This is a genomic window from Mammaliicoccus sp. I-M35 (assembly GCF_022386455.1).
GTDB classification, from domain to species: Bacteria; Bacillota; Bacilli; order Staphylococcales; family Staphylococcaceae; genus Mammaliicoccus; species Mammaliicoccus sciuri_A.
In genome coordinates, this window is the sequence record NZ_JAJNIL010000009.1 from 1 (window position 1) to 57671 (window position 57671).

General features: G+C 30.8%; 53 protein-coding genes and 1 pseudogene (1 of these 54 running past the window's edge). 32 read left to right on the plus strand and 22 right to left on the minus strand.

Annotated elements, in window-relative coordinates:
* From LQ679_RS10660 to LQ679_RS10670, 3 genes and pseudogenes are all read right to left on the minus strand, one after another.
* Window positions 1-376: pseudogene (locus LQ679_RS10660) on the minus strand (IS6-like element IS257 family transposase); the annotation flags it as partial.
* A 287-nt stretch (window positions 377-663) separates the two neighbouring features.
* Complete coding sequence (locus tag LQ679_RS10665) at window positions 664-1101, minus strand: GNAT family N-acetyltransferase (protein WP_058611732.1); 438 nt, start codon at window positions 1099-1101, stop codon at window positions 664-666.
* Between the two features lie 37 nt (window positions 1102-1138).
* Entirely contained in the window at window positions 1139-1975 is an 837-nt protein-coding gene (locus LQ679_RS10670; RefSeq protein ID WP_058611733.1) for an NAD(P)H-binding protein, read from the minus strand.
* A 354-nt stretch (window positions 1976-2329) separates the two neighbouring features.
* Between LQ679_RS10670 and LQ679_RS10675 the strand changes: the two genes are divergently transcribed.
* From LQ679_RS10675 to LQ679_RS10685, 3 genes are all read left to right on the plus strand, one after another.
* On the plus strand, window positions 2330-2947 hold the full coding sequence (locus LQ679_RS10675) for a CadD family cadmium resistance transporter (RefSeq protein ID WP_058611734.1): 618 nt from the start codon (window positions 2330-2332) through the stop codon (window positions 2945-2947).
* Window positions 2948-2965: 18 nt separating this feature from the next.
* Window positions 2966-3313 carry an ArsR/SmtB family transcription factor gene (locus LQ679_RS10680; RefSeq protein ID WP_058611735.1) on the plus strand — a complete coding sequence of 116 codons (348 nt, stop codon included), beginning with the start codon at window positions 2966-2968 and terminating at the stop codon, window positions 3311-3313.
* 186 nt (window positions 3314-3499) lie between these two features.
* Window positions 3500-4138, plus strand: coding sequence for a LysE family translocator (locus tag LQ679_RS10685; protein ID WP_058611736.1), 639 nt, complete (start codon window positions 3500-3502; stop codon window positions 4136-4138).
* A 916-nt stretch (window positions 4139-5054) separates the two neighbouring features.
* Here LQ679_RS10685 and LQ679_RS14825 read toward each other — a convergent pair.
* Window positions 5055-5189: a hypothetical protein gene (locus tag LQ679_RS14825; RefSeq protein WP_255307886.1), complete on the minus strand. Its 135-nt coding sequence runs from the start codon at window positions 5187-5189 to the stop codon at window positions 5055-5057.
* Window positions 5190-5267: 78 nt separating this feature from the next.
* Complete coding sequence (locus LQ679_RS10690; RefSeq protein ID WP_058611737.1) at window positions 5268-5807, minus strand: hypothetical protein; 540 nt, start codon at window positions 5805-5807, stop codon at window positions 5268-5270.
* A 367-nt stretch (window positions 5808-6174) separates the two neighbouring features.
* On the opposite strand from LQ679_RS10690, the gene chrA reads away from it, so the two are divergent.
* The 5 genes from chrA (at window position 6175) to LQ679_RS10715 (ending at window position 11205) form a co-directional block, all read left to right on the plus strand.
* Complete coding sequence (gene chrA / locus LQ679_RS10695; protein WP_058611738.1) at window positions 6175-7338, plus strand: chromate efflux transporter; 1164 nt, start codon at window positions 6175-6177, stop codon at window positions 7336-7338.
* Between the two features lie 110 nt (window positions 7339-7448).
* Entirely contained in the window at window positions 7449-8486 is a 1038-nt protein-coding gene (locus LQ679_RS10700) for a 2,3-butanediol dehydrogenase (RefSeq protein ID WP_058611739.1), read from the plus strand.
* 183 nt (window positions 8487-8669) lie between these two features.
* Window positions 8670-9185 (plus strand): type 1 glutamine amidotransferase domain-containing protein, encoded by a 516-nt coding sequence (locus tag LQ679_RS10705; RefSeq protein WP_058611740.1) that lies wholly within the window; start codon window positions 8670-8672, stop codon window positions 9183-9185.
* Window positions 9186-9367: 182 nt separating this feature from the next.
* Window positions 9368-10519: a zinc-dependent alcohol dehydrogenase gene (locus LQ679_RS10710; RefSeq protein ID WP_058611741.1), complete on the plus strand. Its 1152-nt coding sequence runs from the start codon at window positions 9368-9370 to the stop codon at window positions 10517-10519.
* Between the two features lie 251 nt (window positions 10520-10770).
* Window positions 10771-11205, plus strand: a complete 435-nt coding sequence (locus LQ679_RS10715; protein WP_239450740.1) for a hypothetical protein — start codon at window positions 10771-10773, stop codon at window positions 11203-11205.
* A 672-nt stretch (window positions 11206-11877) separates the two neighbouring features.
* Here LQ679_RS10715 and LQ679_RS10720 read toward each other — a convergent pair.
* Complete coding sequence (locus LQ679_RS10720) at window positions 11878-12153, minus strand: helix-turn-helix domain-containing protein (protein WP_239450741.1); 276 nt, start codon at window positions 12151-12153, stop codon at window positions 11878-11880.
* A 230-nt stretch (window positions 12154-12383) separates the two neighbouring features.
* Between LQ679_RS10720 and LQ679_RS10725 the strand changes: the two genes are divergently transcribed.
* Window positions 12384-12479, plus strand: a complete 96-nt coding sequence (locus tag LQ679_RS10725) for a type I toxin-antitoxin system Fst family toxin (RefSeq protein WP_142263508.1) — start codon at window positions 12384-12386, stop codon at window positions 12477-12479.
* Window positions 12480-12580: 101 nt separating this feature from the next.
* On the opposite strand, the gene LQ679_RS10730 is transcribed toward LQ679_RS10725, so the two are convergent.
* The 4 genes from LQ679_RS10730 to LQ679_RS10745 all read right to left on the minus strand — a co-directional run bounded on the left by LQ679_RS10730 (window position 12581) and on the right by LQ679_RS10745 (window position 15127).
* The gene (locus LQ679_RS10730; RefSeq protein ID WP_058611743.1) at window positions 12581-12874 is read right to left on the minus strand and encodes a hypothetical protein; all 294 of its coding nucleotides are present in this window, start codon (window positions 12872-12874) and stop codon (window positions 12581-12583) included.
* Between the two features lie 236 nt (window positions 12875-13110).
* On the minus strand, window positions 13111-13506 hold the full coding sequence (gene arsC / locus LQ679_RS10735) for an arsenate reductase (thioredoxin) (protein ID WP_058611744.1): 396 nt from the start codon (window positions 13504-13506) through the stop codon (window positions 13111-13113).
* A gap of 17 nt (window positions 13507-13523) precedes the next feature.
* The gene (arsB, locus tag LQ679_RS10740) at window positions 13524-14813 is read right to left on the minus strand and encodes an arsenite efflux transporter membrane subunit ArsB (protein WP_058611745.1); all 1290 of its coding nucleotides are present in this window, start codon (window positions 14811-14813) and stop codon (window positions 13524-13526) included.
* A complete protein-coding gene (locus tag LQ679_RS10745; RefSeq protein ID WP_058611746.1) occupies window positions 14813-15127 on the minus strand; it encodes an ArsR/SmtB family transcription factor in 315 nt (104 codons plus the stop codon). The genes arsB and LQ679_RS10745 overlap by 1 nt, the downstream gene beginning before the upstream one ends.
* A gap of 680 nt (window positions 15128-15807) precedes the next feature.
* Between LQ679_RS10745 and LQ679_RS10750 the strand changes: the two genes are divergently transcribed.
* The 7 genes from LQ679_RS10750 to LQ679_RS10780 all read left to right on the plus strand — a co-directional run bounded on the left by LQ679_RS10750 (window position 15808) and on the right by LQ679_RS10780 (window position 23867).
* The gene (locus LQ679_RS10750; RefSeq protein WP_058611747.1) at window positions 15808-17202 is read left to right on the plus strand and encodes an NAD(P)H-binding protein; all 1395 of its coding nucleotides are present in this window, start codon (window positions 15808-15810) and stop codon (window positions 17200-17202) included.
* A 645-nt stretch (window positions 17203-17847) separates the two neighbouring features.
* Window positions 17848-18348 (plus strand): TspO/MBR family protein, encoded by a 501-nt coding sequence (locus LQ679_RS10755; protein ID WP_025907145.1) that lies wholly within the window; start codon window positions 17848-17850, stop codon window positions 18346-18348.
* Between the two features lie 4 nt (window positions 18349-18352).
* Window positions 18353-18826 carry a glycosyl-4,4'-diaponeurosporenoate acyltransferase CrtO family protein gene (locus LQ679_RS10760; protein ID WP_037560298.1) on the plus strand — a complete coding sequence of 158 codons (474 nt, stop codon included), beginning with the start codon at window positions 18353-18355 and terminating at the stop codon, window positions 18824-18826.
* The gene (locus LQ679_RS10765; RefSeq protein ID WP_058611748.1) at window positions 18827-20317 is read left to right on the plus strand and encodes a phytoene desaturase family protein; all 1491 of its coding nucleotides are present in this window, start codon (window positions 18827-18829) and stop codon (window positions 20315-20317) included.
* A 66-nt stretch (window positions 20318-20383) separates the two neighbouring features.
* On the plus strand, window positions 20384-21427 hold the full coding sequence (locus tag LQ679_RS10770) for a glycosyltransferase family 2 protein (protein ID WP_239762730.1): 1044 nt from the start codon (window positions 20384-20386) through the stop codon (window positions 21425-21427).
* A gap of 56 nt (window positions 21428-21483) precedes the next feature.
* Window positions 21484-22365, plus strand: a complete 882-nt coding sequence (locus LQ679_RS10775) for a phytoene/squalene synthase family protein (RefSeq protein ID WP_058611750.1) — start codon at window positions 21484-21486, stop codon at window positions 22363-22365.
* Entirely contained in the window at window positions 22362-23867 is a 1506-nt protein-coding gene (locus LQ679_RS10780) for a phytoene desaturase family protein (RefSeq protein ID WP_058611751.1), read from the plus strand. Before LQ679_RS10775 ends, LQ679_RS10780 begins: the two co-directional genes overlap by 4 nt.
* A gap of 50 nt (window positions 23868-23917) precedes the next feature.
* Here LQ679_RS10780 and LQ679_RS10785 read toward each other — a convergent pair whose 3' ends face one another.
* Complete coding sequence (locus LQ679_RS10785) at window positions 23918-24343, minus strand: pyridoxamine 5'-phosphate oxidase family protein (protein ID WP_058611752.1); 426 nt, start codon at window positions 24341-24343, stop codon at window positions 23918-23920.
* A gap of 183 nt (window positions 24344-24526) precedes the next feature.
* On the opposite strand from LQ679_RS10785, the gene LQ679_RS10790 reads away from it, so the two are divergent.
* Window positions 24527-25909 (plus strand): cryptochrome/photolyase family protein, encoded by a 1383-nt coding sequence (locus LQ679_RS10790; RefSeq protein WP_058611753.1) that lies wholly within the window; start codon window positions 24527-24529, stop codon window positions 25907-25909.
* Window positions 25910-25947: 38 nt separating this feature from the next.
* On the opposite strand, the gene LQ679_RS10795 is transcribed toward LQ679_RS10790, so the two are convergent.
* Window positions 25948-26106: a hypothetical protein gene (locus tag LQ679_RS10795; protein WP_158006040.1), complete on the minus strand. Its 159-nt coding sequence runs from the start codon at window positions 26104-26106 to the stop codon at window positions 25948-25950.
* 49 nt (window positions 26107-26155) lie between these two features.
* The gene (locus LQ679_RS10800; protein WP_058611754.1) at window positions 26156-26599 is read right to left on the minus strand and encodes an antibiotic biosynthesis monooxygenase family protein; all 444 of its coding nucleotides are present in this window, start codon (window positions 26597-26599) and stop codon (window positions 26156-26158) included.
* 380 nt (window positions 26600-26979) lie between these two features.
* Here LQ679_RS10800 and LQ679_RS10805 point away from each other — a divergent pair, with 380 nt between their 5' ends.
* Entirely contained in the window at window positions 26980-28389 is a 1410-nt protein-coding gene (locus LQ679_RS10805) for an ATP-binding protein (protein ID WP_159316398.1), read from the plus strand.
* Window positions 28390-28667: 278 nt separating this feature from the next.
* On the opposite strand, the gene LQ679_RS10810 is transcribed toward LQ679_RS10805, so the two are convergent.
* Window positions 28668-29972 (minus strand): TrkH family potassium uptake protein, encoded by a 1305-nt coding sequence (locus LQ679_RS10810; RefSeq protein WP_239762732.1) that lies wholly within the window; start codon window positions 29970-29972, stop codon window positions 28668-28670.
* A gap of 240 nt (window positions 29973-30212) precedes the next feature.
* Entirely contained in the window at window positions 30213-30989 is a 777-nt protein-coding gene (locus LQ679_RS10815) for a 3-hydroxybutyrate dehydrogenase (protein WP_204253114.1), read from the minus strand.
* Window positions 30990-31105: 116 nt separating this feature from the next.
* Between LQ679_RS10815 and LQ679_RS10820 the strand changes: the two genes are divergently transcribed.
* Together LQ679_RS10820 and LQ679_RS10825 are read left to right on the plus strand one after the other, a co-directional pair.
* Window positions 31106-31987 carry a LysR family transcriptional regulator gene (locus LQ679_RS10820; RefSeq protein WP_126476739.1) on the plus strand — a complete coding sequence of 294 codons (882 nt, stop codon included), beginning with the start codon at window positions 31106-31108 and terminating at the stop codon, window positions 31985-31987.
* A 131-nt stretch (window positions 31988-32118) separates the two neighbouring features.
* Entirely contained in the window at window positions 32119-32529 is a 411-nt protein-coding gene (locus LQ679_RS10825; protein ID WP_204253115.1) for a carboxymuconolactone decarboxylase family protein, read from the plus strand.
* 73 nt (window positions 32530-32602) lie between these two features.
* Here LQ679_RS10825 and LQ679_RS10830 read toward each other — a convergent pair whose 3' ends face one another.
* The 5 genes from LQ679_RS10830 to LQ679_RS10845 all read right to left on the minus strand — a co-directional run bounded on the left by LQ679_RS10830 (window position 32603) and on the right by LQ679_RS10845 (window position 38700).
* Complete coding sequence (locus LQ679_RS10830; protein ID WP_239762734.1) at window positions 32603-35617, minus strand: YhgE/Pip domain-containing protein; 3015 nt, start codon at window positions 35615-35617, stop codon at window positions 32603-32605.
* A 298-nt stretch (window positions 35618-35915) separates the two neighbouring features.
* Window positions 35916-38078 carry a peptidase domain-containing ABC transporter gene (locus LQ679_RS10835; RefSeq protein ID WP_204258824.1) on the minus strand — a complete coding sequence of 721 codons (2163 nt, stop codon included), beginning with the start codon at window positions 38076-38078 and terminating at the stop codon, window positions 35916-35918.
* A gap of 120 nt (window positions 38079-38198) precedes the next feature.
* Window positions 38199-38333 (minus strand): hypothetical protein, encoded by a 135-nt coding sequence (locus tag LQ679_RS14830; RefSeq protein WP_275589928.1) that lies wholly within the window; start codon window positions 38331-38333, stop codon window positions 38199-38201.
* A gap of 24 nt (window positions 38334-38357) precedes the next feature.
* A complete protein-coding gene (locus LQ679_RS10840; RefSeq protein ID WP_204258823.1) occupies window positions 38358-38513 on the minus strand; it encodes a hypothetical protein in 156 nt (51 codons plus the stop codon).
* A 46-nt stretch (window positions 38514-38559) separates the two neighbouring features.
* Window positions 38560-38700 (minus strand): hypothetical protein, encoded by a 141-nt coding sequence (locus LQ679_RS10845; protein WP_204258822.1) that lies wholly within the window; start codon window positions 38698-38700, stop codon window positions 38560-38562.
* Window positions 38701-39196: 496 nt separating this feature from the next.
* Here LQ679_RS10845 and LQ679_RS10850 point away from each other — a divergent pair, with 496 nt between their 5' ends.
* Window positions 39197-39706: a phage tail protein gene (locus LQ679_RS10850; protein ID WP_239762736.1), complete on the plus strand. Its 510-nt coding sequence runs from the start codon at window positions 39197-39199 to the stop codon at window positions 39704-39706.
* Window positions 39707-39850: 144 nt separating this feature from the next.
* Window positions 39851-40684 carry a trypsin-like serine peptidase gene (locus LQ679_RS10855; RefSeq protein WP_196307558.1) on the plus strand — a complete coding sequence of 278 codons (834 nt, stop codon included), beginning with the start codon at window positions 39851-39853 and terminating at the stop codon, window positions 40682-40684.
* Window positions 40685-40762: 78 nt separating this feature from the next.
* On the opposite strand, the gene LQ679_RS10860 is transcribed toward LQ679_RS10855, so the two are convergent.
* Window positions 40763-42640 (minus strand): fibronectin-binding protein FnbA, encoded by a 1878-nt coding sequence (locus LQ679_RS10860; RefSeq protein WP_239762738.1) that lies wholly within the window; start codon window positions 42638-42640, stop codon window positions 40763-40765.
* A 308-nt stretch (window positions 42641-42948) separates the two neighbouring features.
* Between LQ679_RS10860 and LQ679_RS10865 the strand changes: the two genes are divergently transcribed.
* Window positions 42949-43989, plus strand: a complete 1041-nt coding sequence (locus tag LQ679_RS10865) for an NAD(P)-dependent alcohol dehydrogenase (protein ID WP_119651168.1) — start codon at window positions 42949-42951, stop codon at window positions 43987-43989.
* 403 nt (window positions 43990-44392) lie between these two features.
* Here the strand turns inward: LQ679_RS10865 and LQ679_RS10870 are convergent, their stop codons facing one another.
* Window positions 44393-45373, minus strand: a complete 981-nt coding sequence (locus LQ679_RS10870) for a tRNA dihydrouridine synthase (protein WP_058611771.1) — start codon at window positions 45371-45373, stop codon at window positions 44393-44395.
* 220 nt (window positions 45374-45593) lie between these two features.
* On the opposite strand from LQ679_RS10870, the gene LQ679_RS10875 reads away from it, so the two are divergent.
* The 9 genes from LQ679_RS10875 to LQ679_RS10915 form a co-directional block, all read left to right on the plus strand.
* Window positions 45594-46991, plus strand: a complete 1398-nt coding sequence (locus tag LQ679_RS10875) for an MDR family MFS transporter (RefSeq protein WP_239762740.1) — start codon at window positions 45594-45596, stop codon at window positions 46989-46991.
* A 184-nt stretch (window positions 46992-47175) separates the two neighbouring features.
* Window positions 47176-48045, plus strand: coding sequence for an alpha/beta hydrolase (locus LQ679_RS10880; protein ID WP_239762742.1), 870 nt, complete (start codon window positions 47176-47178; stop codon window positions 48043-48045).
* Between the two features lie 83 nt (window positions 48046-48128).
* On the plus strand, window positions 48129-48542 hold the full coding sequence (locus tag LQ679_RS10885; protein ID WP_239762743.1) for a MerR family transcriptional regulator: 414 nt from the start codon (window positions 48129-48131) through the stop codon (window positions 48540-48542).
* On the plus strand, window positions 48535-49098 hold the full coding sequence (locus LQ679_RS10890) for an NAD(P)H-dependent oxidoreductase (RefSeq protein WP_239762744.1): 564 nt from the start codon (window positions 48535-48537) through the stop codon (window positions 49096-49098). The genes LQ679_RS10885 and LQ679_RS10890 overlap by 8 nt, the downstream gene beginning before the upstream one ends.
* A gap of 203 nt (window positions 49099-49301) precedes the next feature.
* A complete protein-coding gene (locus LQ679_RS10895) occupies window positions 49302-50432 on the plus strand; it encodes a hypothetical protein (protein WP_239762745.1) in 1131 nt (376 codons plus the stop codon).
* Window positions 50433-50692: 260 nt separating this feature from the next.
* Window positions 50693-53485, plus strand: a complete 2793-nt coding sequence (locus LQ679_RS10900) for a type I restriction endonuclease subunit R (RefSeq protein ID WP_239762746.1) — start codon at window positions 50693-50695, stop codon at window positions 53483-53485.
* 110 nt (window positions 53486-53595) lie between these two features.
* A complete protein-coding gene (locus tag LQ679_RS10905; RefSeq protein WP_239762747.1) occupies window positions 53596-55152 on the plus strand; it encodes a type I restriction-modification system subunit M in 1557 nt (518 codons plus the stop codon).
* Window positions 55145-56353 (plus strand): restriction endonuclease subunit S, encoded by a 1209-nt coding sequence (locus LQ679_RS10910; protein ID WP_239762748.1) that lies wholly within the window; start codon window positions 55145-55147, stop codon window positions 56351-56353. The genes LQ679_RS10905 and LQ679_RS10910 overlap by 8 nt, the downstream gene beginning before the upstream one ends.
* Window positions 56354-56468: 115 nt before the next feature.
* Window positions 56469-57671: the 5' portion of an ATP-binding protein gene (locus LQ679_RS10915; RefSeq protein WP_239762749.1), read on the plus strand. 282 nt of this gene lie beyond the right edge of the window; the window shows 1203 of its 1485 coding nt (coding positions 1-1203); it begins with the start codon at window positions 56469-56471; the stop codon falls past the right edge of the window.

A 57671-nucleotide genomic window follows, 5' to 3' on the forward strand; every position in this document is an offset into this window, starting at 1 on the left:
TACCAAATTGTTTAATGAGACGTTTGATAAACGCATATGCTGAATGATTATCTCGTTGCTTACGCAACCAAATATCTAATGTATGTCCCTCCGCATCAATGGCACGATATAAATAACTCCATTTTCCTTTTATTTTGATGTACGTCTCATCAATACGCCATTTGTAATAAGCTTTTTTATGCTTTTTCTTCCAAATTTGATATAAAATTGGGGCATATTCTTGAACCCAACGGTAGACCGTTGAATGATGAACGTTTACACCACGTTCCCTTAATATTTCAGATATATCACGATAACTCAATGCATATCTTAGATAGTAGCCAACGGCTACAGTGATAACATCCTTGTTAAATTGTTTATATCTGAAATAGTTCATACAGAAGACTCCTTTTTGTTAAAATTATACTATAAATTCAACTTTGCAACAGAACCTTTTGTATTATGTTTTGCTAAACGTTATGACAAAAGTTAAATCACGCATTTATGCCGAGAAAATTTATTGAAGTTGAAAAGAACTCTTAACTAAACTTGGAGACGAATGTCGGAATAGCGTGAGCTATTAAGCCGACCATTCGACAAGTTTTGGGATTGTTAAGGGTTCCGAGGCTCAACGTCAATAAAGCAATTGGAATAAAGCAACTTTTTTATTTTTTAGTCATAATTCTACAGTTGGAGTTCCAACATGCTTCCTTCTTCTGATTTCATGAAGCCGTTTTTTTGATAAAAATTTTCTGCTAGTTCTCCACCTGTAATTAGAAAAATTTTATATATTTCATCAAGTTTGAGTGAAGCAGAGACAGAATTCATTAATTTTTTACCTACGTCATTTTTTTGATATTCAGGTATAACATGAAATTCATCTATACAAAATTGGTTCATGCCACTGAAATAATAATCTATTCTGCCGATACACATTGCGATTACTTTATTATTTTCTTCGATTACATATCCTTTAGAATTAAATCCGCTCATTGTGGCTTCAATTCTAAGTAATGCTTCTTTTTCAGTCCATTTGTTATACCATGGATCTCCCTCATAAGCTGAAACTAAATTTTTAGCACAAGCAGTATAGTCTTTATTTTGAATACTTCTAAATTTCATATACATCCCTCTTTTTGATTGTATATATTTTCTGTTATTACTGTTTTTTATCTAGTATTTCTTGTAATGGTGTTTGTTTTTGATTAAGTACCTTTTCTAAGTCATTGCTATATAAATTTAAATGATTTTCTTTTATGTCTTTTTGTATAGCTAAAGTAAAATCGATAAGGTCACTAGGTAGATTAGATTCTTCTAAGATTTTTTTGTTTTCCTTTTCGTTTACATTTATCAGATTAATATTTAAATCTAATATTTTTCCTAATTCTTCATAGGTAATAGGTGTACCACCTAATTCATATATTTCTTGCTTAGGTGCTAATTCTGATATTATACGTGCAGCTGCAATTGCATAATCTTTTTTAAGAGCCCATCCTACTTTTCCATTACCAGCTGAATGTTTGAAGTCTTCTCCTTTTTTTGCAGCTTCTAATAAAAGAAATTCGTTTTCAAGATACCAGTTGTTTCTTAAAAATGCGTGTTTGATACCAGATTCTGAAATTAATGTTTCTGTTAGTTTGTGGTCAGGAGCGATTATAGATTCAGATTCTGTTGCATTAGGTGCTGAAGTATAAGCAACAAAACTTACGTTTGATTCTTTTAATGCTTTTACTACATTTTCATGTTGTTCTTGTCGTCTTTCTAAATTTCCAGAAGATATAAATAAAACTTTATCAATGCCTTCAAAAGCTTTAATCAATGATTCTAAATTAAAATAATCTGCTTGTCGTATTTCTACTCCTAAATCAACTAAAGATTGTGCTTTATCAAGGGAACGAACAGTAACGGATACATTGTCTACTCCTACTATTTCAACAAGTTCTTTTGTCGCTATATTTGCTAAATCTCCAGTTGCGCTTGTTATTAAATATTTCATTTTATCTTCTCCTTTTTTTATTACTTATTCTATTAATTTACTCGTTTTCTTTAAAAATCAAAACGTTTTGCTTGGGTTTTTGATTATGATTAGTGGCAATAGACATTTATATTAGATCTACAGAGCAGACAAAGAAAGAACATGCATTTATGCCGAGAAAATTTATTGAAGTTGAGAATAACCCTTAACTAAACTTGTAGACGAATGTCGGCATAACGTGAGCTATTAAGCCGACCATTCGACAAGTTTTGGGATTGTTAAGGGTTCCGAGGCTCAACGTCAATAAAGCATCTATAATTATTTGAAAATATAAGTTACAATATATTCAAAAATATTTTTGAATGAGGTGTAATTGTGATTAAGACTATTGTAACTGCTGCTATTCTTTATATTGCCACTGCAGTAGATTTATTAGTGATTTTATTAATATTTTTTGCTAGAGCAAAGACTAGGAAAGAATATCGAGATATTTATATTGGTCAGTATTTGGGTTCTATTATTTTAATATTAGTTAGTTTGTTTTTAGCTTATGTATTAAATTATGTTCCTGAAAAATGGATATTAGGATTATTAGGATTAATACCGATTTATTTAGGTATTAAAGTAGCAATTTATGATGATTGTGAAGGAGAAAAAAGAGCTAAAAAAGAATTAAATGAGAAGGGGCTATCAAAATTAATTGGTATTGTTGCTATAGTAACGATAGCAAGTTGTGGTGCTGATAATATTGGTTTATTTGTTCCGTATTTTTTGACATTAAGTGTTGCTAATTTATTAATTACTTTGTTTGTCTTTTTAATTTTAATTTTCTTCTTAGTATTTACCGCACAAAAATTAGCTAATATTCCAGGAGTTGGGGAAATTGTTGAGAAATTTAGTCGTTGGATTATGGCTGTTATTTATATAGCTTTAGGTTTATTTATTATTATTGAAAATGATACTATTCAAACAATTTTAGGTTTTATATTTTAATTTAGGGTGTGATTTTATATGAGTTATGAAAATACTTGTGATGTGATCTGTGTACATGAGGATAAAGTTAACAATGCTTTAAATTTTTTAGAAGATGATAAATCTAAGAAATTACTTACCATTTTAGAAAAAATTTGTGATGAGAAGAAATTGAAAATCATATTATCTTTGATTAAAGAAGATGAGTTGTGTGTTTGCGATATTTCTTTGATATTGAAAATGAGTGTTGCTTCAACTTCACATCATTTAAGGCTTTTATATAAAAATGACGTACTTGATTTTTATAAAGATGGAAAGATGGCATATTATTTTATTAAAGACGATGAAATAAGAGAGTTTTTCTCTAAAAATCAGGAGGGTTTTTGAAACGAGTTCCTTCTTGTCTTGATGTGGATCGGGATTTTTGTTGTAGTTTTTATCTTACTATTTTGGAGAAAAGAAAAATAAATAGATCACGTATTTATACCGAGAAAATTTATTGAAGTTAAGGGTTCCGAGGCTCAATGTCAATAAAGCAATTGGAATAAAGTAATAAATTTAAGGAGTGTTATTGTGGAATTTTTAGGTATTGAATTAGCACAATTTTCAGCATTTATGATTGCTGTTGTAATTATTATTATAGCTCCTGGTCCAGATATGTTTTTTATTTTAAGTAGGAGTATTTCAGGAGGTAGGAGATTAGGATTTTTAACAACTTTAGGGATACTACTAGGCGTAATGTTTCATATCTTTTTAGCTGCTTTGGGTATATCTTCTATTTTGATGGCTTCATCGTTAGCATTTCAAATCGTTAAATATATTGGGGCTGTTTATCTTATTTATTTAGGTGTTAAGAGTTTTAGAGAGAAAAGTTTTTTTGATACTAATATTGAACAAGTACCTGTATCTGGTAAATCAGCGTTTATACAGGGAGCTATTACAAATGTTTTCAATCCAAAAGTTGCATTGTTCTTTTTAACGTTTTTACCTCAATTTGTTAATGAAAATACAGGTAATATCTTTATTCAATTTGTATTTTTAGGTTTTTGCTTTGCCTTTTCAGGATTTATATTTGATCTTATTTTATCTTTCTTAGCGAGTTCGATAATTAGTTATTTTGCTAAAAGTAAAATTGCTATGCTTTTACAGCAAAAAATTAGTGGTGCTATTTTGGTAATATTAGGTCTATTTTTAGCTTTAGAAAAAAGCTAATTTTTTTGTGATTTTGAAACGAGTTTCTCCTTGATAATCAAACATAATGAACAATATATAGAAGTAATTTAGGTAGAGTTATTTTTCATTATAAATTATGCTATAATCTTATTAGATTTGGTTACTTCCCCTGATTTAATCAAATTATAAATAAGTCTCTATCATACACCTCACTAATGTGGGGTGTGTTTGTTTAATAAATGACAAAGTTCAATGATTTTAGAAACATGTTCATTACTAGCGGAGTATATATTTAAAAGAATTTATATGTTAATGTGTATGTAGACATATTAAACACAATTATGCGGAGAATCTACTCGATTATTTGAGTAGATTTTTATTTTGATTAGAGTGTCCAAAGTGATATACTTAATATAGTTTAAACCTATATCTCTGTTTTAGATTTAAACTCATATTTGGTAATACCTTTTTCACCTCACTAATTAGTGAGGTGTTATTGTTTATAGGATAAAGAAATGATATAGTAGTTAGATGAAACTGTGTTACCCTAAAACACTTAACCTCTACACAATGCCATGATGTGGAGGTTTTTTTATTGATTAATATATAATGATGTAGTATTACTATATATGAGTACATTTTATGTACTTAATTTTCATATACAATAATCCATTAACTTACCCTATCATTTTTAATGATAGGGTAAGTTTTTCAATTTTATATTGCTATATTTAGAATTGTTTGGTAGTTTGGTTATACAAGGAAGGGCTTAACATCCAATTTATCTTTCCTTGTAGTTAAATGATCTATTTCGCTTTACCACTCTAGATCTCTTCCTAATAACTAGAGTGGTTTTTGTATGAAAAAAACTTTTAAATGAATACTAGATGTTAGATTATGTACTATCATTTTTCCAATTATGTTTTAATAAAAAAAGCCCCGTTATGGGGCTTTTTTATTCCTCTATTATTTCGTCTATATCTTCAATCTCTGTCACATCGACATTATCTTCTTCAATAATAGAATCTAGTCTTTTATGAATCTCATCTTCAGTCCAACCTGTTTCTTGAAGTGGTTTACTAATTTTCATGATTTGTTCTCCTTAGTATGATATTTCACTCGTTTTTGCAGAAATATTAAATACTTATCGTTTGAAATTCACTATGGTTTATGAATTAAAAGTCTCAAATGTCATTTCATACAAATCTTTATCATCTAAATTAACAAACTCCTCAATATTTACTCTATATGTGATACTATTTTGCTTTTTAGAGATTTGGCTAAAATATTTTATATTTATATACATATTAGTTGTATACCCATTATTTTTAATTGTATCTTCAAACTCTTCAAACGCCTTTTTATTAATAGGCATTAAATAAAATTTATTACTAGGCAAAATATTTATATGTTTTTCTTGTAAAATTTCATTTTCATTTTCATCTAAATAAACTTTTATATCAATATTTTTAGCAGTCCCACCACCTAAATTTTGTAGTTTAAAAGCAGTATTTACATAGTCAGTATCAGATTCAGTTAAATTCTTCAATTTCAAACGTTGAGTTTGTTCAATAATAATCTGATCAAAAGTCAAGAATGGTATAAAAGAAATCTTGATTTGTCTTATTTGTATCATTACTGAAACGAAATATAAAATCGCCATAATAAATGTTCCAATTGAACCAATTGCTTGTAAAATATTTAACATTAAATTCCTCCTTATAATAACTTATTTCTACTCTATCTATATAATACAAGCTATAGTTAATAATATAAAATAAATGATGTATAATTGCATTATCATTTTAGTAATTCAGGTTTTAAAAATAAAGTTATAAATTAGAAAATCATCAATAATTATTATGATTTAAATGTCTCTAAATATATTTAAGTGATAAGCCAAACCACTCAATATACCGTTATCTTAATAATTTAGAAGACAAGGGAGAGTAAAATTAATGAAGATTATCTAACTAGTTTTTCTGTAGCACACATAAAGAATTTACACAAATGTATGATTAAAACTAAAAATGGAAAATTAAAAGAGTTAACAAACGAAATATAAGGAGCCCTTTATGAATAAATATACAAACATTTTTTTGGTAGCATTAAAACTTGGTTTATTATCATTCGGTGGACCTACTGCCCATTTAGGTTATTTTTATGATGAGTATGTGAAGAAAAGAAAGTGGCTTGATGAAAAAGAGTACTCTGATTTGGTAGCACTATGCCAGTTTTTACCTGGTCCTGCAAGTAGCCAAGTAGGCATTGGTATTGGAACTATGAGAGGAGGAATCATAGGAGGTATTATCTCATTTATAGGATTTACTCTTCCTTCTGTAATTATGCTAATGATATTTTCAATGCTATTTACAAATAGTGATGCGAATTTCACTTGGATACAAGGCTTAAAACTAGTAGCTGTTGCCATTGTAGCTCAAGCCATTATTGGTATGGGTAAAAAATTAACAAATACTAAAACCACTATTACATTGGCATTATTTGTACTTATATTAGCATTAGTAATAAATAATCTTTATATACAAGTTATTGCACTATTAATAACTGGTGTATATGGTCTTATATTTCTAAGAAAAGATGCAACATCTAGAAATAAAATAAAAAACAAAACATTTAACTTACCTAAAAAATTAGGTTTAGTTTCTTTATCGCTATTCTTTTTACTCTTAACTATATTACCTATAGCTAGTTCAATAACCAATAATCTATGGTTAAAAATGTTTGATAGTTTTTATAGATCGGGTTCTTTAGTTTTTGGGGGAGGACATGTTGTCTTACCTTTATTGAAAAATGAGTTTGTACCATCAGGTTTAATATCACCCGATAACTTCCTAACAGGTTATGCTGCTGCTCAAGCTGTACCCGGTCCATTATTTACGTTTGCTTCATATATTGGTATGTCAATAGAAGGAATTTCAGGGGGGATTTTGGCAACTATCGCTATTTTTCTACCTGCGTTTCTTTTGCTATTTGGAATTTTGCCATTCTGGGATAATATTAAGTCTAATATATATGCTGAAGGCTTTTTAAAAGGTATAAGTTCGGGCGTAGTCGGCATTCTTATTGCTGCTTTTTATAATCCTATTTGGACGTCAACGATTAATTCAGAATTAGATTTTGCTTTAGGTAGTCTATTGTTTGTATTATTAATGTATTTTAAATTTCCCTCTTGGTCTATCGTTTTAATAGGTATTATTTTAGGTGTTCTATTTTATTAATCTAAATTAAATAAAATAATTTAGAAGTACAGTATTAAAAGGATAGTTTATTTGAAACCCACTTTAAAAGAGCATACTATTAAATTAGATTAACTAAGGAGGTTTTATTAATGAGAGCAGCAGTTTGGTATGGTAAGAAAGATGTACGAGTTGAAGAGCGAAAATCTAAAGATTTAAAAGACAATGAAGTCAAAGTTAAAGTAGCTTGGGCTGGAATTTGTGGTACAGATTTACATGAATACTTAGAAGGTCCTATATTTATTTCAACAGATAAGCCAGACCCGTTCCTTGGACAAAAAGCGCCTGTTACATTAGGACACGAATTTGCAGGCATAGTAGATGATATTGGTTCTAAAGTTACAAAATTTAATAAAGGCGATCGTGTTGTCATTAACCCTACAGTTTCAAATCATGAAAAAGAAGAAAATATTGACCTTTATGATGGTTATTCATTTATAGGCTTAGGTTCTGATGGTGGATTTGCAGAATTCACAAATGTCCCAGAAGAGAATGTTTATGAATTACCTGATAATGTTTCAGATAAAGAAGGTGCTCTCGTAGAACCAACAGCTGTTGCAGTTCAAGCAATTAAAGAAGGGGAAGTTCTATTTGGCGATACTGTTGCTATTTTTGGTGCAGGACCAATTGGTTTATTAACAATAATAGCAGCCAAAGCAGCTGGTGCTAGCAAAATATTTGTTTTCGATTTATCAGAAGAACGACTTAATAAAGCTAAAGCAGTAGGCGCCACTCATACTATAAATTCTCGTGAATCAGATCCAAGTGATATTATTAGTAAATACACTGATAACGGCGTTGATGTATCATTTGAGATAGCTGGTGTAGCCCAAACACTTAAATCAGCAATAGACGTTACTAAAGCAAGAGGTATTGTTGTTATAGTTTCTATATTCGGACATCCTATTGAATGGAACCCAATGCAATTAACGAATACAGGTGTAAAACTTACTTCAACAATTGCTTATACACCTACTACATTTCAACAAACGATAGATTTGATTAATGAAGGTAATTTAAAAGTAAAAGATGTCATCACTGATGAAATTGAGTTAAATGATATTGTAGAATCAGGGTTTGAACAACTTGTAAACGATAAATCACAATCCAAAATTCTTGTTAAATTATAATATAGGTTATAACAACAAATGAGTTTACTACCCTACTTTTATCAATATATATAATAGATCAACTGACTACTACGTGTTTAGCAATCTCTCAATCCTGAAATAAGACTGTTAGGAGCTTTATATGTTTTAATGATTATGGAGTGGGTATATATTACTATTGATAACTTTAGGAGGAATTTATTTATGGCAAAAAAAATTGCTGTTGTACTAGATAATTATTTTGAAGACGTTGAATATACAAGTCCAGTTGAGGCTTTAAAAAACGAAGGACATGACATTACTGTAATAGGAAAAGAAACAGGTACAGTAAAAGGTAAATCTGAAGATACTGAAGTAACAGTAGATAGAGCGATTAGCGATATAAAACCTGAAGATTTTGACGCATTACTTATCCCAGGGGGATTCTCACCAGATATGTTACGTGGAGATGAAGAAGGTCGTTTTGGAGAATTCACAAAACATTTCGTTCAAAATGAAAAGCCTGTATTTGCGATTTGTCATGGACCACAGCTATTAATCGATACAGACTTATTAAAAGGTAAAAAATTAACAAGTTTCTTATCAGTTCGTAAAGATTTAGAAAACGCTGGTGCAACAGTAGTAGATGAATCAGTTGTAGTTTCTGATAATATCGTCACTTCACGTACACCTGATGATTTAGAAGACTTTAACCGTGAATCTGTAAATTTATTAAAATAATCATTTTTAAAAGAGGAGACTATCAGTCTTCTCTTTAGTTTTATATAAAATAGTCATCATTAACACAAATGAAGATATTCTTAGTAAGATGATTAATTCTATAAAGGTTTATGTTTATAAGGTAAGGTAAGAGGTATAGTTTAGCATGCTTGTAAATAATATTTAGAATGGAGTGTTATTTTATGAAAGCAGTCACTTATCAAGGACATAAGAAGATGAAGATGGAAAAAGTTGAAGATGCTAAGATTATTGAATCAACTGATGCAATTATAAAGATAACAGCATCTGGGATTTGTGGTTCAGATTTACATTTATATCATCAAGGTGATTTATTCATGGAACCTGGTTTTGTCATTGGACATGAACCGATGGGTATTGTTGAAGAGATAGGAAAAGATGTAAAAAAACTAAAGAAAGGAGATCGTGTGGTAATACCTTTTAATATTGGGTGCGGGGATTGTTTCTACTGCAATAACGACATGGAATCTCAGTGTGACAATTCTAATGAAACACCAGCGAACTGGAAGTTAGATAATGGTGGACTATTCGGTTTTGGTAATCTTCATGGTAATCACTGGGGCGGACAGGCAGAATACTTAAGAGTACCTCATGCTGACTTTTCTTCGTTTAAGGTTCCCGATAACAATCTAAAAGATGAGCAAGTTTTATTCTTATCAGACGTTGTACCTACTGCTTACTGGAGTGTAGAACACTCAGGCGTTAAAACCGGAGATACAGTTATTGTATTAGGTTGTGGTCCTATCGGTTTAATGGCGCAGAAGTTTGCAAAACTAAAAGGTGCAGAGAGAGTGATTGCGATTGACAATGTACAGCATCGTCTCAATCACGCTAAAAAGTACAATGGTGCTGAAGTGTATAACTTTGATGAAGAACAAGAAATAGGTAAACTTCTTAAAGAAAAAACGCGAGGTGGCGCAGATGTTGTTATTGATTGTGTAGGAATGGATGGACAGCAATCGAGTCCAGAACAAGAGCTATCTGAGCATTCTCAACAACGTGGAACAATAAGTCCTATACTTACTGCTACTGAATCAGTAAGAAAGTTTGGGACAATACAGCTTACCGGTATATATGGATCACCTGCTGATAATTTCCCTATAGATTTAATATTTAACCGTGATATTACAGTAACAAGTGGACAGGCTCCTGTTATTCATCTAATGCCTAAACTTTACGAGATGATTAAAGATGAAGTATTTGATCCTACAGAAATTATTACACATACTTTCCCACTTGAAGAGGCAGACGAAGCTTACAAAGTATTTGATCAGAAGAAGGATAACAACATCAAGGTTGTATTTAAACCAGAATAGACTATAAAAACTTTTGTTCTCGACTATTAAATTATTGGATATTGTTAGAGGAGATAGTTTATCTCATTAAAAAAAGGAGTATCATGAACACTTTGTTCTTATGATGCCCCTTTTATTTTTTTATTAATTATTAAATAATCTATCATCTCTACTAATAATTATTTTTCTCTAAAAACTCATTTAAAACTTTATCTGATATTGATTTTAATGATACTGACTTTAGAGATACTGATATTAATGACATGAATGGAATGAGTGGTAATAATATAGATAGTATGTCTGAAATAAATGACCTTTCACTCCATTCAAACCATGAAAATGATCATTATTTAATTGATGAACAATCTCATTTATTAAAACCCTTACCTAAAGACTTACAAGAATTCATTAAAAGTAGATATATATTAACTGATAGCATAAGTATTATAAATAAAATTATGCAAGCTAAAAGAGAAGCAGCTAATAGACGTGGTGATGGCTTATTCTTTATGTTCGAAGAAAACCCCTACTTATCGAAAAAAATTATTGATATCTTAATAACTGTCAATCGAGAAATGCAGAAAAAACGAGAATCAGTTCAAGCACTGTTAGGCTATTACTATAATTCATTAGTCAATGGTTTAGAAGAATTTCATTTTACAGAGCAAGCAAAAAAACAGTACAAAATAAAGAAAATCCATTTCTAGATATATAAACGATCATATAAAGAGCGTTTATATATACTTCTTAAATATGTTTAAAGATGATTGTTTGATGAAGATTCACCATCAGAAGAAGATGTATTAAAAACTGATGGAGACAAAGCGTCTATCACAACTGAATTAAGCGATGAAATGACTTTTGAAAGAAAAAACTAATGACTTGAATTAACCATAAATTCAATTAGTGGCGTAAATGGTCTTTTAAAGGTCATTTAACGTTTCTTTCTAAATTAGGGTGTTTAACATCAAAGGCTAATAAAAAGAACGTTCTATTCTCTTCTATGTTTATGTGATGTGCTAATCATTAAATATTAAAAAAAGATTGGCATAATGACATGACGTTTGTTATTGTTCTATACTGCCTTGTTATACCAATATTTATAGTGCTATATAACCATAAAAATAATTAAAATTATGGTATATGCAATTATACATATATACTGGAAGTTTAGTCTGTTAGGTTTGATACAAATGAATAAAAAATATAATCTTGTTATTCTATGAAGAACAATGTGTTCAAATAAAACAATTACAATTAAAAAGTCAATTTTATTATATTTTACGCATTTTGGAACCCTGTGAAACATCCTCATTTACAATGAAAAAATTTTATCAATGAGTTCTCTTTGTAAGATTGTTTAAGGCCTTAAAATGATTTTAATAATTTTCTTTGAATTGGGTAATAGTTTGCCCTGTCCATTTTTTAAAAGCACGTAAAAATGAACTAGTTTCTGAATAACCAATCAAATAGGCTACCTCATCAATTTCTATATGATAATTTTTAATATAATTAATAGCCATTAATTTTTGAACTTCCTGCAATTGTTGTTTATATGTTGTACTTTCAGCAGATAGATTTCTTAGAATTGTTCTAGTACTAATACCGATATTTTTAGCGATGTCCTCTAGTTTGAAATTGCCACTAGGTATCAATTTAAATAATATAGATTGAATAGTTGAGGTGAATTTTTGATTATTAGCTAACTCTGCTAACCTATGATTAAATTCACCTTCTTAGAAATCCCACATGACATTATATTGAAGGAAATTTTTATAGAGTGAAATGATGAAGAATTAGTTTTTAGATATATCACAGGATGATATAATTATAAAGTCGCCTATCTCTCAGGCGTCAATTGACGTAGAGGGGGAGGTGCATATTAATGTTCGAAACTCTTGTTCACATCATGACCACAGTCATCGGTGGTTGTATCGTCACTCTTTTTGCGCATTGGTTAAGCAATCGAGATGATAAGTAAAATAGGCGACGACTAGCCAACGCAAAAATCCCCTCACTATTGCGAGTAGTGAGGGGATTGGTGCATATATGCACGAAACTCTTGTTAAATAGAGTATAACATTATAATGAAGAAAAATGCAAAATAATGAAATAAATATTGAAGATTTTAGCTTCCGTGGTTTTCTCATTTCCTTCATCTATATTATTATAAAAGTCATACATAGTATTTTTTAAAGATGGATTCACTTGATTTCCATCACCCTCATATTTCTGACTCTCATCTTCCAAATAATCTAAGAAAGTATTATGAAAATCCTCAAAGTCAGACCATAATTTGACATCTCTTTTTATTTCATTAAAAAGAGTGTTTTTTAGTAAAAGGTTATTATTCTGATCGTATGAATAAAAATCCATTACCTATAAAAAATATTATATACAATTAGTATTTCTTTCCTTTATACATTAAGTAATTTTAAAATTTCAATCATTTGTTAAAGTACGATAAACAGTTGAACGACTAACACCTGTTTTTTTGCGATTTCCTCACCTGTAAGTTTTTGTTCGGCTGTCATTTTTGGAGTTATATGGCACAAATTTTGTTTTTTAAATGGCAAAACACCCCTTATTTAGTTAATAAGGGGTGTTTATTATTATCTCAATTTAAACTTTTCTATAGCTAATTTAATCTCGTCTCTAACACGTTGAAATTCTGACCATTCTTTACCTGCTGGATCCTCAAAACCCCAATGCTCTTTTTTAACGTTTGGTGGTAAAATAGGACAATTATCGTCTGCATCACTACATAACGTTACGACCAATTCTGATTGTTTTAAAATATTATTATCAATCAAGTCTGACGTATGGTTTGATATATCAATATCTACTTCTTTCATAGCTTCTATTGCTTTAGGATTAACACCATGCGTTTCAATACCAGCAGAATAGACATTCCAATCTTCACCCAATATTTCCTTTCCCCAACCTTCAGCCATTTGGCTACGACAAGAGTTTCCTGTACATATAAAATAAATTGTTTTCTTATCCATAATTAAAGCCTCTTTTCTTAAAATATGAGTAGTGTAAGGTATAAACCTAAGAGTGTTACAAATAGGACTGGAATAGTAATGATAATTCCAGTTTTAAAGTATGTTCCCCACGAAATCTTCACACCTTTTTGTGTTAAGACATGTAGCCACAATAATGTTGCTAAAGAACCAATCGGTGTTATTTTAGGTCCTAAATCAGAACCTATGACATTCGCATAAATCATACCTTCTTTTAATATACCTGTAGCATTGGATTGACCAATCGCTATTGCATCTATTAAAACAGTTGGCATGTTGTTCATGATTGAAGATAAGAAAGCAGCTATAAAGCCCATACCCATAATACTGCTGAACAACCCATAACTTGAAATATTTGTTAGGATATCCCCAAGAATCGTTGTAATACCTACATTTTTTAGTCCAAACACAACAAGGTACATACCAATAGAGAATACAACAATATTCCATGGTGCTCCTTTAATGACTTGTTTTGTATGAACTGCTTTAGATTTACGAGCTAATATTACAAAGATAAAAGCGATAATACCAGCAATAATTGATACAGGAATTTGGATAAACTCACTAACAAGATATCCAACGAGTAGTACGGCTAATACTACCCAAGAAATCTTAAATAATTTAGGATCTTTAATTGCACTTTTAGGATCTGATAGATTTTCTGTATCGAACGTTTTAGGTATGGATGTTCTGAAATATACCCATAAGACGAGAATACTGGCAATTAGAGAGAATATATTAGGTATAATCATTCGACTAAAATATTCAATAAATCCAATATTAAAGTAATCTGCAGAAACAATATTCACTAAGTTACTTACAATTAAAGGTAGTGATGTCGTATCAGCGATGAAACCACTGGCAATTATAAAAGGAAAAATCACTTTTTTGTTAAATCCTAGATTCCTTACCATCGCTAATACAATAGGCGTTAAGATTAAAGCAGCCCCATCATTTGCGAAAAATGCTGCTACAACTGACCCTAATAACATAATAAAAACAAACATTTTTAAGCCGTTACCGTTTGACGCTTTGACCATATGTATCGCGGACCATTCAAAAAATCCAATTTCATCTAATATTAATGAAATAAGAATAACAGCTACAAAGGTTAAAGTAGCATTCCAAACAATGCCTGTTACTTCTATTACATCTGAAAAACTTACGACTCCTGTAATAATCGCAACGACAGCTCCAATTAAAGCTGTAATACCAATATCTAAACCTTTTGGTTGCCAAATTACAAAGGTTAAAGTTAAAAGAAAAATAGCAATAGCAAAAATTGTCATTAACATTCACCTGATTTCATACTTTTACACAGGCAACGTTGATTAGATGTATTAATAACTTTTAAATTTTGAGTAATATCATCTAAAATAGCGTGATTAAGTTGATACATGTGTTTATTACCATTTTTTCGAGTAGTAACTAAATTGTTATCTATTAATGACTTCATGTGATGACTGAGGGTAGGTTGTGAGAATTGAAAGTGTTCTAACAACTCACAAGCACATAACTCACCACAAGATAATAAATCTAGTATTTCCAATCTACTTGGATCAGAGAAAATTTTGAATATTGATGATAGTTCTTTATAAGACATAAATATACCTCCTAGACATTACATAGACTATCATCTATATTGACTTTTGTCTATGTAATATATTCTAGTGGCTAAATAGAGTTTGAAAATCAGAAAATATGCCGCACCACAACTTGATTAACAAAACCATTGTATATATCTATTAGAAAAATGAGATAACTAAAGAAATATAAAAAGAGTTCCATAATATATTCAAGAAAATCTTGTATCCGAAGATATGGCTGAACACAAATAGATACACAATAAATTTATTATAAAAAAATAAAATAATATAATTATTTAAAATTAGAAAAAACGCATAAAGTTAGTTAATGATAAGCATAATATATCTCAGGTATTATAAAGTTAATTTAAAAAATAATGATTAAATTAGATACTATTCCAATCACTATGTGCAGTAATAGTGAAAATCTTTTAGCTCTAACGAATCATTATAAATTTTATTTGTTTGAGTAAAGCTGAAACTGACATTAAGTTAAAAAATGGAATCGTTTTAATTAATTTATAAGCTTAAATGCTATTACCTAAATATTTGTTAGCGAATATTTAAAAAGGGTATTTACTCTATAGTATGAAAAAGAGAAAAAAAATAAATATGTAGAAAATCAATGATTTAATAAGAATAACCCAAACTATTTAAAGTAAGAACTATCATTTAAAAGTTGAAAGGAATGAATGTTATGGCGCGTATATTATTAACAGGTGCTTCTGGATACATTGGAAGTAATTTGATGAAAAAATTAAAAGTTGAAAATGAAATAATTGCTATTTCAAGAAATATAGAAAATAAAGTAGATGAGAAGAATGTAACTTGGAAGAAAGCAGATATATTTTCATTAATTGATGTTGAAAATGTTATGAAAGATATTGATATTGCTATTTACTTAGTCCATTCAATGATGCCGAATTCTAAGCTTACACAAGCTAAATTTGAAGATATGGATTTTTTATTAGCTGATAATTTTGGAAGAGCTGCTAAAAAAGAAGGTGTTAAGCACATTATTTATATGAGTGGTCTAATACCAAAAGAGGATAATCTTTCTCGACATTTAGAGAGTCGATTAGAATGTGAAAAAGTACTTGGTTCATATGGAGTGCCAGTCAGTACACTTAGAGCAGGTTTAATAGTTGGATCGAACGGCTCTTCATATCCAATTTTAAAAAAATTGACACAACGATTACCATTATTGTTGTTACCTAAATGGGCAAATAATATTACACATCCTATCTATATTGATGATGTCATAAATTCAATTACTAAAGTCGTATCAAGAAGGCCTAAACTAAATGAATCAATTGATGTTGGTGGTCCAGATGAGTTGACATATAAGGATTTATTTAAGCAAACGGCTAGTGTTTTAAATAAAAAAATGCCAATGTTTAATTTGCCGATTATACCTTTGATTCTCTCTAAATACTGGATAAGACTTATTAGCGGTGAAAAGAAAGAAATTGTGTATCCTCTTATGGACAGTTTAGTTCATAATATGAGAATGGATAATAAAAATTATATAGAAGGAATATCCGATGGGAAAACTACATTTAAAGAAAGTGTTAAATTAGCATTAAAAAATGAATCATCGAGTAAGAAAAAGAAAAACAAAAGTAAAACGATAAAAAATGTGAAATCTGTTCAAAGGTTTCGAATACCTACTCATATGACTATAGAAGATATAGCAAATGATTATATGGAATGGTTAAATAATCTTAATAATAAAATAATCTCTACTAAATACATTAACGGTAGATACATGATTTCACTTTTTCCTATAAAGAACCCTATATTAATATTAGAAAAGTCGGACTCCCGTTCAGATGTAAATAGGCAACTTCTCTATATAACTGGGGGAGGATTTTCAAAAAATAAAAATAAAGGTAGAGCGAGAATGGAGTTTCGTAGAGTACTAAATAAAAATGAATGTATAGTAGCTATTCATGAATATGAACCTACACTTCCATGGATTATTTATAAACTAACGCAAGCAAGAATACACTTATACGTTATGACTTTATACAATATACATCTAAAATCAATAGAATATAAAGTTAATAAATTGAATTTAGATAAGATTTAATATCTTTGAATCATAGTGAATATTCAAGGGGGTATATACATGAAAATCTATATTACATTCTTAAAAATTTTAAGGTTTTTTATAAAACAATTTTTAAAATTTTATTGGACTATATGCGGAATAATATCTTACGTTTTGATCAAATATAAAAAAAATTAAGCTAATACTATGTTTAAAGTTGTTATTAAAAGGTAATATAGGATTAAGAGACTAGAGCTCTTGTCATAATAAGTGAAAGCGAGTTGAAGGATTAATTCCTTGCTCGCTTTTTATAAAACTAAATAAATGAAAATTATTTATTTAGCGGACTTTAATATAAAAAATCTATTTAAAGTGTTTTAATTTAAAAAACAGTTTTCAATAAAATAACACCCCACTAATCAGTGAGGTGAAAAGGATTTTCTAAATATGTGTTGAATAGATAACAGATATCAAACATTCAACCTAACTATATTATATATCAAAAAAAGATAAATTTAAATAAAATCAGCCTATTTTTACATGAAATACTATATTAATATTTAAATGGAAATAGACTTTAAATTATATATATTGAAAATGTTTTTGATAGATTAATAACATGACTAATAGAGATGTGCAACCTCTAGAGATAAAAGCAAGTTACTCTAAAAAAGGAGAATAAATATGAATGTAATTGAAACAATAAAAACAATCATAAAAGTGATAACACCAATTATCGGTGGTAAATTTATAGGTAAATTTGCAGTGAAAAACGCGAGAAAAGATTATAAAAATAATGTTAGACCACCTTTTTCACCCCCCGGCTATGTCTTTCCAATTGTGTGGCCAATATTTTATACAACGATGGGCGTAGCTTATGCATTAGTGACTAATAAATCTACTAGTAAGGATTTAAAAGGTGCTTATTACACGCAATTAAGCCTGAATTATCTATGGTCGATATTATACTTCAAATATAAATTACGCTTTAGTGCGTTGATAGAGAGTGTTGTATTACTGGGCGCAGTAGTTACAACAACTGTGAAATTTTTCAATGTAAAAAAAGTTGCTGGCATTTTACTAGTTCCATATATGCTTTGGAGCGCTTTTGCTACTTATTTAACAGCTGGTAATTGGTATTTAAATAAAGATAACCCAAGCTATACAGAGAAATCTGAGAATTAAATTGATGAAAAAGATTATATATATTGCGCTATATTGGTTTATAGTTCAAATGATTATAGCTCAACTTGGTACTCGTATTAGTTATAAGTTCTTAGAAAAGGATAATAAGTATTTTCGAAGTTGGAATTTTGAACAAGAGGGTCAATTATGGCAACAATTAGTTAAAGTGCAATATTGGAAAGATCATTTGCCAGACGGTCAAAATCTTAACCCTAATATCAGTAGTAAAGCGACTTTCGATATATCTAAAAATATGAATGATATACAGCGATTTATATTAGAAACTAGACGTGCAGAGATGGTTCATTTGCTATCCATATTTCCTGTTATTGCGTTTTTTAAAGCGTCAAAAAGCGTTAAAATTATTAATTTCGTATATGTCATTATAGCTAATGTGCCTTGTATGATTGTTCAGCGCTATAATCGCCCTAAGTTAATACGTATTTATAATAAATTACAAAAAAGAAAAGGTGATTAAATGGGAAATAAGAAAGTGGTTGTCATAGGAGGTGGCTTGGGAGGGATTGCTAGCGCAATTTGTATGGCTCAAGCAGGCTATCAAGTGGATTTATATGAACAAAATAAGCATATCGGTGGAAAGGTAAATAGGTTGGACATAGATGACTATGGATTTGATCTCGGTCCATCAATTTTAACCATGCCTAAAGTATTTCAACGCTTATTTCAACGATGTGATGAAAGGCTAGAAGATTATGTTAGTATTCGTAAGTTAAGTTTACAGATTAGAAACGTTTATCCAGATGGCCAAATTTTAGATTTATATGAATCCATGGAAGATATATTAACAAATAATGAATCGTTAACAAATAAAGATATAGAGCAACTTTCTTCGTTTTTTAGTTACGCACAAAAGATACATCAAGTTGCTGAAAAAAGTTACTTTGATAAGGGATTAGATACGATGTTTGCAATTATTCGTTATCATGGTACGTTTTCAGCTTTAAAGCAATTCGATTATTTTCATACAATGCAACAGGCCATTAATAAAAGGGTGGATAACCCATATTTAAGAGAAATGCTAGGTTATTTCATAAAATATGTAGGCTCCTCATCTTATGATGCTCCGGCTGTATTGAGTTTATTACCTCAAATGCAACATGAGGAAGGTTTGTGGTACGTAGATGGTGGCATTCATAATTTAGCGGAAGCGATGGAACAATTAGCGAGAAAATTAGGTGTGGGCATACATTTTAACACCCCTGTAAAACGTATCAATTATAATAGTCAAAATAAGGTGACAGGGATTACAATAGAAAATAATGAGGAAATATATGCAGATTACATTATATCTAATATGGAAGTAATCCCTGTTTATAAATATTTATTGAATTTTGATGCAAATCAAATAAACAAATTGGAACGTAAATTTGAGCCAGCTAGTTCAGGTTATGTCATGCATCTTGGTGTGGACAAAAGTTATCCAGAGCTTCAACATCATAACTTTTTCTTTTCAAGTAATTCTAAAGTTAATTATGATCAAGTTTTTCACCAGTATGTTTTGCCTGAAGATCCGACTATTTATGTAGTGAATACAAATAAAACAGATAAGACACAGGCGCCAGAAGGACACGAGAATATAAAAATATTGCCACACATACCATACATTCAGAATAAGTCATTTAGTGAAGCAGAATATCTGCAATTCCGAGAACGTATATTGAATAAATTAGAGTCTATGGGCTTAAAAGATTTGAGAAGGCACATTGTATATGAAGATATATGGACGCCACATGACATTGAAAATACATACAATTCTAATAAAGGAGCTATATATGGCGTAGTTTCTAATAGGAAGAAAAATAAAGGTTTCAAGTTTCCTAAAAAAAGTCAGTACTTCAAAAATTTGTACTTTGTAGGTGGTTCTGTAAATCCTGGCGCTGGTATGCCTATGGTCACTTTGAGTGGTATGCAAGTAGCAGAAGCTATTATTAATGGAGAAAGTAGTTGAGGCTGAATGATACTTTATATAATAGCAATAGTATTGACGATGCTATCACTAATAAGTGGAATGTGTATGTATGCGCGTCGAGCGATTATAAATAACTCAGGAAAAGAAAGAGGTCAGACAGCCGTTAGTGTTATTGTACCTGCTAGAAATGAAGCGGAGAACTTACCTAAATTAATTAACAGTATAAGTAAAGAGCAAGAAATAGAAGTAATTGTTATGGATGATGGTTCAACTGATGAGACACAAGTTGTTGCTAGATATTACGGTGCGAGCGTATATACTGTTGAAAATGATACTACATGGCAAGGTAAGTCACATGCTTGTTGGCAAGGTAGCAAATATGCAACGCATGATTTATTGATGTTTGTTGATGCTGATGTTCAGTTTGCTTGTGATGATAGTATTCAAAATATAGCCAATCAATATGATTTACAAGGTGGTAAAGGTTTGTTATCAATACAACCTTATCACAAGATAAAAAAGCTATACGAAAATATATCGGCGATTTTTAATTTAATGACAATCGTAGGTATGAATCAATTTTCAATCACGAAATCAGCAAATAATGAGCAAGGCGCGTTTGGACCAGTCCTTGTGACAAATAAGCAAGATTATAAATTGACACAAGGACATTTGAAAGCTAAAAATCAAATCATTGAAGGTTTTGCAATAAGTAAAGCATATAATCAGCAAGGTTTGCCAGTTAGTTTGCATGAAGGCCAAGGTGTAGTGAATTTTAGAATGTATTCTCAAGGATATAAAGCGCTATTAGAGGGTTGGAGTAAACACTTTGCACTTGGCTCTCAAGTAACTAAAAAGTCTACGCTTACGTTTGTATTTTTATGGCTATTTGGTTCACTTACAACAGTTTTAGCGATAATTTTTTCAATTAATTTAGGCTCGTTATATATATTATTAGCTATTACTCTATATTTTATATATGCGATACAATTTCATATATTTATTCGAAGAACAGGAAATTTTAATATCGTTGCGAGTTTATGTCCTCCACTGCTCTTCATATGCTTTGTCGTGATATTTTTTAAATCATGGTTAGATATCAATGTATTCAAACGTATATATTGGAAAGGCCGTAGAATAGATTTATAGCTTAGTTTTTTATACAAATGTCAAGAAGTTCTATGCTTACTGAGGAGGCCAATAAAATGAATCAATTAGAGAGAGATTATAACCATTGTCACAATATAATGAAAGAACATTCAAAAACGTTCTCATATGCCTTTGATTTTTTGGATTTAAAAAGGAAAAAAGCAATTTGGGCTATTTATGCAGTTTGCAGAATTATAGATGACAGTATTGATAAATACAAAGACCTTGAGCAATTAGACGGCATATCTAGAGATTTAGATGTGATTTATAGCGATTGTGATCATATTCAAGCGTATCAAAGTGATGCAGCTATTATGAATGCTTTAAGTAATACATTGAATACATATTCAATACCTAAAAAACCTTTTGAATCTTTAATTCAATATGTGAAGGAAGATTTAGTTTTAAAAGAAATGAAAACTGATTCAGATTTATATGACTATTGCTATGGTGTGGCAGGTACTGTCGGTGAATTGTTAATTCCTATATTAAATTCATCAAATGAAAATAATTTCGAGCAAGCTGAAGAAGCTGCGATTGCTTTAGGCAAGGCAATGCAAATAACTAATATTTTAAGAGATGTCGGCGAAGATTTTCAAAATGGAAGAATTTATCTAAGTGTAGAAAAATTAGCTCAATATCGAGTTAATCTACATTCTATATATTATGAAGGAGTTACGCGAAATTATATAGAACTGTGGGAAAGATACGCTACAGAGGCAGTTAGGTTATATGATATTGCATTAAACGGTATTAATTATTTTGACGAAGAGGTACGTTACATTATCGAATTAGCTGCGATAGCTTATCATGAAATACTTGTGGAAGTAAGGAAGGCAAACTATACGTTGCATAAGAAAGTATATGTAAGCAAATTGAAAAAAATGAAAATTTATCGTGAACTTAGTGCGAAATATAATAGGAGTGAAACATTATGAAGATTGCAGTTATAGGTGGCGGTGTTTCAGGTTTAGCTGCAGCTTCAAGATTAGCTGCAAACGGTCACCAAGTAGATTTATATGAAAAGAACCAACAAATAGGTGGCAGGATGAATCAAATCAAGCAAGATGGCTTTACATTTGATATGGGACCGACCATCGTTATGATGCCTGAGATTTATCGAGACGTTTTTAATTACGCTCAAAAAAATATGAATGATTACTTGGAAATTAAACAATTATCACATATATATGATGTTTATTTTAGTGAAACAGATCAAATTCGCGTTCCTACAGATCTTGCTCAATTAAGAGATATGCTTGAAGGTATTGAACCTAATTCTACACATGGTTTTATGTCTTTTTTAACAGATATATACGAAAGATACGAAATAGCACGAAAATATTTTCTAGAACGTACGTTTAGGAAACCTACGGATTTTTATAATCCTTTTACTATATATCAAGGTATGAAACTCAAAACATTTGATAAAGCAGATAATTTAATTGAAAAATATGTTGATAATGAAAAAATCCAAAAGATTTTAGCGTTTCAAACATTATATATAGGTATCGATCCTAAACGAAGTCCGTCATTGTATTCAATTATACCCATGATAGAGTTAATGTTTGGTGTTCACTTTATAAAAGGTGGTATGTATAGCTTTGTCAGAGCGCTTCAAACGCTAAATGAAGAATTAGGTACTCAAATTTATACAAACGCAAATGTTGAAGAAATAATCATTGATAGTAAGTATAAGCGTGCGGAAGGTCTAAAAGTAAATGGACGTATAGAAAAGTATGACAAAATAATTTGTACTGCTGATTTTCCATATGCTACCTCATCTTTAATTAAAAATGAGCATCATCCTAAGAAGTATACGACACAGAAAATTGATAATATGGATTATTCTTGCTCAGCCTTTCTAATGTATATAGGGGTCGATAAAGATTTGTCAAAAGATATCTTGTTACATAATGTTATATTTTCAAAAGATTTTGATAACAATATCAATGAAATATTTTCAGGGGAAATATCCCAAGATCCTTCAATATATGTATATGCTCCTAGTGTGGAAGATAAGTCGTTAGCACCAGAAGGACAGACAGGTATTTATGTGCTTATGCCCGTTTCAGAATTGAAAACAGGCGATACGGATTGGTCTGATGAATCAACAATCACACAAGTGAAAGATATTATTTACAGTAAGCTTTCTACGATTAAAGCGTTAGAAGACTTGAAAAAGCAAGTTGTGACAGAAATTATTTATACTCCTAAAGATTTTGAAGGAGATTATAATGCTAAATTTGGAGCGGCCTTTGGTTTAATGCCTACTTTAGCACAAAGTAACTATTACAGACCGCCTAATGTGAGCAGAGATTACAAAAATTTGTACTTTGCTGGAGCTAGTGTTCATCCAGGGGCAGGAGTGCCAATTGTACTGACGAGTGCTAAAATTACAGTTGATGCTATGTTAGAAGATATTAATAATGGTATATAAAAAACGCTTAAAATCACTTTTTAATAATGTGATTTTAAGCGCCTTTTTAACTAATCGAACGTAATGGTTTGTGGTGTGTCTAATTTTTTATCGTTCATAATTTTTATGGATTTTGGTATTACTCTAATTACACACAAGTTTGGATCACCCTTAGAGTCAAAAAAGGACTTATCTTGTTTGTTCCAAATCCAATCAATAGTCTCTTGATCTTTCAGTATTTCAACAGTCGCATCAATTTCTAGAAAACTACGATTATTCGTTTCATCGTAACCTATAAGTACATGAGCTTTGGGATTATCTTTAAATTCAGCAATTTTTTTAGACTCAATACTTGTCTTAGTATAAAGTGTGTGTCCATAATTATAAAATACCATGTATCTACTATTAGGTGTATTGTTATGTGCAGTAGATAGGACACCTATTTTTGATGTATTTAATATATTTTCAATTTCATTTTGTAATTGTTCGTTATTCATAATTTGATCACCTCTGATAATAATATACCCTGAAGTTGCCTATAATATGTAAGGTATAAAAATTTATTTTATTTTTTAGTGAATTATACAACAGTTAAAACGGGTATATGATTGAAAACACAATCTTAAGTTAAAGGACAATTATAAAGTGAATTTGTATAAAACAAGTTGGGAGGCAATAAAATGCATTTAGGAGTCATACTTAACAGAGTTTTTAGAATGAAAGATAATCCACTTTTTCAATATATAGTGAAGCATCAAAATGAGATAAATAAATTGTATTTTATCTTACCTTTAGAAGATTTAACTGACGCATCAGAAGTAAAACGTGACTATTACCATAAAGTTGTAAAAGGATTTGTAAATGCTTTAGATAAGCATGATATACAACCTCATATTGTCACATATGAAAAGCTAGGTGAATTAGCCGAAACATTGGCGTTATCTCACGTATTAGTAGCAAAAGATATTATGAGTTATCACAAAGAAATATATGACTATCCTCATGTAAAAAAGGCTTTTGAAAATCACCAAGTTACAGTAATTGGACAGCGCGTGAATCATTATTTTGAGCCAACAAAGACTTTTAATAAACAGCAACAGCCTTATAAAGTATTTACTAGTTTTTATAAAGCAAATCGTAAAGATTTAGTAAATACACCTAAAAAAAATTATCAATTTAAGCATTTGAGCCAAATTACTGAAAAGGGTTCGAATCAAATTGACTTAAATTTTAAAAATAATAAAGATTTAGAACAGTTAGCGCGCAAAGCATGGGGTGAATTTTTAAATGGTAACATAGCTCATTATGATAAATTGATTGACGATGTATCGCAGGATTTTGTGAGTGGTTTTGGTAAATATTTAGCATATGGTCTACTCGATATTCGTGAAATTATAAATGATTTACTTGAAGGTTACGATAGTGATGAAACAAATTATGAAGCTTTTATAAGAGAGGTTATATTCCGTGAATTTTATTATGTATTAATGACACAATATCCAGAAACGGCAACTAAATCTTTTTATGAAAAATATCGCAACATGCAATGGTCATATAATAAAACACATTTTGAAGTATGGAAAAAAGGTCAAACTGGCTACCCAATCGTTGATGCTGCAATGATAAAATTAAATCGTACAGGATATATGCACAATCGTTTAAGAATGATCGTATCACAATTTTTGACTAAAAATTTATTTATCGATTGGACTTGGGGGGAGGACTATTTTAGAAAGTATTTGATAGATTATGATAATGCATCTAATGTACATGGTTGGCAATGGTCGGCATCAACTGGGACAGATGCAGTGCCTTATTTTAGAATGTTTAATCCTATCCGACAAAGTGAAAAATTTGATTCTAATGGTTATTTTATTAAATCTGAAATTGAATTATTTAAAGAAGTACCGACACATTTTATACATAATCCTACTCTATATCGGAGTGAGCTTTATGAAAAATATAATATTGAATTTGATAAAGACTATCCTAATTCAATCGTAAATCATAATGAAAGCAGAAAATATGTTTTAGAAAAATTTAAATCTATAAATAAATATTAATTTAAAAAACACTCCATAAATAAAAGATAGGAGTGTTTTTATTTTTTAATTTTTAAATCATTTTCATTTGATAGTTTAAATTCTTCATTACTTTCAATGTTTTCAATATCTTCAATATCTTCAGAAATTGAATCTAATCTTTTGTGAATCTCTTCTTCAGTCCATCCAGTTTCTTTTAAATGCTTATTAATATTCACAAAATCAACTCCTATAATTTATCTATCCTATATATTTGTAACAAATATTTCATGAATTATTAGCTAATTCAAAACGTATATTATAAGATAAATTTCTATTTACTATATGTTGGTCAACCCCTTTATTTGTGCCTCTGTTTAAATGGGTTGCTTTGTATTGATTAGAAAGTTGCCAGTTATAAAAATCTTGCCTATCTAACCATAAAGTTAATATTATATAGTGCTCATTTTCATTGTGTGGTTCTAAAAACCTTAAAGCTTTATAACCTGTTACGGTATTTAGTCTTTTGAATCTATTTAAAAATTTATCTTTAAAATCATTTTGTCTATTGCTATTTACATATAAATGGTTCATAACACAGAAATAATTATTGTTTAAATTACCATCTTTCTCTAAAATACTATATGATTTTTGACAATTATTTTTGATAATTTGTATTGAATTGTTTTTTTCATGGATCACATAAGATTGATTCGAATTAAAAATAACCATTATTAACCTCTCTATTCCATCTAATAATATACTTATTGTAACATTGTTTATAAAACCAAACCATTATAATAGATAGTATTAGCAGTTTAAAAAAATTTTTATTTTACTAAAAATATGATGAGGTCTATTTATTTAAAATTTAAATTGAACTTTATCTTAGCAGAATCACTAATTAGGGGAAAGTTATCATAAGTAGGTGGGGGAATTTCATAAATTATTAGGTAATATTATGGATGTTATGAGTCAATAAACTTTAAGCTTTTGATTAAACATTATTAAAAGCAATCATATTTTTTGGAAAGAATATGATAAAATAATTAATTATAAAAACTACTATTATTATGAGACTAAAACCGTTCGTATAATTAAGGAGTGATTTGATGGATAAAGTGGAAACATATAGAACTGAAAAAGAAAATACACATTTTGATAGAAAGGAAGCACGTATTGATGATAAAAAAATTTTATGGCATGTTAATGGGTTTGCTAATGCTGAGGGTGGAAAATTAGTACTAGGAATTAGTGATAATGGTAAAATTACTGGATGCAAATCATATGAGGGTAGAAGTGCCGAAGAAATCAAACGAATTATTAATAATAGTATGAATCCAGCAATTGATTTTGAAGTTAATGAAATAGCTATTGAAGAAGATTATATAATAGAAATTGATGTACAACCTAAAACCGATTCTGTAGTATCAATTAGAGACAGTGGAGATGTGTATTTAAGACAATCAGATAAAACTGATAAACTTAAACATGATAGAGTTCTTGCTTTACAATACGATAAAGGTCAAAGATCGTATGAAGATGAAATTAATCAAAGGTTCGATATAGAGGACTTGAATACTGATTTATTTGATAAATACAGAGAAGTAATGAAATCAGATATTTCTAATGAAGACATTTTAAGTATTAGAACAGGATCAAGTAAAAAAGGTTATACTAATTCTGCAATATTAATGTTTGCAAAAAATCCAGAAAAGTACATACCTAATTCTAGAGTTCGTTTCATTAGGTATGAAGGTACTACACAAGAAACAGGTTCAAGGTTGAATATTGTTAAAGACCAAACTTTCGAGTATCCTTTACCAATTTTGATAGATGAAGTAAGAAATTTAGTTCAAAGCCAATTGAGGGATTTTAACAGTTTAGACAAAAGTGGAAAATTTATATCAGTTCCTGAGTATCCAGAATTTGCTTGGCTTGAAGGGATAGTCAATGCAGTAGTACATAGAGACTATTCATTAACAGGGGACTGTGTGAAAATTTTGATGTTTGATGATCGTTTAGAGATATTAAGTCCAGGTAAATTGCCAAGTATGGTTAATCTTGAGAATTTAAAATATACTCGTTTTTCTAGAAATCCTAGGATTGCTCGCTTGATGGCTGATTTTGGTTATGTTAAAGAATTAAACGAAGGTGTTAAGAGAATATATGATGAAATGAATGATTATTTCTTAAAAGAACCAGAATATTCAGAGCCTGCTAATAAGTCAGTGAAGCTTAAACTAGAAAATAATATAGGTACTAGACGAACTAGAAAAAATGATAAAATTAGTAATCATATCACTGAAGAAGTGATGGATAACTTGACTGAAGATCAAATTAAAATCATTCAATTTTTATATCCGTCTAACAAGATTAATATAAAGAAAGCAAATAGTGTACTGGGAAAAAAGGATGCATATTCTAGAAAAATTTTGACTGGACTAGTTAGTCAAGGTTTATTAATTTGGAATGGAAGTAGTAAACAAGATCCAACTCAATATTATTCGTTAAAAGAGTAACGAGGAGTAACGAGGAGTAACGAGGAGTAACGAGGAGTAACGAGGAGTAACGAAGAGTAACGAGGAGTAACGAAGAGTAACGAGGAGTAACGAAGAGTAACGAGGAGTAACGAAGAGTAACGAGGAGTAACGAAGAGTAACGAGGAGTAATAAGTAGTTATTATTTAATTGGTTTCTTTTTGCATTTTGTATTAAACTTCTCATTCTATTTACATACAACCCAAAAACCGCCCGATCCTGCAGCTCACTACTACAGATCGGGCGATTATTTTATAGAATTATAAATGAATCTTTTCTGTTGAGTAGAAATACAACTCTTTTTTAGGGTGTACAAATATCGAAATGATAATGAGTACGCCTATTTTACCAACTATCATTAGCAAAATGAGTATAATTTTAGACATTGAATTTAAATCAGCGGTTATGCCAGTTGAAAGTCCAACCGTCGCAAAAGCTGAAATCGTTTCAAATAATACCTTTGTTGTATCAAGCTTTGGATTTTGAATTAAAATACTCAATGTTGAGATAAAAATTAAAGAACTTGATAAAAAACATACAGTTATTGCTTTATTTATTTGTTCCGTCATAATACTCTTCTTAAATATATGTGGATGTGTCTGACCTTTTAATAAAGAATATAAATATACGATAATGATAGCAAAGGTCGTAACTTTTATACCACCACCTGTACTCATAGGTGCGGCACCAATAAACATTAATAAATCAAATATAAATAGAGTAGAGTCGTGTAATTGACCTATGTCAACGGTATTGAATCCAGCAGTTCTAGTTGATATTGATTGGAAAACGGATTTAAACATTTGAACAATCCAATTATCGTTTTTTAATACGTTATTTGCTTCTAATAACCAGAATGAAAGTGATCCAATCGCGATTAATATGGCTGTAGTAGTTAATACGATTTTTGAATGTAGACTTAATTTACTCAAGCGATTAGCTTTCCACAAATCTAATATAACAATATAACCTATACCACCAATTACAATTAACAATGGAACAATGACGTTAACAATTAAGTTATCACTGTAACTCATCAGACTATCTGAAAATAAAGAAAAACCGGCGTTATTGAATGATGATATAGAAGTAAATATACTGATGAACCCACCTTTAACAATACCGTGATCTGGAATGAAAACCATGGATAAAAAAATAGCACCCAAAATCTCGATAATAAAGCTGAATAATACAAGACGTATAGTTATATTTAGTAATCCTGAATCATTATCAAGACTCCACGTATACTTTAATAGTTCTCTATTTTTGTACGAAATGTTTTTTCTAGTGAAAATCATTATAAAAATCATTAAAGTAACAATTCCTAACCCACCAATTTGAATCAGTAAAAGTATTACCAAATATCCTAATTCATTGAACTGGTTAGGTATATCAACAGTTGAAAGCCCTGTTACTGTAAATGCACTTGTAGCGATAAAAAAAGCATCAACAAAATCAATAGGTTTTCGTCCAGTAACTGGCAAGTAGAGTAATATTGAACCTATGATTGTAGTCGTTAAAAATAGTGTCAGATAAATCATAGTAACTTTGAATATAGTATTCATTTTTTTATCACCTGCATTATAAGATATAAAGATAATAGTCCTATTAATAAAAAATAGCAATAAATTTATAAATAAAATAGAAAACATTAGCTAGCATATCAGGTGGTGCTCTAGAGGAGAAAATGAATATAGCGAGGAAGAATTTTTAAAAGCTTTTGAAGAAATTAAGTTATTTTATAACATATGAAAGAATAAAAACTCAGATTAAGACATACATTATGTCCTAGCCTGAGTTTTTTATTATTGTGCTGTATATCCGCCGTCTATTAAGATAGATTGACCAGTTACGCTTTTGGCTTTGTCACTGGCAATGAATACGGAATAGTCTGCTACGTCTTGTATGTCGACAAGTCGTTTTTGAGGAATCATTGGGAATAATACTTCATCAAGTACTTGATCAACACTTACGTTTCTTGTTTTGGCTAAGTCTTCCATTTGACCACGTACAAGTGGTGTATCAATGTAACCTGGGCATATGGCATTTACCGTGATACCGTCTTCTGCAGTTTCTAATGCAGTGACTTTTGTTAAACCGATAATTCCATGTTTGGCACTGTTATATGCAGATTTTCCTGAGAATCCGATAACGCCATTAATAGAAGACATATTTAAGATGCGACCAAATTGTTGTTTTTTCATAATAGGTAATACATGTTTCGTCATGATGAATGTACCCACTAACATAATATCAATCATTTGTTTGAATTTAGCTGTTGGGAAATCCTCAATATTTGAGACATGTTGTAAGCCTGCGTTATTTACTAAAACATCTATACGACCGTAATGTTTTTCAGTTTCATTGACAAGGTTTATGACATTATCTTCATTCGAAACATCTGCTGGAATACCGATACAGTCAAACCCTTTATCTTTAAAGTCACGCACGACGTTGTCTAAATTAGCTTTATTAATGTCTGTGAATACTACTTTTGCACCTTGGTTTAAAAATTCTTTAGCGATTTCTAAACCAATACCACTAGCAGAACCTGAAATAATCGTAACTTTATCTTTTAACATCGAAATCCCTCCATATTTTTCTCTATATATTTAGTTTACTTCTACAATATTGATAAGTAAAATGAATATTAATAATGAAATCTATAACTTAAAGTTATAAAGAAAGGGGGATTAATTTGGAAATCCGTCAATTTAACTATTTTATGACAGTAGCCAAACTGGGTAGTTTCACTAAGGCTTCACAACAATTACATGTTTCTCAACCAGCGCTTAGTAAGACAATCAAAGCATTTGAATCAGAATTGAATGTCGAGTTATTAGACCGTTCAGACAGACAAGTTAAACTTACAGATTCAGGTGAAATTGTTTATAATCATGGACTTAAAATCTTTGATACATTAAACTCTTTAACTTCGAATTTGAACGATAATAGTTCATTAAAAAGTGGGAATATAAAGATTGGCTTACCTTCATTGATTGGCATCATGTTCTTTCCTAGCATGATAAAAGGCTTCTCTTCGGCGTATCCACATTTAACAACAGAATTAATAGAAGAAGGTACTCATAAAGTTATACGGTTAGTAGATGAAGGTGAGATAGATTGTGGCATCGTTATGTTACCAGTAGATGAAACAAAATTCGACGTCTATCAATTGACTAAAGATAAATTGATGTTATATCTACAAAAGTCGCATCCTTTAGCGCAACGTTCGGAAGTTGCTTTAACGGATATTAAGCATGAACCGACTATTTTATTTACGGAAGATTTTACGATGCATGATCGTATTATTCAAGAGTGTGATAAATTTGGATTTAAGCCAAATATTGCGTATCAAAGTGCACAATGGGATTTTATTAAAGACATGGTAGAAAATAATTTAGGTGTTACGTTCTTTCCAGAATCATTAAAGCGTAAAATCGATTATGATAAAATCACTGCAGTACCTATAACAGAACCGTATATTTATTGGGAAGTGGGTCTTATCGTTAAGAAAGATAGATATCGTTCACATGCAACACGAGCACTAATTGATTATATATTAGAGAATGGCATTTAGTTTGTTATAACTTTTAGTTATAGAAATTATGATATTTATATATTTAACAAATAATCGTATCAGGACTATATTAGTAATTGTTCACAGGAAAAATTTTAAAGCTAGCAATTACGAATAGGGAGCGATTGATTATGGATCAAACTAAATACCAACAAGGTATGGATAAACTTATGGAATATACTGCAGAGACAGGTTCAACACATTTAAAAATAGCTGACAATCTTAAAGATATAGCACCTGACGTTTCAAAATATATTATTGAATTTGCTTATGGAGACATTTATTCACGTAAAGGTTTAACAAATCAACAACGTGCTTTAGTAACAGTTTCTTCACTTGTAACACAAGGAACAGAACCTCAATTAGAATTACACATCAATACAGCATTAACTTCTGGTGTGACGCCTGAGGAAATCATAGAAACAATTACACATTTAATACCTTATACTGGTTTCCCACGTGTATTAAATGCGTTAACAGTAGCTCAAAAAGTATTTGATGAAAGAGAGATAAAAGTAGATTTGTCTAAAGTAGAACAATAATACAACCCAAAAAACCGCCCGATCCTGTAGCTCACTGCTACGAATCGGGCGGTTATTTTATTATATCATTTAATTATTCCATTAAGTAACTGTCTTCGGCGCGTTTGATTGTTTTCTTTTTCCATGGGTCGAGTATTGGTTTAACGATAAAGCCTATTGTGAATATGACGACGCCGAATAATACGAGGCATATGAGATTGTATATGAGTATTTCTGGTACGACGCCTCCGACCGCTTCTCTCAAAGCATCTACGGCATAAGTAAATGGCAAGTACGGATGTATAGCTTGGAAGAATTTTGGTGTGACTTGTATTGGGAATGTTCCGCCTCCACCTGCTATTTGTAGTACCATAATGACAATTGCTAATGCTTTACCGACGTTACCGAATAGGGACACTAATGTATAGACGATACATATAAATACGATTGAAACGAGTACAGCTAATAGTATAAATAATAATCTATTATCGATTGCTGCGCCTAAAATAAACATATCTCCTAGTGACACGATAATGGACTGTATGACACCTATAATAATGAATATAAAGCTCTTTCCAACGAATGTTTCTCTCAATGAATATTTCTGCTTAATTTCTGGATTTTTAATATCTGTTGTTAATAAGTTAGATAATAGTAAAGCACCTACCCAAATTGCTAAAGATGTATAGAATGGTGTACTTGCTGTTCCGTAGTTTGGCACACTAAATAACGATTCTTCTTTTAATTCTATTGGATGTGCGATAATATCTGCTTGTTTCTTTAAATCATTTTTCAATAATTTAATCAGTTCATGAACTGTATCATCTTTATCTATTTCTCTAACTTTCTTCGCTGCTTTCTTAATATCTTCTTCAATACCTGGTAAATCATTTCGCGCAAATTCTGCTAAGTCATGAATTTCCTTTTGAGCTTCTGGTAAGTTGTCATCTATTAATTGAACAGCACGGTCGTATTTATCAATCATTGTTGGTAAATCATTATTTGAGAACTGTGCGAGCTTTTTAACTTCTGATTGAACATTTGGTAGTTCATTTTCAACGTAATAAGCACCTTTACCAACTTGCTCTTTAAATTTAGGGAAGTTTGTTTGAGCTACTTCATTAATGTTATTAAACTTTCTTTCAAGTTCTGGTAATTCATTATTAATGCTGACTAATAAGTCTTGTCCATTTTGTAAGGAACTTTTCCCAGTTTGAATTACATTATCTATCATGTTCATGGAACTTCTAATCTTCGCGATATCATCGATACCTTTAGTTAACGCTTGATCGATTTGATTAACGCCTTCCATTAAAGTCGTCTTAAAATCACTGCTCGTATATTTCAATAAATTGTCTAAAGATACGAGATTAGAATCGATTAATTTATCTAATGCTAAGACTTCTTCTTTGCCAGATTTACCATTATTTAAAGCATTAATCAGGTTGCTTTGGCCATTTATAACACTTTGTAAATCTTTGTTAGCTGATTCAAATTGTGAAATAGCTGATGAAGTATCAATACCTTCAGATTTCTGAAGTTCCTTTAAAATATCAATCATAGAATTATTAAAAGTGACACCTTGTTGTAATCGTGATTGATTGTTTTTCACAGTGTCTGCAAGTTGTTTACTGTCTTGGCTCATTAAGATACTTTGATTGATGGCCTGCATACTTTCTAAATCTTTTTTGTTCATAGTAGCTTGTTCATTACTATAGTCTGCGAGGGCTGTTAAAGATTCACTTAGTGCAGATTTCATTTCATTTAATTCTTGATCAGTTAATACGTTTTTAGAAGCTTGGTCATTATTTTCGTTATTATCATTTTCTTCATCATAAGCTTGTTGCGTTGTTACGATATCGTTATCTTTCTCTTGTTCTTCAGTTGATGGTTTTTCTTCTGTTTCTTCTTTAGAAGTATCAGCTTTTTCTTTTTCACTTTCTTGTTCTTCAGCATTTTGTTCCTTATTATCTTCTTTGTTTTCTTCTGACGATTGTTGAGGTTCTTTTGTACTTTGTTCAGGTTTCGCTTTGTTATCTTTACTTTCCTTCTTGTCTTTCTCAGCTTCTGATTTCAGCTTTTCGTTCGCTTTTTCAGTTTTTTTCTGAGCTTTTTTAGCATCTGCTTCATACTGATCTAATTTACGATTTAATTCAGGTAAATATTGTTCTGCTTTATTGATAGCTGCTAATGCTTTTTCAGTTGCTTCAATACCTTGAGGCACGCCTTTATTGATTTTAGGAAATTGTTGTTGTACTTTATTCGCTTTTGCTAATGCACTTTCAATTTCAGGCATTTTAGCATTCAATTTCGTAATTAATTGAGCTGCTTGGTTAATGTCTCCCATTTTACTGTTTACTTCATTAATCTTCTTAACGCCTTCATTAATGTCGCCTTTATAATTTCCTAGCGCTTCGAATTCATCTTTATACTTTGTGATGTCATCTTGATGTTCATCAATTTCTATCACTTTCTCTTTGAATTCTTCTATTTTAGGAAGATTATCTTCAGCAGTATATACAGCGTTTTTAATTTTGCTTAAAGTAGGTAATTCATTTTCAAGGTCTAAACCCACTTGGTTCGCTTCTTTTAATAATGCTTTTGTTGCATTCTCGCCAAATTCTTTATTTAAAGAATCTACAATGGATGATGCACCAGCGTTTGTCATTTTAGGTGCAATCGCATTTAATTTCTCGTTTACTTTGTAATCAATAACGGCTTTCTTTGGTTTCTTATGATAGATACTCGTGACTTCATCAGAAAAAGTCTTATGTAAATATATAGAGGCATAATAATCACCTTTTTCAACACCATCGTCAGCCTTCTTACGATTCACAAATTCCCATCCGAACTTATCGTTCTTCTTCAATTGTTCAACTAATTGGTCACCAACATTAATATGTTTGCCTTCAACCTTAGCACCCTTATCTTCATTCACGATCGCAATTTTAATACCTTGCGTATTGTTGTAAGGATCCCACGTAGAACTTAAATTAAACCATGCATAGAATGATGGCAAAATCGAAAGACCTAATAATAATATAATCACAAACGGCACACGTCTGATATTTTTAATATCTTCAATAAAAATTTCAAATGGTTTCTTCAAAATCATAACTCCTTATCCATTAGTACATGACATGTACTATAAATATCAATACCGCTATCATACCCCATGTTCAAAATCAATTCAATCCCCTTTTGTTATATCAGTATATTTATAAACGCTAATATATGACTAAAATAGCGTTTTATAGATATATCAGTATATTAAAATAGAAAATATTTCTATTTCTGGATATCGAGAAAAAAGCCCTCTTTCAAAGACTGCAGATGTAAAGTCTGCATTGAAAGAGGGTGGAGTGAATAATAATTATTCGATTCTGAAAGCCGTGTTTTAATGAGTGTTATACTTCTTTATTTTTAGTTTGTAATTGCCATAGTTTATAGTATTCATTGCGATTTTTTAATAAATTTTTATGAGTACCTTTTTCTACAATCTTTCCATTTTTTAAGGTATAAATAACATCAGCATTTTGTATAGTACTTAGTTTATGAGAAATGACAATAGCTGTTTTACCGCTTTGAATTAAGTTATCAATATGTTGCATGATTTTGAATTCAGTTCGACTATCTAAAGCGCTTGTTGCTTCATCAAAAATATAAATATCTGGGTCCTTAAGAAATGTTCGTGCTAATGAAATACGTTGTGCTTGTCCGCCAGATAAGTTTGAACCTTCTTTTTCTAGCATAGTATTGAATTGATCGGGTTGTTTTTGGATGAAATCAAAAGCTTCAGCTAACTGACATGCATTTATAATATCTTCTTTTGATTTTCCTTTGTTCATGCCATGTAGTAAATTATTTAATATAGTATCTGCAAATAAGAAAGTTTCTTGTGAAACGTAACCAATGTGATGTCTTAGTTCATCTAGTTGTATCTTGTTAATTGGACGTTGGTCAATAGATATTTCACCCTCTGCTACGTCATAATAATGATTTAATAGTTTTCCAATTGTGGATTTTCCGCTTCCACTTTCACCAACGATTGCGATTTTTTGTCCTTTATTAATTTTTAAGTTAATACCGTCTAAAATGACATCTCTATATCCATATTGAAATTTTATATTATCCATGTTTATAACGTTATTAAATATAAATGGATAGTTATTATCATGTATTTTATCTTCAGTATCTAAATCTGTGATTTCCGCGATGCGTCTAGCAGCCACAAATGATGATTGTAACGTTGGTTGTATGTTTATTAAACGTTCAATTGGACCTAAATAAAAAATTGTAAGTGCATTAAACGCTAATAAACTTCCTAAAGTCATCTGGTCATTCATTACAAAATAACTGCCTATCCATAAGATTACTAAACTGATAGTAATTTTAAGGAAATTATTAATTGTTAGTTGTATATTTGAAAGTTGTCCTAAATGTATTAAGTTGTTGATAAGTTGACTAAACTTTTGCGAACCTTGTTCAAAACGATCCGACTCTGATTGGTAACTTTTTATTGTGCTACTACCATCAAAAGATTCAATCAAATATGAACTTAATTCTGCATCATTTTCTGCGACTTTTTGATTATAGTGTTCGAATGGTTGTTTCATCATTAGACTACATAAAATAAAAAATGGTATAAAAATGACTGTAATGAGTAGCAACGTTGGACTTTGTAAATATAATAATACACAGCCAACTATAATCATAAATGTGTCTACAAGTAGCGTTACGGTTGAAGATGACAGTGCTTCACGAATTTTTGAAGTATCCATAAAACGTTGTAATATTTCTCCGCTTTTACGTGTATCAAAAAAATTCATTGGTAAGTGTAATACATGTTTAAAGTAGTCTTTCATAAGACCAATATCTATTTCTAAACTAAGTTTTAAAATCATTTGATATCGCAAATAGGTTACTAATGCATTGATTATATAAAGTATGAGTACGCCTATGCTTATAGTATGTAAATTTGATAGGACATTAGATGGAATGATGTTATCGGTTAATATTTTGAAATATAAAGCACCAATGATTCCAGTTATATTTATTAAGACAGAAATTATAACTATTGTAATCAGTGTTTTATAATTCTTTTTAAATATATCGGTAAATATATTCATATAAGAAGGTGATTCATCTTTACTATTAAATGATTTCGTCTTTTTAACTAATACGGCAATATTTGTCCATATTTCATTAAATTGTTGTTCGGTTAATTTATACTTACCTTTAGCTGGATCTACTATATGAATTTTATCTTTTTTAAGGGATTCAATAATAACAAAATGATTATATCCTTGTTTGTTTACAATATGTGCAATAATTGGAAGTTCTACTTTTTTTAATTCTTTTAAAGAATCTGCTTTAACACCAGTTAATTTTATGCCAATATGTTCTCCAGCTTTAATCAAACCATACAAGTTTGTCCCAAGCTTATCAGTCTTAGCATATTCTCTTAAACGTGGTATTGATACACGTTTGCCAAACGATTGTGAAATCATGGCTAGACATGTTGGCCCACAATCTTTTTCGTCATATTGCTTAATGTATTTAATGTTCATTGAATTACCACTTCCTTAGCTTGTCTCAAAAATTAATAGAGTGATATAGAAATATGTAGAAGAGGGCTGGGATATAAAATTATGTCCCAGCCCTAATTATATTAATTAAGTATATTAATCTTATTTATCATCTTTGCTTTTACTTTTACCTGGTTTAGGTAGAAAACTTATAGCATTACCAGTAATATTTCCTAGGTCTTCCCAGAAATCACCAGCATTGATAGATTTTAAATCTTTCTCAGTTAAATGTTTCATAATTACCATCCTTTATAATTTAAATTATTTAAGTGCGTCGGAAACGCCACGAACAAAACTTTTAACGCCATCAGAAGCTTTGCCAATCCCGTAACCAACATGTTCAGCAAAGCCATCTGGATCAGTTTCATTATTACCACCGTTATTTTTAATAAGTTCTTCATAAGTTAATTCTTCCATGTTATTACCACCTTTATATTTTTTAGTACTTCTGGAATATTTAATTTTATCTCCAACCATTATCTTCGTGTGCTTTGTCCATGCCTTTACCTAATCGGCTGAACCAATCTTTTGTAGCATTCGCCGCATCAGTGAATTTATTACCACCATTCACATCTTTAGTTTCTGCCTGTGTTAAATTTTGCATACTAGCCCTCCTAATAATGTGTTTTATTTACGTAACGTAGTTTTGTTTCCTTTCAACTACAACATTATGGTATCAATGATTTATTTATATAGTATTAACCATAATTTGTATTTTGTTTAATATAATATTAATTTAGAAAATACTGTCATATCAGTAAGTTTTTAGTGATTTATCTAGTTAATAAGATGAAGTGTAATTGCTAATATCCTTAATTTAATCGTAATTAATAAAACAAACTTGAAAATTTATATTTAATAATAATAAAGCTCAAATTTTAAGAATGTGGAGACAATGTAAATTTCTTAAACTCAAAGTAAGTGTTATTTCTCGGGAAATCGACAAAAAAGCCCTCTTTCAAAGACTGCAGATGTCATGTCTGCATTGAAAGAGGATGGAGTGAATGTTTATTAGTAATTGAATCGATATGTGAAATATTGGATAATAAGAATAATATTTTATATTGTTGCATTAATAGAAAGTGAATAGGAGATTAAAAATGATTATTAACCTCGAAGAAATGAACATAAACTTTGATCTAGAAAGTGAAACGCCTTTTTTTCAAGCATCTAATGAAAATAGAGTACGTTTTGATGTAGAACACGTAAACAAGAAGCAACTTTCCAATATTATTAATCAATTATTTACCAATCAAACTAAAACAAAGTGTTCGTTTTTATCAGAGTATAAATATCCTGTTAAATTTAGAGAAAAAACACGATTTGGTCGTTTCTTCAAAATTACAAACTGGAAAGAAGAAGTACACACTTCAAATGAAGAATATATAATAGTAACAACAGAGAACTTAAAGAATGATGAAATCATTAATTATTGTTTATACATCCAAAAAGGTATGATTGAACCTTATATCATATTCTATAATAAGCAAAATATACTCTATATTAGTAACGATGTAATAGATATTATAAGCAGCTCGAAAGATATGATTAGCAATATAAAATCGGATTTTAAAGAGTTTATAGATGTTTTTTATGAAATATTAGATTAGCGAAGCGTAAATATGCTTCGCTTTTTTGTACTCTTATAGACAATCAAAAAATATATATCAAATTTATTAAATGGTCATTATATGTCCATGTATTGTATTTAACTAAAGATAAGTAGCATTTTATTAACTTTAGGAGGATAGAATATGTATTCAAAAAAAGTCGTTACATTGATTTTAGGGCTTTTACTATTATTGTTTGCAGTTAACAAAGCGGATGCGGTGGGAAATTATTATTATAATGGTATGGAAAGCTGGAATGCTAATTCTGCATATAAGAAAGCCCAAAAAATAAATAATAAAGATATTATCATGAAGCGTTATGATTATGCGCATAAGAATAAATATAAAGCGGTTGGTCGTGTTTCTAATATGGATGGCTGGAAAGGTCCGGGTAAAGATAGTATGGGAACAGGCTTTGTAGTAGGTAACCATACATTTGTTACGAATGCACATGTTGTTGAAAGAGCAAATGGCAGACAAACGGATCCTAAAAAAATAAAATTCCAATTAAATCGAGATGGCAAAAAAATACCTTATCAATTCCAAGCTAAAAAAATCTATAAGGTTCCTGCTTATGATATGGTCGTCGTAGAAACGAAAGAAAATATGGTTCAAAAGGCAAAAGTTCAACCTTTAAAACTAGCAACTAATAAACAAATCAAATCATTGAAATTCAATGATAATTTATACTCATTAGGCTATCCAGTCGTTAATGGAAATAATACATACGCTTATTGGAATAAGTTGAAATTTTTACAAGAGTCTTCTAATAAAGCAGAATTAATGACGAAAGATAAGTTTAGAGCAGGAGATTCAGGTTCTCCAATGGTAAATGGTAATTTTGAAGTATATGCATTAAGAACGTATGGGTATAATTTGAGAGGTAATTCAGGCTACCAGTATGCTAAACAAGAAGTAGCTGGAGGAGAATCAATTTACGGAAATCCAAGAGCGTTTATACTTAAACATAATCGATAATATATAAACAGAGCATCCCTCATTTATTGAGAGATGCTCTGTTATTTTGTGTAGCTTTAATCGTGTATTTTATTATAATTATTCTTTATCTTCTGATGTTTTTTTGCGTCTAAATAATAGGAATGCTGATCCTAACATAGCGATAAGTGTACCAAATAATGTAGTATGTTCTACTTTAGATTCACCTGTATCTGGTAATTTATGATTATCTTTATGATTAGTATCTTTAGAAGTGTGCGCTTGATTATTATTATTTAGTTTCACTATGTTGTTTGAGCTAACTGAGTTGTCTGATTTAACTGGGACAACATTGTTTGAATGGCCAGTTTTATCCATGTTTCCTGGATTATCTGGGTTGCTAGGATTATCTGGGTTGCTAGGATTATCTGGGTTGCTAGGATTATCTGGGTTGGAAGGATTATCTGGGTTGATAGGATTATCTGGGTTGGGAGGATTATCTGGGTTGCTCGGATTATCTGGCTTGTCAGGATTATCTGGATTGTCCGGGTTGTCCGGGTTATCCGGGTTATCCGGGTTGTCTGGGTTATCTGGGTTATCTGGGTTATCTGGGTTGTCCGGGTTGTCCGGATTGTCCGGGTTATCCGGATTATCTGGGTTGTCCGGGTTGTCCGGGTTGTCTGGGTTGTCTGGGTTGTCTGGGTTATCCGGATTATCCGGGTTATCAGGATTATCTGGGTTGTCTGGGTTGTCCGGGTTATCTGGATTGTCCGGGTTGTCTGGGTTATCTGGGTTGTCTGGGTTATCTGGAATTTCACATACTTCATTGATATATTCTACTTGTTTAGGTGTTAAACTTGATTTGATATAGTCTAATTCTGCTTTATTAATCTCTTCTTCAGACATACCTTGTGCACGCATAGATTTTTTTTTAAGTTCTAATTGTCTGCGTAAATCTTCTTCGTTCCACTCTCCACTAACATTGACACTTGTAGTAAGCGGTCCGCCACTAAAGTCTTGTGGTGTATCAAATTGTTTATTAAATACAATACCGTAAGCACTATTTGCTACTACGTTACCTAAGTTAATGATTGCGATATTACCATCAAATGTGATGTTTTCAGGTGTAATGATATTCGTATATGAACTCTTACCATCCTTTGAAACAGCAGGATAATATCTATTCACTAACCAATCAGACGCATCAGAAGTTGTGACATTATCATAAGGCAACGTCACACGCATAACAGCATTATCAATTGCATAGTCAGTCGCAAAGACAATTCTCCAATTTTGTGCTGTTGTTGCTTCATTTGGACCACTTTGCCAATGGTGAACTTCTAAATTTCCCGGGCCATAATTATGAGTGTCAGTTGCATTTGGATGGTTATTTGGATTTTTCACTTTTTCTTGAAAACCATTGTTAGAATAGTCATCTAAATTTGTATCCATTACACTTTTAGCATTAAGATTAACTTTATTTGTATATTCAGTTGTCACTTCATCAGCTGTACAATGCTCGCTTGTTTTCACGCCGTTTTTAACAGTTTGTGTTTGTTCGGGCACATAACCATTTTGCGCATTGAAATACGTCAAAGCACCATCTTTATCTGTATCCTTTTTAGCATCAGCATCATTGTTTACTGCAATAGAATTTGTGTCTTGATCAGGATATTGCTTTGCAGCATAAGAAGTAGCTTCATCGTTATTATCTTCAGGTGTCTCACTTGCTTCATTTGTTGTAACGTCTGTGTTCTCGTTCGATTCATTAGTCGTTTCTGGTTGTGTAGCATCGCTTGGTTGTTCCACAGCAGTATTCTCTGAATCTGTATTTGTAGGTTCACTATTGATGCTTGTATTGTCTGTTTCTACTGCGCTATTTTCACTCGCTTGTGCTTCATGTTGAATACCCATGACTAATAAAGTTCCCAATAAAATAGATCCCGTCCCGATTTTGAACTTCCTTAATGAAAATCTTTGATAAGTGTTCCTTTGCATTAAAATTCAACTCCATCCCGTATTGTGTTACATATTACATCTATCTAATATATTTATACCTCACGGATATTAATAAAACAATAGGTTTTTTCATAAATATGTAACTGTTTACAAAATATTGAAAAATAAAGTTTATACATATAACAAACATTTTTGTTTTAAAGTAATTTTTAATATTTATAACAATGCATAATATACAATAAAGTGCGTAAGTCATATAAATTGACGATACTTACACACGAGTCTAATATAAGCAAAGAAGAATACAAATATAGTATTCTATCCAGTAAGTAACGGAGGAATTTATGATGCTAAATGCTAAAGCGAGAGCAGTAAGTAGTCCGGATTCTAATTTTTTTGCGACAGAAATTACGAGAAGAGATTTAGATAAACATGATATTTTGATAGAAATTAAATATGCAGGAATATGCCATTCAGATATTCACACTGCACATGGAGAATGGGGACCAGTGAACTATCCTTTAGTACCAGGTCACGAGATTGCGGGTATTGTTAAAGAAGTTGGTTCTGACGTGAGTAAATATCAAGTAGATGACCGTGTTGGTGTTGGCTGTATGGTTGATTCATGCGGTGAATGTGAACATTGTCAAAATGGCGAAGAACAATATTGCGTAAAAGGAATGGTTGGTACATATGCAGGTACTGACAGATATGGAGAACCTACTCAAGGTGGTTATTCAACACATATCGTCGTACATGAAGATTTCGTACTACGTATTCCAGATAATATTCCTTTAGATGAAGCGGCACCTTTACTTTGCGCAGGTATTACAACGTATTCACCTTTAAATCACTGGAAAGCATACGAAGGTAAAAATGTAGCTGTTATCGGTATGGGTGGACTTGGTCATATGGCCGTTCAAATTGCACATGCAATGGGCGCTGATGTAACAGTGTTATCACGTACATTAAATAAAAAAGAAGACGGCTTGAAATTAGGCGCTTCTCATTATTATGCAACAAGTGATGAGTCAACATTTGAAGAACTAGCGAACTCATTTGATTTAATCATTAATACCGTAAGTGCTAATTTACCAATAGACGATTATCTTAGATTATTAAGATTAGACGGTACACTTGTAAACGTAGGGGCACCAGCAGAACCCGTATCTTTACGTGTAGCTAACTTAATCGGTCACCGAAGATCATTTGCAGGTTCAGCAATAGGTGGTATAAGAGAAACACAAGAAATGTTAGACTTCTGTTCAGAACATAACATTAGACCACAAATCGAACTGATTTCAGCAGATCAAATAGACGAAGCATATGAAAGAGTCTTATCATCAAACGTTAAATATCGTTTCGTAATAGATACAAGCACAATGTAATAACGTAGAAAGTGTCCATTTGATGGGCACTTTTTTTAATGGGGGTGTTGTTAGTAACAAATTAGGCTACTTTTGTAATTAAGGAGGCCGTTAGTAACAGTTTTGGCGAGTTTTGTAACTAAGGAGGCCGTTAGTAACAGTTTTGGCGAGTTTTGTAACTAAGGCGCTCGTTAGTAACGGTTCTGTCGAGTTTTGTAACTAAGGCACCCGTTAGTAACACTTTCGCAGAGTTTTGTAACTAAGGAGCTCGTTAGTAACACTTTCGCAGAGTTTTGTAACTAAGGAGGCCGTTAGTAACATTTTGGCAGAGTTTTGTAACTAACTCACCCGACAATCCCACTTCATTCAACACAAAATCCCCTGCTAACTCCAACGTTAACAGGGGATGATTTATTGATTCACTTTAAGATTCTACGGTGTCTTCCATTTGGGCTTCGAATTCATCTAGTAATGCGCGTACTTCGTCAGTTGTTTCTGTACTCATTAATTGATGTCTTAATTCGCTAGCGCCTCTCATGCTACGTACGTAAATTTTGAAGAATCTACGTAAGCTTTTGAATTGTCGTGTTTCACTAGTTGCGTATTTGTCGAATAATGTGAGATGTAGTCTGAGTAAGTCTAATAGTTCTTTACTTGTATGTTCGCGAGGTTCTTTCTCAAATGCGAATGGATTATTGAAGATACCTCTACCGATCATAACACCATCGATGCCATATTTTTCAGCAAGTTCAAGACCTGTCTTTCTATCAGGAATATCACCGTTGATCGTTAACAATGTATTTGGTGCGATTTCGTCACGCAAATTCTTGATCGCTTCGATTAATTCCCAGTGTGCATCTACTTTACTCATTTCTTTACGCGTACGAAGATGAATTGATAAGTTTGCGATATCTTGTTCAAAGACGTGCTTTAACCAATCTCTCCATTCTTCTATATCATAATAACCGAGGCGTGTCTTAACACTTACCGGTAGACCACCAGCTTTAGCTGCTTGAATAATTTCAGCTGCACGTTCAGGTCTTAAAATTAAGCCAGAACCTTTACCTTTGCCTGCAACATTTGCTACAGGACATCCCATATTCAAATCAATACCTTTAAAGCCCATTTCAGCCATTCCGATACTCATTTCTCGGAAATGATCTGGCTTGTCGCCCCATATATGTGCGACGATAGGTTGTTCATCTTCACTAAAAGTTAAGCGTCCGCGAACACTGTGTATACCTTCAGGGTGACAAAAACTTTCCGTATTTGTAAACTCAGTGAAAAAGACATCCGGTCTAGCTGCTTCACTGACTACGTGACGAAAGACGATATCCGTAACGTCTTCCATAGGTGCCAAAATAAAAAATGGACGTGGCAATTCACTCCAAAAATTTTCTTTCATAATATATTTTAACCTTCTTATTTATTAATTTATTAAATATTTATCCATGATGATATTACCATAAAAGTGCAACTTATACAAAAGGATATTTACTCATTTTAATTCAGATTACTTGTCATAACATCTAAACAATTTAATACGTAAAGCATGCATTTTGACTTTCTCATGTGCCTTTGTATAACATGATGATATTAGAGAAAGATTTCGAGGAGATGTCGTCGTGGAAGAGTTGAAACACCGGGATAAGACTTTGCTTATTACGATTTTGATGGTAGGGTCATTTGTGGCCATTTTGAACCAGACACTCATGACTACAGCCTTACCAAGTATTATGAAAGAAATGCATTTAACGAGTAGTACAGTACAATGGCTAACGTCTATATTTATGTTAGTGAATGGTATTATGATTCCGATTACGGCATATTTAACACAGCGGTTTACAACTAGAACGTTATACTTTGCAGCTTTAACATTCTTTATAGTAGGTTCTATTATTTGTGTTATTACGGATCAATTCACGGTTATACTCGCAGGACGTGCAGTTCAAGCAATGGGTGCTGGTATTATGATGCCTTTAATGCAAACAGTGTTATTCCTCGTTTACCCAGCAGATAAAAGAGGACAAGCAATGGGGATGTTTGGATTAGTCGTCGGATTCGCACCAGCAATCGGTCCAACATTATCAGGTTGGGTCGTATCTCAATACAGTTGGAAAGTAATATTCTATATTCTATTAGTTGTAGCTATTGTAGATTTATTATTTGCGATGAAATTCGTTAAGAATGTAACAGATGTTACGAAACCGAAGCTTAATAAACTATCAGTCACACTGTCGACATTAGGCTTTGCAGCATTGTTATTTGGCTTTAGTGAAGCGGGTAATTTAGGATGGCATCATCCTTTAGTGTATTCAATGATCATTGCAGGTATTGTCATCTTAACAATGTTTATCGTGAAACAATTAAGTATGACTGAGCCGTTTCTTAATGTACGCGTCTTCACCTATAAATCCTTTACAATCAATATGATTATTGTCTGTATCGTCTTTGTTTCATTTATAGGTAGTCAAACAGTCCTGTCATTCTACTTACAAAATCTACACGGTTATTCACCATTGATGTCAGGGTTAGCACTCATGCCAGGTGGAATTATAACAGGTTTACTTTCACCATTCACAGGTAAAATATTCGATAAATACGGTGGTAAGTTATTATCCATCATAGGCGTTTCAATTGTCGTGATCACATCATTTGCTTTCACACAACTCGATGCACACACATCATTCGCATATGTCACAATATTCTTTGCCATCTCACTCGCAGCAAATGCAATGGTCTTCAATCCATTAACAACAGCTGCGTTAAACAATTTATCACGTGAATTAGTACCACACGGAACATCGATGAATAATACAATGCGACAAGTCGGCGCAGCAATGGGTTCAGCAATATTAGTAACAGTTATGAACACAGCCATCTTAAATCCACATGAATATGGAATAGAAGGATTAGTACACGGCGTACGTGTCGCATACGTTGTTATCTGTATCGTAGCAATACTCGGATTAATATTAGCAATTATCAACCCAACATCTAAAAAAGGCTATAAAGAAGCATAATGAAATAAAGCATGAGAGCGGGACATACATAATGTCCCAGTCTTATGCTTATTTTTATAGGGTGAGCAGTATGGCATCAGACAACCCTCAGACTGACCCGTATGGGTTTATAAGTAATACATAAGGAAATTTATGTAAACATACTTTATACTTAAGTCAAAATAACAGAATTGAGGTTATCGTAGTGAAGAAGTTATGGATTTTGGGGATGGGTATCGTTATTCTAATGATCTTTGGAATCATGATTATGACGAAACCATCTAACGAACATCATTCAACAACAGTTAAATCAACAGGCTCAACTTATAAAAATAGCCAAATACCGACACTATTTCTACACGGTTATGCAGGAAGTGCGAATTCAGAGAAATATATGGTTCAACAAGCAAGGAAAAAAGACGTTACAAAAGAAGTCATCACAGCATATGTATCTGAAGATGGAGAAGTTGAATTAAAAGGCAAACTTAAAAAAGGTGCGACTAATCCTATTGTACAAATAGAATTAGAAAATAATAAACAAGGCGATCTAGATCTCAATGCAGAATGGTTTAAAAACGTACTAGCGAAATTACAAAGTGAATATGGCATTAAGAAATTTAACTTTGTCGGACATTCAATGGGGAATTTATCATTTGCTAAATATATGTTGAAATACGGGGATGATGAAACATTACCGCAGTTGAATAAAGAAGTGAACATTGCCGGTACGTTTAATGGTGTATTAAATATGAATGAACAAGTAAATGAAATTAGTGTGGATAGAAGCGGTAAACCAAGTCGCATGAACCCACCATATCCAGACCTACAACAATTGAAAGACATCTATAAAGGACAAGAAATAGAAGTATTAAATATCTATGGCGATTTACAAGACGGTACTAACTCAGACGGCCGCGTATCCAACAGCTCATCAAAGTCATTGAAATATTTACTAGGAAATAGTCCAAAAAGCTATAAAGAATCCAAATACGAAGGCAAAACAGCCCAGCACAGCGAACTTCACGAAAACAAACAAGTCGCGAATGAGATAGTAGAGTTTCTGTGGGGGAAGTAGGGAGAATGAATAAGTAAACCGAAAAAGTATTTGACCTTAAAGTGTGGTTTAATGATAGGTTTTAAATGAAGGAGGTATATTGTATGAGAATTGACGATGTTTCCAAAAGTTTAAACATTACTAAATCACAAATTAGGTATTATGAAAAAGTAGGTTTACTAACAATTCCGAGAGATGCGAATCAATATCGTTACTTTGATGAACAAACGATGATTGATCTCAAAATGATTATGAACTTAAAGGCATTAAATATTGATTTAGAGGATATCAAATATATTATTCAATTATTTCACGAACCAGCTACAGAAGCATGTAACGCTACTTCTATGGACTATATTAATAAAGTTATTGAAGAAAAAGAAGAAGAATTAAATAACCAAATATTTATCCTTAATAAACTAAAGAACATTCATGACTTATCTAAAAATAATCAGTATGCCTTAAATAAAGAATTGATTTTAAATGAGCTCAATCAAAGGAGAGGATCTGATGATTAGTGTCATTTATGGTGGTAATCAATCTGGGGTATGTTTTAAAGTGTATGAATCTATTATAAAGAATATTAATCAAAGTAATCGTTACGTGTTTAATTTACAACAAATGAACTTACCTCTTATATTAGAGAATGGCTATCATTCAACAGTCACAGATGAACATCTAGAGATACTTAATAAACTAGAACAGTCTGATACATTGATATTTATATATCCACTTTATTGGTTTAATGTCACACCAATCATGAAAAGTTTTATAGATTTAGCATTTTGGCCAGAATATGCATTCAGCTTTAAGAAGAAGCGGTATTTCAGAAAAGGATTCTGGAAAGGTAAAAAAGCAATTATTGTATATACACAAGGCGGACCAGAAGTATTTCATAGAATGCAGAAAAGAATGGGATACCATGTACTCAAATATCCATTAAACCTATCAGGTATTTATACAATATCTACTTATCATATTGATAATTTAAATAGAAGTAGAAATAAGAATAAAACTATGGATAAAATGATAGATGATATTGCATTGAAGGTTACAAGAAAAATAGAAAATTAGATAAAAAATAAACTGTGTAAGTAGTGAAGATGAATACTACTTGTGCAGTTTTTTTAATTTGAATGTACTTTAAATTAATGAAAAAGAGCAAAAACTTCTATGCTATGATTATACATATTACTCTTAGTATATAGATAATTAGACAATTAATGTCCATTTAAATAAGTATATTAATATTATAAATACTGAATGGAGAGAATTGTATGAGCGAAAAATTATGGGACGAATTCATTCAATTTTGGGATGAAGATGAAATTAAAGAAAAAGCTGAGAGATATCAAGAATTATATGAAAATCCAGAAGAAATTGATAATGATTTTTCATGGGTAAATAAAAAGGAGAAACTAAATAAAATCTCTAAAGCAGCGATGTGGGGTATACCAAATCATATACTAGGAGATATAGATAATTCTAAATTTATTATTGGATTATTTAACCCGGGAACACATATGAATAAAACAACATCTGAAGAATGTTCAACAGTCGGAGAATATATTCAAAGTGAAGTATCTCTTGAAAAAAATATTGTTGATGGAGTTGAGTTTGATTCTAAAGAAGTATATGAAACAAATGACGTTGAAATTAGTATGCTTCATGATTTTTACTATAATCATATTTTGTCTAAGGAAAATGTAATATCACAAGAATTAAAAAAATTATATAAAATCTATTGTGAGAACGAACAAGAATTCAAACTTTATTTGCAAAGTGGCCATTCAAAGAGGTTTAAAGCAGTAGCATATTATTTAGGACAGTATTATTCACATGTATTTCATGGAAGTGGCCCTGGATATGTCAGATGTATGAAGCATTATAGTTCAATTTTTGAAAAGATGAATAAAGCCAAACGCTATGATAGTGAAGTTGAACAAAAATTTGAGGAAGCATTAATAAAATTAAAAATAACTAATATAGAATTAATTCCATATAGAACATCTGAATCTAATGATATTGGATTTAGTAAGAAACAAGAAAGTAGTATACTTAGTGCAAAAGTTATTTTGGAAAAATTACTTACTGATAAAGAATCTATAGTTATTTTAAGAAGTAGAGGAAAATGGGAAGGTTTATTTAAGAAAGAATGTGCTTCTAAAGATGTAAATTATTCACAAGAAATTGAACCAAGATTATTTGAATTGGGTACAAGTGGAGCAATATCGTATAAAAATTTATATCCTGTAAAGAAGAAAAAGAATAATTCAAAATTAAAGAATGAAGACTTATCAGAAAGATATAAACAGGAAATCAATAAAATAGTTGATGAACTAAGCGAAGAAATTAGGTTGAAAGAATTTGAGGAGTATCTAGATAATGTTATCGCTATGTATCATTAATATTCATCAATCGTATACTAAATGTAAAAGATCTACAATGTAGCTGTTACACTAACCTCAATGAGTGGGAGTAAAATAAAAACACTTTCGTTGATTTCATAATTAAATGAATTTAACGTAAGTGTTTTTTCTATAAAAAAGTTTCTTCATATCAAAAACGAAATAATTGGTAAATATATTCTATAATCTTAAAATTTACACCACATAAAATGAGTTATATATTATAATTAATTGTAATAGAAACAAAGGTAGGGGATGTTATGGTATACCAAAGTGAATTTGCTCTAGAAAATGAAATGATGGAACAGTTAGAATCAAATGGCTATGAAACTGTAACGATTAGAAATGAACAACAATTATTGGATAATTTCCGTGCTATTCTCAATGAACGTCATGCTGATAAATTCAAAGATCAACCATTAACAGATAAAGAGTTTCAACGCTTATTAACGATGATTAATGGGAAAAGTATTTTTGAAAGTGCACGTATTCTACGAGACAAGTTGCCTTTAAAGCGTGATGATGAAACTGAAGAATACTTATCATTTTTAGATACAAAAAATTGGTGTAAAAACAAATTCCAAATTACAAATCAAGTGTCGGTAAACGATAAATATAAAGCAAGATATGATGTCACTATTTTAGTGAACGGGTTGCCACTAGTTCAAATTGAACTTAAGCGTCGTGGTGTAGATATTAATGAAGCATTTAACCAAGTTATGCGTTACCGTAAACAAAACTACACAGGATTATTTCGATACATACAATTATTCGTTATAAGTAATGGCGTAGAAACACGTTATCTATCTAATAATGATGGTGATATATTAAAAAGCCATATGTTTTATTGGAGTGATAAAGATAACAAGCGTATTAATAATTTGAGTGACTTTACTAATTCATTTTTAAGACCGTGCCAATTAGCTAAAATGATTTCTCGTTATATGATAATCAATGAGACTGATCACATTCTAATGGCGATGCGTCCTTATCAAGTACATGCTGTTGAAGCATTGATCAATCAAGCGACTGAAACAAACAATAACGGTTATATTTGGCATACGACTGGAAGCGGTAAAACATTAACTTCATTTAAAGCGAGTCAAATATTATCAGAACAAGATGACATCCAAAAAGTAATATTCTTAGTTGACCGTAAAGATTTAGACAGTCAGACAGAAGAAGAGTTTAATAAATTTGCTAAAGGTGCAGTAGATAAAACAAATAATACTTCGCAACTTGTTAGGCAGTTAAATGATAGAAGCTTACCGCTTATTGTTACGACTATACAAAAAATGTCGAAAGCTATTCAAAGTAACCCGAAAGCATTAGAGCAATATAAGACTAATAAAGTCGTATTTATTATTGATGAGTGTCATCGTAGTCAGTTTGGTGATATGCATCGTATTGTTCGTCAACATTTCAATAATGCTCAGTACTTTGGTTTTACAGGAACACCTCGCTTTGAAGAAAATAAAAGTCAAGATGGTAGAAGTACAGCAGATATCTTCGGTAGATGTTTACACACTTATTTAATTAAAAATGCCATTCATGACGGTAATGTATTAGGCTTTTCAGTAGATTATATTAATACAATAAAAGCCAAAAATATAGATCTAGATTCAGAAGAATTGGTTGAAGGTATCAATAAAGATGAAGTATGGCTCGCTGATGATCGAATTAGACTCATCGCAAGACATATAGTTGAAAATCATGATAAATATACTAGAAATAGACAGTATTCAGCAATCTTAACTGTTCAAAGTATCCCAGCGTTGATTAAATTTTATAATGTGTTTAAAGAGATTAGTAAAGATTATGATAAACCGCTTAATATCGCAGGAGTGTATTCTTATTCACCAAATGAAGAAAGTACAGAAGGTAATGTAAAGGAAAAACATTCAAGAGATTCATTAGATGAAATAATAGCGGATTACAATGCAACATTTGGTACAAATTTTTCTACAGATACGTTCCAAGGGTACTTCAATCATATTTCAAATAGTGTCAAAAAGGGTGTTAAAGATAGCAAAATTGACGTCCTAATCGTTGTGAATATGTTCTTAACTGGATTTGATAGTAAAGTGTTGAACACTTTATATGTAGACAGAAACTTAAAACATCATGACTTAATTCAAGCATACTCAAGAACTAATCGAGTGGAAAAAGAAACAAAACCATTCGGAAAAATTGTTAATTATCGTAATTTGAAACGTCAAACAGATGAGGCGTTAAAACTATTCTCTCAAACAGAAGATACAGATCGTATATTAATGAGAAGTTATGAAGAGTATTTATCTGAGTTTGTAGATGCGTTAGCTGAATTAAAAACAATCGCTCAAAATCCAGAAGATATGGATAATGTCTTTGATGAAAATGATAAAAAATCATTTGTCGAAGCGTTCCGTCTCGTTTCTAAATTAGTGCTAAGACTGAAAACTTTCGAAGAATTCAACTTTACTAATGAAAATATAGGTATGGGTGAACAAGAGTTTGAAGACTACAAGAGTAAATACTTCGCGATATACGATGAAGTTAAGAATAAACACGGTGAAAATGAAAAAGTAACGATATTAAATGATATAGATTTCGAAATAGAAATTCTGCGTAATGACTTAATTAATGTGTCATATATCATGGAACTCGTACGTAAGATTGATTTAAAAGACAAAGAAGAACAACAACGAAATCGTGAACAAATTAGACGTATATTAGACAATGCAGACGACCCAACGCTTCGACTTAAACGTGATTTAATACGTGAATTTATAGATGAAGTAGTGCCTAAATTAACTGAAGAAGATGATATTGATGAAGTTTATCTCAAGTTTGAAAATGCAAAACGGGAAGAAGAGTTTAAAAAGTTTGCTCATCAACAAGCAGTAGATGAAGAAATACTTAAGGCAATTACGGGAGAGTTTGAATTTAGTGGTATCGTTAATCAAGAAGAATTAAAGGACCTTGTCGGAGATAAGAAACTTAGAGAGAAACGACAAACTAAAAAAGCAATTGCATCATTTATTGAAGAAGTGACATCAAAATATAGTTTTTAGATAGTAATTAAAACCTTTGTAATAGTATATTGCAGAGGTTTTGATATGCTTTTACAAACTCAAATAAGTAACATAAAACAAAAATGTACCAAATTAATGGAGGAAATAAAATGTCAATTACAGAAAAGCAACGCCAACAGCAAGCAGAATTACATAAACGTTTATGGTCTATAGCAAATGATTTAAGAGGAAATATGGATGCAAGTGAATTCCGTAATTATATACTAGGATTAATCTTCTATCGCTTTCTATCAGAAAAAGCAGAATCAGAAGTTGCTGAAGCATTATCTGGTGAAGATCTAACTTATGAAGAAGCATGGGAAGATGAAGAATATCGTGAAGACTTACAAGCAGAACTTTTAGAAAATGTTGGTTATTACATAGAGCCAAAAGACTTATTTGGCAATATGGTTAAAGAAATTGAAAACCAAAGATTTGATATTGAACATTTAGCACAAGCAATTAGAAAAGTAGAAACATCTACACTTGGAGAAGAAAGTGAAGAAGACTTTATCGGACTATTCAGCGATATGGATTTAAGTTCTACAAGATTAGGTAATACAGTTAAAGACCGAACTGCTTTATTGAGCAAAGTAATGGTTAATTTAGAAGATTTACCGTTCCTACATAGTGATATGGAAATAGATATGTTAGGTGATGCTTATGAATTCTTAATCGGACGATTTGCTGCAAACGCTGGTAAGAAAGCAGGGGAATTCTACACACCTCAACAAGTTTCAAAAATCTTATCTAAAATCGTAACATTAGGCAAAGATAAACTAAGAAATGTATATGATCCAACATGTGGGTCAGGTTCATTACTATTACGTGTAGGTAATGAAACAACAGTATATCGTTACTATGGTCAAGAAAGAAACAATACAACATATAACTTAGCTAGAATGAACATGTTACTACATGACGTACGCTTTGAGAACTTTGATATTCATAACGGTGACACTTTAGAAGCTCCAGCATTCTTAGATGAGAAATTCGATGCAGTAGTAGCTAACCCACCATACAGTGCAAAATGGAGTGCGGATAGTAAATTTGACGATGACGAAAGATTTAGTAATTACGGTAAACTAGCACCTAAATCAAAAGCAGACTTCGCCTTTATTCAACATATGGTGCACTATTTAGACGATGAAGGAACAATGGCAGTAGTCTTACCGCATGGTGTCTTATTCCGTGGCGCAGCAGAAGGAGTCATACGTAAATACTTAATCGAAGAGAAGAACTATCTAGACGCAGTAATCGGTTTACCAGCAAACATCTTCTACGGAACAAGTATACCAACATGTATTCTGGTATTTAAAAAATGCCGTAAATTAGATCAAGACGTGTTGTTTATAGACGCATCAAATGAGTTTGAAAAAGGTAAAAACCAAAATAACTTAGCTGACGAACACGTAGAAAAAATCATTAATACTTATACAAACAGAGAAGCAATAGATAAATATAGTCATACAGCAAGCCTAGAAGAAATCGCAGAAAATGACTATAACCTTAACATACCAAGATATGTCGATACATTTGAAGAAGAAGAACCAGTAGACTTAGAACAAGTACAATCAGATTTGAAGACGATAGAAGCGGAAATAAAAGAAGTAGAACAAGAAATAGAAAGCTACTTAAAAGAATTAGGAGTGGTGACACATGACTAATGAAACAAAAAATGTACCAGAGTTGAGATTCCCAGAGTTTGATGGGGAGTGGGAGAAAAAAGTTCTTGGTGAAATAAGCAATAGAGTTAAACGTAAAAATACCAATTCTGTCTCTAAAATGCCCTTAACTATTTCAGGGGCATTAGGTTTAGTGGATCAGGTTACATACTTTAGTAAGTCAGTATCTGCTAAAAATTTGGATAACTATACGCTCATTAAAAATGGAGAGTTTGCATATAATAAAAGTTATTCGAATGGTTATCCATTGGGTGCAATTAAAAGATTAGAGAGATATGATCAAGGTGCATTATCAACGCTATATATTTGCTTTAAATTTAATGATAGTCAAAGTTCAGAATTTATGAAACAATACTTCGAATCAGATAAATGGTATAAAGAAGTTTCTCAAATAGCTGTAGAAGGAGCCAGAAATCATGGTTTATTAAATATACCAGTAAACGACTTCTTTTCTATAAATTTGTTTACACCAATTTTGACTGAACAACAAAAGATCGGTGAATTTTTCAGCAAACTTGACCGACAAATTGAATTAGAGGAACAAAAGTTAGCGAAATTAGAAGAACAGAAAAAGGGATATATGCAAAAGATTTTCTCACAAGAACTGCGATTTAAAGATGAGAATGGGAACGAGTATCCGGAGTGGGAGAATCAGACAATAGAGAATTTATTGAAAGAGAGAAATGAACGTTCTAGTGAAGGAGATATGTTATCAGTAACGATAAATAGTGGAATAATTAAGTTTAATGAACTAGATAGAAAAGATAATTCGAGTAAAGATAAAAGTAATTATAAAGTCGTTAAAAAAAATGATATAGCATATAACTCTATGAGAATGTGGCAAGGTGCAAGTGGTAAGTCAGAATATGATGGTATTGTTAGTCCAGCATATACAGTAGTTTATCCTTTAGAAAATGTTAATTCAGTATTTATTGCTTATTTATTTAAAACTTATAAAATGATCCATATTTTTAAAATTAATTCACAAGGCCTTACATCAGATACATGGAATTTAAAATACAAGCAATTGAAAGATATAAATATTAAAATACCTATTCTAGCAGAACAGGAAAGAATAGCAGAATTCTTTAAAAATATTGATAAATTAATTGAAAAGCAATCTAATAAACTTAAAGTATTAAACGAAAATAAAAAAGGATATTTACAAAAAATGTTCATTTAATTTTACCAACACACTACTATATAACGAAAAAGAACTAGCAATAATTTATGAGAATTATAGTTTATTAAGAAATTTAATGGTTTCAATAAATAATTTGATGAGGAGCTAGTACTATATGAATACAATTAATCTAAAAACCTTAGCAAATACTTGCTTGGACCAATCTTCTTTAATGTTGATCAAAAAGCGATATAATTTGGATGATATTAAAGAGGTTGAGAAAGAAGGTATTGTCGATCTTGTAGAAGAACTTCATTTATACGATAATAGCGTTTCTTATTTTGATGGATTTTATTTAAATTATAAAATCAAACAAATTAATCCAGAGTTTGACCTTTTAAAATATACTAAAGAAGGCATTTTAAATATTGAACTTAAGAGTAAAGCAGATAAAGAAAGAGTATTAAAACAACAGTGTAAAAACTATTTCTATTTACAAGCTGTTACTCATGAACTAGATATTATTACATATGTAAGTGAAGAGAATATATTTTATAAATATGACAAAAATAATAAATCAACATCTATAATCGATACGAGCGAAGTGGTTGATATACTGTCTAAATATAAAACAATAGAATCAACACATTTAGATGATGTATTTGTACCTACAAATTATTTAATATCACCATTTAATAATACTGAGAAGTTTCTTAAACAAAAATATATACTGACACAGCATCAGCAAATTATAGTAAATAGTATAATAAAGTTAAAAGATGATCATATTGTAGAAGGTAAGGCAGGAACAGGAAAATCATTAGTTATTTATGATGCAGCTAACAAACTTATTAAACAGGGAAAAAATACTGTAATGATACATTGTGGTTTGCTGAATAGTGGACATGACCGACTTATAGAAGAAGGTTGGAACATAAGAAGTGTTAAAGAAAGAATAGAAGATGAGGAGTATACTGAAATAGACGTTATTTTTATAGATGAGGTACAAAGAATGTATCCTGCTCAATTAAGAAATATTATGGAAAAAGCTAAAGAACATGATTGTAAATTAATCTTTAGTTTAGATCCTCGTCAGTACCTGAATGAAAAAGAAAGTAAATATAATAACATTGATTATATTAAAGAGACATATACAAGTATTAAACATGAAACACTTACAGATAAAATCAGAACAAATCATGAAATTGCTTGTTTTATAAAGGAACTATTCAATAATGATAAGAAAAATAATATCGATTATAACAATATCGAAATTGAATATATAGGTAGTAAAAGCAATTTCGAAGAGTACGTACAATACCTTGAGAATAATTCATGGACGTATTTATCATTGACGACATCTAAGTTCGACAATGCA

Coding starts and splice junctions, on each gene's coding strand:
- LQ679_RS10665 (WP_058611732.1), bottom strand. CDS start 1,101: ATGAAATTTAGAAGTATTCAAAATAAAGACTATACTGCTTGTGCTAAA.
- LQ679_RS10670 (WP_058611733.1), bottom strand. CDS start 1,975: ATGAAATATTTAATAACAAGCGCAACTGGAGATTTAGCAAATATAGCG.
- LQ679_RS10680 (WP_058611735.1), top strand. CDS start 2,966: ATGAGTTATGAAAATACTTGTGATGTGATCTGTGTACATGAGGATAAA.
- LQ679_RS14825 (WP_255307886.1), bottom strand. CDS start 5,189: ATGAAAATTAGTAAACCACTTCAAGAAACAGGTTGGACTGAAGATGAG.
- LQ679_RS10690 (WP_058611737.1), bottom strand. CDS start 5,807: ATGTTAAATATTTTACAAGCAATTGGTTCAATTGGAACATTTATTATG.
- chrA (WP_058611738.1), top strand. CDS start 6,175: ATGAATAAATATACAAACATTTTTTTGGTAGCATTAAAACTTGGTTTA.
- LQ679_RS10700 (WP_058611739.1), top strand. CDS start 7,449: ATGAGAGCAGCAGTTTGGTATGGTAAGAAAGATGTACGAGTTGAAGAG.
- LQ679_RS10705 (WP_058611740.1), top strand. CDS start 8,670: ATGGCAAAAAAAATTGCTGTTGTACTAGATAATTATTTTGAAGACGTT.
- LQ679_RS10710 (WP_058611741.1), top strand. CDS start 9,368: ATGAAAGCAGTCACTTATCAAGGACATAAGAAGATGAAGATGGAAAAA.
- LQ679_RS10715 (WP_239450740.1), top strand. CDS start 10,771: ATGAGTGGTAATAATATAGATAGTATGTCTGAAATAAATGACCTTTCA.
- LQ679_RS10725 (WP_142263508.1), top strand. CDS start 12,384: ATGTTCGAAACTCTTGTTCACATCATGACCACAGTCATCGGTGGTTGT.
- LQ679_RS10730 (WP_058611743.1), bottom strand. CDS start 12,874: ATGGATTTTTATTCATACGATCAGAATAATAACCTTTTACTAAAAAAC.
- arsC (WP_058611744.1), bottom strand. CDS start 13,506: ATGGATAAGAAAACAATTTATTTTATATGTACAGGAAACTCTTGTCGT.
- arsB (WP_058611745.1), bottom strand. CDS start 14,813: ATGACAATTTTTGCTATTGCTATTTTTCTTTTAACTTTAACCTTTGTA.
- LQ679_RS10745 (WP_058611746.1), bottom strand. CDS start 15,127: ATGTCTTATAAAGAACTATCATCAATATTCAAAATTTTCTCTGATCCA.
- LQ679_RS10750 (WP_058611747.1), top strand. CDS start 15,808: ATGGCGCGTATATTATTAACAGGTGCTTCTGGATACATTGGAAGTAAT.
- LQ679_RS10755 (WP_025907145.1), top strand. CDS start 17,848: ATGAATGTAATTGAAACAATAAAAACAATCATAAAAGTGATAACACCA.
- LQ679_RS10760 (WP_037560298.1), top strand. CDS start 18,353: ATGAAAAAGATTATATATATTGCGCTATATTGGTTTATAGTTCAAATG.
- LQ679_RS10765 (WP_058611748.1), top strand. CDS start 18,827: ATGGGAAATAAGAAAGTGGTTGTCATAGGAGGTGGCTTGGGAGGGATT.
- LQ679_RS10770 (WP_239762730.1), top strand. CDS start 20,384: ATGTATGCGCGTCGAGCGATTATAAATAACTCAGGAAAAGAAAGAGGT.
- LQ679_RS10775 (WP_058611750.1), top strand. CDS start 21,484: ATGAATCAATTAGAGAGAGATTATAACCATTGTCACAATATAATGAAA.
- LQ679_RS10780 (WP_058611751.1), top strand. CDS start 22,362: ATGAAGATTGCAGTTATAGGTGGCGGTGTTTCAGGTTTAGCTGCAGCT.
- LQ679_RS10785 (WP_058611752.1), bottom strand. CDS start 24,343: ATGAATAACGAACAATTACAAAATGAAATTGAAAATATATTAAATACA.
- LQ679_RS10790 (WP_058611753.1), top strand. CDS start 24,527: ATGCATTTAGGAGTCATACTTAACAGAGTTTTTAGAATGAAAGATAAT.
- LQ679_RS10800 (WP_058611754.1), bottom strand. CDS start 26,599: ATGGTTATTTTTAATTCGAATCAATCTTATGTGATCCATGAAAAAAAC.
- LQ679_RS10805 (WP_159316398.1), top strand. CDS start 26,980: ATGGATAAAGTGGAAACATATAGAACTGAAAAAGAAAATACACATTTT.
- LQ679_RS10810 (WP_239762732.1), bottom strand. CDS start 29,972: ATGAATACTATATTCAAAGTTACTATGATTTATCTGACACTATTTTTA.
- LQ679_RS10815 (WP_204253114.1), bottom strand. CDS start 30,989: ATGTTAAAAGATAAAGTTACGATTATTTCAGGTTCTGCTAGTGGTATT.
- LQ679_RS10825 (WP_204253115.1), top strand. CDS start 32,119: ATGGATCAAACTAAATACCAACAAGGTATGGATAAACTTATGGAATAT.
- LQ679_RS10835 (WP_204258824.1), bottom strand. CDS start 38,078: ATGAACATTAAATACATTAAGCAATATGACGAAAAAGATTGTGGGCCA.
- LQ679_RS14830 (WP_275589928.1), bottom strand. CDS start 38,333: ATGAAACATTTAACTGAGAAAGATTTAAAATCTATCAATGCTGGTGAT.
- LQ679_RS10840 (WP_204258823.1), bottom strand. CDS start 38,513: ATGGAAGAATTAACTTATGAAGAACTTATTAAAAATAACGGTGGTAAT.
- LQ679_RS10845 (WP_204258822.1), bottom strand. CDS start 38,700: ATGCAAAATTTAACACAGGCAGAAACTAAAGATGTGAATGGTGGTAAT.
- LQ679_RS10850 (WP_239762736.1), top strand. CDS start 39,197: ATGATTATTAACCTCGAAGAAATGAACATAAACTTTGATCTAGAAAGT.
- LQ679_RS10855 (WP_196307558.1), top strand. CDS start 39,851: ATGTATTCAAAAAAAGTCGTTACATTGATTTTAGGGCTTTTACTATTA.
- LQ679_RS10860 (WP_239762738.1), bottom strand. CDS start 42,640: ATGCAAAGGAACACTTATCAAAGATTTTCATTAAGGAAGTTCAAAATC.
- LQ679_RS10865 (WP_119651168.1), top strand. CDS start 42,949: ATGCTAAATGCTAAAGCGAGAGCAGTAAGTAGTCCGGATTCTAATTTT.
- LQ679_RS10870 (WP_058611771.1), bottom strand. CDS start 45,373: ATGAAAGAAAATTTTTGGAGTGAATTGCCACGTCCATTTTTTATTTTG.
- LQ679_RS10885 (WP_239762743.1), top strand. CDS start 48,129: ATGAGAATTGACGATGTTTCCAAAAGTTTAAACATTACTAAATCACAA.
- LQ679_RS10890 (WP_239762744.1), top strand. CDS start 48,535: ATGATTAGTGTCATTTATGGTGGTAATCAATCTGGGGTATGTTTTAAA.
- LQ679_RS10895 (WP_239762745.1), top strand. CDS start 49,302: ATGAGCGAAAAATTATGGGACGAATTCATTCAATTTTGGGATGAAGAT.
- LQ679_RS10900 (WP_239762746.1), top strand. CDS start 50,693: ATGGTATACCAAAGTGAATTTGCTCTAGAAAATGAAATGATGGAACAG.
- LQ679_RS10905 (WP_239762747.1), top strand. CDS start 53,596: ATGTCAATTACAGAAAAGCAACGCCAACAGCAAGCAGAATTACATAAA.
- LQ679_RS10910 (WP_239762748.1), top strand. CDS start 55,145: ATGACTAATGAAACAAAAAATGTACCAGAGTTGAGATTCCCAGAGTTT.